A 56,055-nucleotide genomic window follows, 5' to 3' on the forward strand; every position below is an offset into this window, starting at 1 on the left:
GATCGAATGCGTGGCTCGCATCATCATGATGGCGGCCCGGTCTTCAGCAGAAAGATGGCGATAGCAGTGGTTCATGGCAACACCGTACCTGATGGGTCACGTGTTGCGCTTGGTCATTGAGACCGCCGTCCTTCATCGGCACCTCGGGATCCAGCCCCTTGGTAACGGCATGAGAGATCACCGCCTGGCGCTTTTCCTTGAGCAGCTCAATCAGGCGCTTTTGCTCGTCGATCAGCGCGTCGATGCGGGCGGTTTCGTGGTCGAGGAACTGAGCAATCGCTATCTGCTCAAAGTGGCTAGGTAACGCACAAAAAAGGCGCCCAAAGGTCTCAGGATACAACCTGAGCCGCGAATCGATCACACCAGAAGAGAAAGCTTTATAGTATCGAGTATACTCATCAGACCGAACAAGATAATCGAGGAACTTAGGCTCCGAGCAATCTATGACGACAAAAACGCTATATGCGGGACTAACTATGCCACTTTGCCAAGCAAACCCAAGCCCACGATTCCAAGCCAGCATGATGTTCATAATAAGATCGCTAGCTTTACATGATTTATAACCTTTCAACGAGTCAGCGCGGGTCAAATGCTCATTGTCTTCACGCATATCAGACCTAGGGCGAACGCCCCAATAAGCAGAGACTGACAAAAGCTCCTCGCTGCCATCTTCTGATCGCCCGACACGCTCCCTAAAAACCTGCTTAAACCGATATAGATTCCAATGTACTGGTATCTCGCCCAACCACTCGACGCCGGAGTCCTTGTATTCGGCATATTTCGGAAATGTCGTCATGCCGACATCCCCTCGATCATCTGCTTGATCCGGTCGGTGCAGGCCTTGAGATCGGCGTCGATCTCCTCCAGCGGGCGTGGTGGCTTGAACTCATAGAAGTGGCGGTTGAAGGGGATCTCGAAGCCGACAATACCGATGCGGCCGTCCTGCTCGTCGCGTTTGTCTTCGTCGACCCAGGCATCCGGCACGTGGGGCTGAACTTCGCGCTTGAAGTAGTCGAACACGGATTCACCCAGCGGCACGTTTTCGTTATCGCGCAGGCTGCTATCCGGCTCCGGGTTACCTTTGCTGTCGAGGCAGAGTTCCGCTTCCGGGTCGCGCTCGGAAAGCGCATTGAGAATGGCTTTCTGCACCGGCGCGCCGATTTTCAATCCGGCCGTTTTCAGGGCGGCTTTCAACGCCTTGGTGAAAGCGTCGCGGTTGATATGAACCTGCTCGGGATCAAGCGTCGCGCAGGCGGTCTTGAGCGCTTCGCGCTCCGCCTCGACGAGTTTCTGGATGGGCTTCTCGTCATCCAGCTTCGCCAGCCGTTCGGGACTTGCCTGGAAGTTCAGGCGCAGCGGGCGCTCCACGGTGATGCGTCGGTAGCCGAATGCGTCGATCGGGAAGATCTTGCTCTCTTCATCCTCGAGGTTCTGCCCGTAGAGCCGTACGATCGCTTCGATGTCCCCATCAGCGACGAACTGGCGCTTGCTGCCAAGCGACTTGCGCATCTTGCTGGCGCGACCGGTGGCGTTGATCAGTTGCACCTTGCCGCGACGCTCGGCCGGCTTGGCGTTCGAGAGAATCCACACGTAGGTGGCGATGCCGGTGTTGTAGAACATGTCCGTAGGCAGGCCGACGATGGCCTCGACCATGTCGTGCTGGAGGAGGTAACGGCGAATCTCGGACTCACCGCTTCCCGCGCCGCCGGTGAATAGCGGCGAACCGTTGAGGATGATACCGATGCGCGAGCCGCCCTGCTGCGTGGGCCGCATCTTGCTGACCAGATGCATCAGGAACAGTAGCGAACCGTCGGAGACGCGCGGCAGGCCAGGGCCGAAACGCCCGTTGAAGCCTTTCTGCTTGTGTTCGTCGGTAACCTGTTTCTGTACTTTCTTCCACTCCACGCCGAACGGCGGGTTGGAGAGCATGAAGTCGAAGTGCTCGCCGGCGAGCTGGTCGTTGGCGAGCGTGTTGCCCAGCTTGATCTGTTTGACCTCCTGGCCCTTGACCAGCATATCCGCCTTGCAGATCGCGTAGGACTCGGGGTTGAGCTCCTGACCATGTAGCGACACACTCATGCCGCCGCTGACCTGCTGCATGTACTCGTCGCTTTCGGAGAGAAAGCCGCCCGTGCCTGCTGTCGGGTCATAAACGGTGACGATGCCGCCGCTCTTGAGCCTGGCATCCTGATTGGTCAGCACCAGCGAAGTTGTCAGATGCACGATATCGCGCGGGGTGAAGTGCTCCCCCGCCGTCTCGTTGGAGCTTTCCGCGAACTTGCGGATCAGCTCTTCGAAGACCAGCCCCATGCCGAAGTTGGAGAGATGTTCCGGACTGAGATCCGTCTTGGCGAACGCCTCGACGACCTTATAGAGCAGATCATTGGCGCTTAGCTGCTGAACGAAGTTCTCGAACTCGAAGTGCTCGAAGATCTCACGCGCATCCTGGCTGAACGACTGCACGTAACTCATCAGGTCGTTGGCGGTCTGCGTACTGGAGAGCGTACCCAGCGTCAAAGATGAAGCGTTGTAAAAGGCTGCTTGGCCGCTCGTAGCAGCAATTGCTCGCGTACGCCATCCGGCTTGTCGCGATGCGCGTGCGCCGCATCCACCACCGCCTGCTTGGACGGCGCCAGCACACACTCCAGCCGTCGCAGTAGCGTGAAAGGAAGGATGATGCGGCCATACTGGGACTGCTTGAAATCGCCGCGCAGCAGATCCGCGACGGACCAGATGAAGGCGGCCTGCCGTGAGTGGCTTTCAGTATTCATGATCTTCGGAAGTATCCCTGCGTCTCGATGCACTGTTCGTATAATGCAGGGAATCATACAGGTGACGCGGAAACCATGGCATCCGGCGACCTGGTGAAAACACTGGCACGCTACGCTAAGCCCCTGAACCGACTGTCAGGACAAACCGAGCGCTCGATAACGCAAAGCTGTCGCCAAATGGCATGATGACCATTATTCAATCGACGAGTGACGTGATGCCTCCCTCATCTCCCCCGACCGACCTTCATTCTCTCTCCACCCTCACCCACTGGGTCTTCGACATGGATGGCACGCTGACCGTCGGCGTGCATGACTTCCCCGCCATTCGCCGTCATCTCGAAATTCCTGACGGCGCCGATATTCTCCATCATCTGGAAACGCTGCCCGTGGCCGAGCGCGATGCCAAACACGCCTGGCTGCTCGAACACGAGCGTGAACTCGCCATGCGTTCCACCGCTGCCCCCGGCGCCATCGAACTGGTTCGGGCACTAGGCGAGCGTGGCTGTCGGCTCGGCATTCTGACCCGCAACGCCAAGGAGCTGGCGCACATCACCCTCGATGCGATCGGCCTGGATGACTGCTTCGCTCCCGATGACGTGCTCGGCCGCGACGAGGCACCGCCCAAACCCCATCCCGGCGGACTGGAGCGCTTCATCCAACGCTGGAAGGTGGCGCCATCGGATCTGGTTATGGTCGGCGACAGCCAGTTGGATATGGCCTGCGGCAGAGCCGCCGGCGCGCGAACCGTGCTGGTCAACGCGCCGCAGGCCCGGGAGACGAGAGACGCCGATTGGCATCTCGCGGATTGTCGGGCGCTGGCCAAGCGACTCGTCAACGACAGCTGATCATTCTATCGCTCCCAACACTCCCGACACTCCCATCACTCCCGAAGCGTCGTATCAGCGCGCTCGGTGACCGGGCGCCGCCCTCCACTTCTCTCATCGATAACGGCCAGATAGGCGTCAGATACCGGGAATGCCGATCGGACCTGGCGCATCAGGAATCGGTGAGCATCCGCCAAGCACCAGGGTAGCGCCCAGCATAATCGTCACCAAAAACAACACTTTAGCTGCAGGCATATCGCCGGCCTCCTGAGTTCATGTGCCACGAGTCTAGACGATAGACGGACGCGCTCCATCGCTCCGCTCGATTTTCGTATTTGCAAGAGGCGAAAGGACTTCACGACAAGCCTTAACCGATGCTACAAATAACAACCTTGGGAATAGAGTTAAACCGTGGTTAATTAGACAGGGTCGCTAATCGTTTGCCGTCGAAGCATGGGCTCTGCGATCCCATGAATCAGCGCGCTGACAGAGAGCTGCCCCAGACACTCATGTGGGTGAGCACAATCGCTGGGTGTCTGAGAACCCAAAGCTCGAGAATCAGGAGATGGACCATGAAGCGAGGTTTACAACGTTCGGTACTGCTCGGTGTCGCGAGCGTGATCCTCGGCATCTTGCTCGCTCTCCCCGCCAGCGCTCAGGACACCGGCCAAAACGTGAGCCAGAACAAGTTCAAGGCAGTGACCACCTTTACGGTCATTGCGGACATGGCGCAGAACGTGGCCGGAGACGCCGCAACGGTGGAGCCGATTACCCGGCCGGGCGCCGAGATCCACAACTATGCGCCGACCCCGCGCGACATCCTGCGTGCCCAGGATGCGGACATGATCCTGTGGAACGGGCTCGATCTGGAACGCTGGTTCGAGCGCTTCTTCCACAATCTGAAGGACGTGCCCAGCGTGGTGGTATCGAAAGGCATCGAGCCGATCAGCATCGCCGAGGGTCCGTATGACGGCAAGCCCAACCCGCATGCCTGGATGTCGCCGACGAGCGCGTTGATCTACGTCGACAACATCCGCGACGCGTTCATCGAGCACGACCCCGCCAACGCCGAGACTTACCGCAACAACGCCGAACGCTACAAGCAAGAGATCGAAACCGCCGTTGCGCCCATCCGCGATTCGCTGGCGCAGATCCCCGAGGAGAATCGCTGGCTGGTGACGAGCGAAGGCGCGTTCTCCTATCTGGCGCGGGATTTCGGCCTGCGCGAGCGCTACCTGTGGCCGATCAATGCCGATCAGCAGGGCACGCCACAGCAGGTTCGCCAGGTGATCGATGTCATTCGCGCCAACGACATTCCGGCGATCTTCAGCGAGAGCACCGTCTCCGACAAACCGGCGCAGCAAGTAGCCCGCGAGACCGGCATCCATTACGGCGGCGTGCTCTACGTCGACTCGCTCAGCGAACCCGACGGCCCGGTGCCGACCTATATCGACCTGCTGCGCGTCACTTCGGAGACGATCGTCAAAGGCCTGACTCAAGGGGCTTCATCATGACGACGCCTGCCGATACGTCGGCCAACGCGGCTAAAGGGGCATCGACCGGCGCCGAGACGCCATCGGCCGACGTCGCGCCAGCCGGTGCCGGCATCCGCGTGACCGATGCCGCCGTCATCTATCGCAACGGTCATACCGCGCTGCGCGACACCAGTTTCGAGATCCCCGCGGGTACGATTACCGCGCTGGTGGGCGTGAACGGTTCCGGCAAGTCGACGCTTTTCAAGGCGATCATGGGCTTCGTGCGTCTGGCTCAAGGCGAGATCCAGGTGCTTGGCCTGCCGGCCAAAACCGCGCTCAAGCGCAATCTGATCGCCTACGTGCCACAGTCGGAAGAGGTCGACTGGAACTTCCCGGTGCTGGTCGAGGACGTGGTGATGATGGGGCGCTACGGCCACATGGGGATGCTGCGAATTCCCAGGCAGGCCGACCACGACGCGGTCGAAACCGCGCTGGAGCGCGTCAGCATGAGTGAGTTCCGTCAGCGTCAGATCGGCGAACTCTCCGGCGGCCAGAAGAAGCGCGTGTTCCTGGCCCGTGCGCTGGCCCAGGATAGCCGGGTGATCCTGCTCGACGAGCCGTTCACCGGGGTCGACGTCCAGACCGAAGATCAGATCATACGGCTGCTGCGCGAACTGCGCGCCGAGGGGCGCGTGATGCTGGTCTCGACCCACAATCTCGGCTCGGTGCCGGAATTCTGCGACCGTACGATAATGATCAAGGGCACGGTGCTCGCCCATGGGCCCACCGACGAGATATTCACCCCGCACAACCTGGAGCGCGCCTTCGGCGGGGTGCTGCGCCACTTCGTGCTCGATCAATCCCAGCAGACCGGCGCGCCACCCCATGCCGTGGGCGTGTTCACCGACGACGAGCGCCCGCTGGTGATGCAGAACGGTATTGCCGCGCGGCGCCACCGCGGTACCGGAAAGGGAGGCTCCCGTTGATGGATCTCCTCATGCCGTTCGGCTATCTAGTCGAGCCCTTCGGTTATCTATTCGAGCCCTTCGGCTATGGCTACATGCGCAACGCGATGTGGGTGTCAGCGCTGGTCGGCGGCGTCTGCGCGTTTCTCTCCTGCTACCTGATGCTCAAGGGCTGGTCGCTGATCGGCGATGCGCTGTCGCATTCGATCGTGCCCGGCGTCGCCGGCGCCTACATGCTGGGGCTGCCGTTTTCCCTCGGCGCCTTCTTTGCCGGCGGGCTCGCCTCGGCGGCAATGCTGTTTCTCAACCAGCGCAGCAAGCTGAAAGAGGACGTCATCATCGGTCTGATCTTCAGCTCGTTCTTCGGCCTGGGGCTGTTCATGGTGTCGCTGTCGCCGACTTCGGTGAATATCCAGACCATCGTGCTCGGCAACATTCTGGCGATCACGCCCACCGATACGCTGCAGCTGGTGACGATCGGCGTGGTCTCGCTGGTCATCCTGCTGGTCAAGTGGAAGGATCTGATGGTGACGTTCTTCGACGAGAGTCACGCCCGCTCGATCGGGCTCAACCCCACCGCGCTCAAGATCCTGTTCTTCACCCTGCTGGCCGCCTCGACCGTCGCGGCGTTGCAGACGGTGGGCGCGTTTCTGGTGATCTGCATGGTCATCACGCCGGGAGCCACGGCCTATCTGCTGAGCGACCGCTTCCCGCGGCTGCTGATCATCGCGGTGACGATCGGCACGCTGACCAACTTCTTCGGTGCCTACGTCAGCTATTTTCTCGACGGTGCCACCGGCGGCGTGATCGTGGTGCTGCAGACAGCGATCTTTCTCATCGCGTTCGTGTTCGCGCCCAAGCACGGCATGCTGGCCGCGAGACGCCGGGCCGCGGCGTCCCTGGCTCGTGAGCCGGCGCCTGCGCCACGAGAGCCGATGCCGTCGACGCGATCTTCGGCAACCGACTCCACGGAGCCCCACCGATGAACTGGCTCGATACCCTGTTGATGCCGTTCCAGTTCGGCTTCATGGTCAACGCCATGGTCATCGCCGTGCTGGTCACCGTGCCGATGGCCCTGCTCTCCTGCTTTCTGGTGCTCAAGGGCTGGTCGCTGATGGGGGATGCCATCTCCCACGCCGTCTTTCCGGGCGTGGTGATTGCCTATCTGATCGGTATTCCCTACGCCATCGGCGCCTTCGTCGCCGGCATGTTCTGCGCCGTGGCCACCGGCTTTCTCGAGGAAAACAGCCGGATCAAGCAGGATACGGTGATGGGAATCGTCTATTCCGGTATGTTCGGCATCGGCCTGGTGCTCTACATCAAGATCCAGTCGACGGTCCATCTCGATCACATCCTGTTCGGCGACATTCTGGGCGTGGCCTGGCGCGATATCGGGGAGTCGGCGCTGATTGCCTTGATCACCGTCGGCGTCATCGGTCTCAAGTGGAAGGACTTCCTGCTCCACGCCTTCGATCCGACCCAGGCCCGGGCGGTCGGTTTGCGAACCCGGCTGCTGCACTACGGCCTGCTCTGCCTGATCTCGCTGACCATCGTCGGCGCCTTGAAAGCCGCCGGGATCATTCTGGCCATTGCCCTGCTGATCGCGCCCGGCGCCATCGCCTTCCTGCTGACCCGACGCTTCAGCACCATGCTGCTGCTGTCGGCAGTGATGTCCGCCTTCATCGCCTTTCTCGGCGTCTATCTCTCGTTCTTTCTCGACAGCGCGCCGGCCCCAACCATCGTGCTGCTGTTCTCGATCGTCTTCGGGATCGCGTTCATCGTTTCGACGCGACGTGTGGCAAGCCGAGAAACGAAAGCGGGGTAAGGCATTTCGGCCTTACCCCGTCTCCGATGCGAACGGCGACATCTACCCTCAGACGGAGGGCGACTCGACGGCCACCCGCGGCCGGCTGGCCAGACTCACGCCGATCAGCGTCACCGCCGCCAGCGGCATCGCCACCAGCACGCTGTTCCAGCCCATCGGCTTGCCCAGCGCGATCTCCCACACCAGCGTCACCACGCCGCCGACGATCATCGCCGACAGCGCCCCGGCCGGTGTGGCGCGCGGCCATAGCAGCGCCGCTAGGAACACCGGTGTGATCGCGGCGCCGTACATGCCGTAGGAGTACATCTGCATCGCCAGCACGCTGGGGAAGAACGCGCCCAGTATCCAGGCCAGAATGCCGAGCCCGACGACGGTCAGGCGATTCACGAGCAGCGCCTTGCCCGCCGGAATATCGAGATTCAATAGACCGCCGAGAATATCCTGGGTCAGGCTGGCCGAGGCAGAGAGCAGATAGCTGTTTCCCGTCGTCAGCAGCAGCGCCACGAGCGACGCCAGCAGCAGGCCGCCGACCACCGTGGGCAACCCTTCCCGGGCCAGCGTCATCATCGCCGTGGAGGGCGTGATATCCGGGAACATCACGCGTGTGGCGCAGACCAGCAGCACGATCAGCGAGGTACACGCGATCGAGGCGATGACCAGGCCCATGGCGGCTTTCTTGGCCGTGGCCGGGTCACGCGCGGCGGCAAAGCGCTGGAACAGATTCTGGTCGCCCAGAATCAGCAGGAACAGCGGCAGGAAGTAGCCCAGTGCCTGCCACGGCGACAGCCCGCCCAGCAGCGTGTGGTGCGTGGCCGGCAGCGCGTCCATCATGTCGCCGAGACCTCCGAGACGAGTCAGCACTATCGGCGCCGCGATCAGCATGCTGCCAAAGATGATGATCGCACTCAGATAGTCGGTATAAGCCACCGAGACCAGGCCGCCCATGGTCGCCAGGCCAATCATGATCGCCGCCGCGATCAGCACGCCTTGCCATACCGGCAGCCCGAATGCCAGGTTGAGCGCCTGTCCGGCACCGGTGAACTGATACGAAACGATGCCGACGTAGGCCAGCAGGATGATCAGCGAGGCGATCGAGCGCGCCGTGGATCCGAAACGTTCCTCGATCAATCCGGGGATGGTGGTCGCACGCGAGCGGCGCATCTTCTGCGCCAGCAGGAAGTAGACCACCAGGGCCGCGATCGGCGTTCCGGCGAAGAAGAAGATCGCGGCACCGGGGCCATGCTGGAAGACGAAGCTGGCGCCACCGACGATCGAGCCCGACCCCACGAAGGTGGCCAGCAGCGTCGCGGTCAGTACCAGGGTGGAGAGCGAACGCCCGGCCACGATGAAGTCGGTATCGTCGTGGACCTTGCGTCGCGAGAAGTAGAGCCCGATGACGACCATTAATACGATATACGCGATGACGAAGAATGCCTGCATGATCGCAGCCTCCTGTTCTTGATTGTTATGAGTCGTGATTGTTATACGTCGTGATTGTTATGGGTTGTGATGATTGTCCGTCTGGTTTCGCGGCCGGGACCGCGTTCGCGATCCCTTCAATCATCAATGACTCAGTCGATCCTTGATCGCCCGGCCGCCCTGCATGATCAGCGACAGATGCTTGCCCTGGCCGGTCAGCAGGCTCATGTCCTCCAGCGGATTGCCGTCGACCACGATCAGATCCGCCCACGCCCCCGGCACGATGCAGCCGATCTCGCCTTCCATGCGCAGCAGTCTGGCCGCGGTGGAAGTGGCACTGCGAATCACCTCGTGCGGCGGCAGCACCTGGGAGCGGATCACGAACTCCTCCGACTGGTGCGGATGCATCTCGCCGAGCAGGTCGGTGCCGTAGGCCATCTCCAGCCCCGCCTCGCGCATGGTGACCAGGCTCTCGAGCCCGGCCAGTCGTACGTCGTCGATCTTGGCAACCGATTCGGGCTTGAGCCCGTAATCGGCACCTTCGATCTTGAGGCGTTCGTAGGTCACCAGCGTGGGGCACGCCATGGCACCGCGTTCGGCGGCCAGCCTGGCCGTGTCCGCCTCGATCAGATTGCAGTGTTCGAGGGAACGCACGCCCGCTTCAACGGCACGACGAATCGCTTCGTCAGTGTAAAGATGGGCGCTGACGTAGGTCTGGGCGTTGGCGGCCTCTTCGACAATGGTTTTGAGCTCGTCCACCGAGAAGCTCAAAAATTCGATCGGATCGCTGGGCGACGAGACGCCGCCGTTGGCCATCACCTTGATGAACTGGGCGCCGGCCTTGATCTCCTGACGCACCGCGCGGCGCACCGATTCGACCCCGTCGCAGATCCGCCCCATCGAACCCAGGCGCCGGGTCTGGTACTGGTCGTCGCGCTCGTCATAGAAGCCGCGGTAGTCGTTGTGACCGCCGGTCTGGGAAAGCGCCTTGCCGCAGATCACCAACCGCGGCCCGACGAAGTGGCCTTCCGCCACCGCCTGCTGGATCCCCCGATCGGCACCGCCAACATCGCGAACGGTGGTGAAGCCGCGCATCAGCATGCCTTCCATGATCGGTTTGGCACGCGCCGCGACCAATGAATCCGGCAGCAGCGCGTTAGCGCCGAGATCAGCCATCGTCGCAATGACGTGAACATGGCAATCGATCAGACCCGGCATCAGCGTGCGCCCTTCGAGATCGATCACGCGGGTGTCACCGACCGCTTCGATCGGCGTGTCCGAGACCTGGACGATACGGCCGTTCTCGACGAGAACGTGTACTCCGGCACGCGGCTCGGGGGACGAACCATCGACCAGATTGGCGTTACGGAACAGGACGGCTGGCGACGGGAGTGCGGAGGAAAGTTCGGTCATGAATTGGGCTCTCGGGAGGCATTATTGTGCTTGGGAGGTACTGTCGTGATAGTCATCCAAATACGACTTGAGCCTACCCAGCGCCTCGTGCCCCTGAAAATCTTTAAAAATGCATGCCAGCATGCGGCCAGCGCATCGATCCTGCGTCGGGCGATCAATCTCCCTGCGGCGCCATCTCCAGCAGCCAGCGCTTGAAACAGCGCGTGGCGACGTTCTCCCGACGTTCGTCCGGCGTGATCAGAAAATAACCGCCCCCGTGGCTCGCCCAGTGATCAGTCGCGCGGACCAGCCGCCCCCTGTCGATCTGACTGTCGATGACGTGTTGCCAACCCAGCACGATGCCTTCGCCAAGTACCGCCATTTCGACCAGTGGCGGGTAGTGATTGATGGCGATGGCGTTGTTCAGGCTCACCGTCGGCAAATGGTGATAGCGAAACCAGTCACGCCAGGAAATCCACAGACTCTGGGCATCCTCGAGCACCAGCAGCGTCTCCTCACTCAACTGTTCAGGCGTCAACCCCGAGTCCGGCCCCACCCCATGACGCTCCCGGCAGGCTTCGAGATAACCGGGCGCACAGACCGGAAAGACTTTCTCCGGGATCAGATAAGTGGTCTCGAATCCCGGCAGAGATGCCTGCTTCAAGTAATACAGCCCGATATCGAACTCGAAGGACGACAGTGACGTCACTCCATCGCGCACGATCAGGCGCAGCTTGATATTGGGATATTGACGCCGAAACCGACCCAACCGGGGTGCCATCCAGAACTGCGCCACGCCGGCGGTGCAAGCCACCGTCAGCTCGCTCTCGCCGGTGGATTTCATCACCTCGGCGGTGGCGTTGACGCAGTCGTCCAGGATCGAACGCACCTGCAGCGCATAGGTTTCCCCCGCGCGAGTCAGCGCCAGTTGCCGCTGCTCGCGGATGAAGAGCTTGCGGCCCAGGAACTGCTCCAGGTGAACGATCTGCCGGCTCACCGCGCTCTGGGAGAGGTTCAGTTCGACGGCGGCCCGGGTAAAGCTCATGTGTCGCACGGCCGCTTCGAAGGCGATCAGGGCGTTGAGCGGCGGCAGCGGTGAAATGCGCATGAGAAGCTCCACGGAGACTACGGAGAGGAGCAGGATACGTCATCGCGCCGCCGGGAACGCTAGCCGCGATCGCGAATGAAATCGATGAAGGCCCGCAGCGGCGCGGGCACCAGCCGGCGATCCGAATAGTAGAGGTAAGGCCCGGTGAAACGTTGCCACCAGGGTTCGAGCACCGGTACCAGCGCGCCACTGGCGAGATACGGTTCGACCCACTGCTCGAAGATCATGATCAGACCGACGCCTTGCAAAGCTGCCTCGACGCCAAGATCCACCCCGCCGCCGATGCTGACCGTCAAAGGGCCGGTGGGGTCGATGCGAATCGACTCCTCCCCGCGCTCGAACTCCCACGCCGCCTGGTTGCCGTTGGTGAAGCGGCCACGGATACAGGCGTGCCGCAGTAGGTCGCGGGGATGGGCAGGGGTGCCGCGATGCGCCAGGTAATCGGGCGAAGCGACCAGCGCGAAACGCTGCTCGCGCGGGCCGATGGGCACGGCGATCATGTCCTGCTCGAGCAATTCATCGTAGCGAATGCCGGCATCGAAACCCGCCGCCAGCGTATCCGTTGCCGCGCTGTCGGCGGTGATCTCCACGCGGATCTCCGGGTAGGCCTTGAGGAAGGCGGGAAGCAGGGAAGGCAGGATCAGTCGTGCCGTGCTGACCGGCACGTTGAGACGAAGGGTGCCGACCGGGCGATCCCGGAACCCGTTGATCGCATCCAATGCATTTTCGACTTCCTCGATCGCCGGAGCCAGTCGCGAGACCAGGGCGGCGCCGGCCTCGGTCAGCGTCACCGCCCGCGTGGTGCGATGAAACAATCGAATGCCGAGCGCGGTCTCGGCGCGACGCACCGCATCGCTCAAGCGCGATGGGCTACTGCCGGTCAACCGCGCCGCTTCTCGAAAGCCCTTGGCCTTGGCAACGGCCAGCACGACCTGGAGATCACCGAGATCGGCGCTCATTGTGCAGTTATCCGTACGACTTGTAGTGATTGAGCATAATAGTCGCACAACGCTAACGGGCCTACCATAAGCACACACAAGGGCGTCTGACACATCATCCATGACACAGGAGTGAACGCATGTCCCTCATTGAAAAAGCCGGCACTTACGCGCTCGGCGACCGGCAGGTCAAACGGCTGGGCTACGGCGCGATGCAGCTGGCCGGGCCCGGCGTGTTCGGCCCGCCCAAGGATCCGGTGCGGGCCATTCAAGTGCTCGAGGACGTGATCGCCGCCGGTATCGATCACATCGACACCTCGGATTTCTACGGCCCCCACGTCACCAACCAGCTGATCCGGCAGGCGTTGCATCCTTATCCGAACGAACTCTGCCTCGTCACCAAGGTCAGCGCCCGGCGCGACGAAACCGGTGCCTGGCTACCCGCGCTCTCGCCTGCCGAACTTACTCAGGCGGTGGAAGACAACCTGCGCAACCTGGGCCTGGAGCAGATGGAGGTCGTCAACCTGCGCAGCATGCTGGACGTGCACGGGCCGGCGGAAGGCTCACTGGAGGCGCCGCTGACGACGCTGGCGGAACTCAGGGAACGCGGCCTGATCAAGCACATCGGGCTAAGTAACGTGACGACCACTCAGGTGACGGATGGACGGGAAATCGCCCCCATCGTCTGCGTGCAGAATCAGTACAACCTGGCCAATCGCGCCGACGATGCATTGATCGATCAGTTGGCCGCGGACGGCATTCCCTATGTGCCGTTCTTCCCGCTGGGCGGGTTCACGCCCCTGCAGTCGGAAACGCTGACAGAGGTCGCCAGGACGCTCGACGCCACCCCGATGCAAGTGGCGCTGGCATGGCTACTCAAGCGCTCGCCCAACATTCTGCTGATCCCCGGCACTTCGTCGCCCGAGCATCTGCAGGAAAACATCCAGGCGGCCGCGCTGGAGATTCCCGAGACGCAGATGGCGCTGCTGGATCGTATCGGCGGTCAATAGGGTGATCGACGCGGGCACGCTCGGGAGCGTGCGGCGGTCTCATTTCGTGTCCTAATCCCGTGTCATCAAACGCTCCCAGAATGCCTCGGCGAAAGCCGGCAGCGTTGTCCTGGCACGGGTCACGTGAATTTCGACGGGGATATCCCAGGCCGGCCCGAGCGCCCGGACCAGCTGGTGCTCGCGCCATTCCGACTCCGCCAGGATGAGCGGCAGCCAGGCCATGCCCTTGTTCTCCAGCGCCATCGACATCAATACCGCCGCCAGGTGGCTCGAGAACAGCGGCGCTCGTGGGGCGAACTCGGCATGGCTGCTCAGCCGGTGGGCAACGATGCGCCCCAGTCCGGAAGCGTCGGTATAGGCCAGATAGGGGTCGGCGGGATCGTCCGCCGACAGGAATTCGGGATCGAAGCCCGCCGCTGCGCCCTTGCCCTCGCCGAGTTTTCTGCTCAATTCCGTACCGATCAGCGGTACCAGAGTGTCCTGCGCGATCCTTCGACTCTCGAACCGGCCCGGATCGAGCCGCGTGGGCACCTCCGGGTGACGGTGACTGAGCAGGAAATGCACCCGCCCCTGCGTCAGCCTCTGCTCGCATTCCGCCATGCTCTCGGTATGAAGCTGCAGCGCCTCGATCGGCGCCCCCTTCTCGACCTGACGGATCCAGCGCGGAAAGAACGTGAACGACAGCGAATGCGTCGCCGCGAACTGCAGGGTTCGGGCGGTCTTGCCCGCCACCTCCCGGACTTCTTCACGCAACCGATGCAGGCGGGTGGCGGACTCGAGAGCGCCGCCCTGCATCGCCCGCCCCGCCTCGGTCAGCGACGTCCCCTGTGGCGTACGCACGAACAGGGTGACGCCCATCCACGCCTCCAGCGCCCGTATCCGTCGGCTAAAGGCCGGCTGGGTGATATGGCGCGCCTCCGCGGCACGCACGAAGCTGCCGTGCTCCGCCAGCGCAATGAAGTCTTCGAGCCAGACCAGTTCCATGGATCGATTCCTGTGAGCGGATGCCAATAGCAATGCCGTTTAGGCATGACAACCCTCGTTAATAGCATTGGTTGGCGATCCATGGCCAGCGCTATCGTGGCTTTCACCATTCACTGACGAGTATTCCGCCATGCGTATTGTGGACATCCGTGAACAGACCGCGTCGATCGCCTCCCCCATCGCCAATGCCTATATCGATTTCTCCAAGATGACCTGCTCGGTCGTGGCGGTAATCACCGACGTGATCCGCGACGGCAAGCCGGTGATCGGTTACGGCTTCAACTCCAACGGCCGCTACGGCCAGGGTGCGCTGATGCGCGATCGCTTTCTGGCGCGGGTGCTGGAGGCCGATCCCGAGACACTGATCGATCACGATCGCGACAACCTGGACCCGTTCGCCATCTGGAAGACGTTGATGACCAACGAGAAGCCAGGCGGCCACGGCGAGCGCTCCGTGGCAGTCGGCACGATCGACATGGCGGTCTGGGACGCCGTGGCCAAGATCGAGGGCAAGCCACTCTATCGGCTGCTGGCGGAGCGCTACCGCGATGGCCAGGCCGACGACAAGGTGTGGGTCTACGCCGCCGGCGGTTACTACTACCCCGGCAAGGACCACTCGAAGCTGCAGGAGGAAATGCGGGGCTATCTCGATCGCGGCTACAGCGTGGTCAAGATGAAGATCGGCGCCGCCCCGTTGGACGAGGACCTGCGCCGGATCGACGCGGTGCTGAAGGTGGTGGGAGACGGCAGCCGCCTGGCGGTCGATGCCAACGGTCGATTCGATCAGGCGACGGCCATCGCCTACGCCGAAGCGCTCAAGCCTTACAACCTGTTCTGGTACGAAGAGGCCGGCGACCCGCTCGATTACGCGCTGCAGGCGGAGCTGGCCAACCACTACGACCTGCCCATGGCCACCGGCGAGAATCTGTTCTCGCATCAGGACGCCCGCAACCTGCTGCGCTACGCCGGCATGCGCCCGGATCGCGACTACCTGCAGTTCGACTGCGCGCTCTCCTACGGGCTGGTGGAGTATTTGCGTACGCTCGATGTCATGGCCGAGATGGGCTGGTCCAGCCGCCGCGTGGTACCCCACGGCGGCCATCAGATGTCGCTCAATATCGCCGCCGGCCTGCACCTGGGCGGCAACGAATCCTACCCGGACGTGTTTCAGCCCTTCGGCGGCTTTGCCGACGGCATCCAGGTGGAAGATGGCTACGTCGCCCTGCCCGACGTCCCGGGCGTCGGGTTCGAAGCAAAATCGGCGCTCTACAAGGTCATGCGCGAACTCGGCGGCGAGTGAAGGTTGTGCTCATCGACGCCAAAAGATATGTTATAAAATAACATTAATGACATCGATGAGCGATCATGAACCTCACCGTACCGCCGCTACCGGATGTCGCCGCTGGGCGCGAACCGGAACCGTCCAGGGCGTCGGCTTACCGCGCCCTGCAACATGTCGGCATGCAGGGCATCGCCACCCGCCTGCAATGGGAGGATGGCACTCGGCTGCCCGCCACCGCCGACGTCAGTGTCGATCTCGCCGCCGGCCAGCGCGGCATTCATATGTCCCGGCTCTATCGGCTGCTGGACCGGCTCGACGAGTCGCCGCTAACACCGGCCGGATTGACGATGCTGGGTAACGCCTTGCTCGATAGCCAGCAAGGCATCAGTCAGGCCTTGGCACTAACGCTGCGCTTCGATCTGCCACTGCGCCGCCCGGCGCTGCTCAGTGGCGAGAGCGGTTGGCGTCACTATCCGTGCAGGCTGGAATTGAAAGGCAGCCGAGAAGCGCTTGAGACCATACTGACGCTATCAATCGACTACGCCTCCACCTGCCCCTGCTCGACCGCGCTGGCGCGCCACGCCATGGCCCGGGACTGGCGCCATTGGGTGGAAGAACAGATGCATGCCGACATCGATGCCGGGACCGTCGCCGACTGGATCGAGCACCAGGGCGCTTTCCCCACGCCGCACAGTCAGCGCAGCCGGGCCGCTCTCTCGCTCACGCTAAGTCCCCGGGCGGCATTCGTCGCTGCCGATCGTATCGATACTTTCGAGCGCTTGCTGCAGACACCGGTTCAGACACTGGTAAAACGCATCGACGAGCAGGCCTTTGCAGAGCGCAATGGCGCCAACCTGATGTTCTGCGAGGATGCCGCCAGGCGGCTGGCCGAGGGTTGCGATGCACAGCCCGACGTCACGGGCTATCGCATCGAAATCGTCCATGCCGAAAGCCTGCATGCCCATGATGCGATTGCCGTGGTGGAACGCGACTTGCCTGCATGAAGCCCGTCGTCGATCACCGACGACGGGATACCACCAAGCCAAACCGACGAATGCCTAGCCGAACAGCCCTTTCAACGTGTGCGGCTGGCTGCGCAGGTACTGCTTCGGCGCGTGGACACTAGCACCCAGCTTGGCAGCGGCGTGCCACGGCCAGCGTGGATCAAAGAGCATGCCGCGTGCCAGCGCGACGGCATCCGCTTCACCGCTGAAGACGATGCCTTCGGCCTGCTCCGGCTCGGTGATCAGCCCGACGGCGATGACCGGCATGGCGACTTCCTGCTTCATGCGCCGCGCGAACGGCACCTGGTAACTGGGGCCGACATCCAGCGCCTGGCGCGGATCGAGACCGCCACCGGAGCAGTCGATGAAGCTGCAGCCGCGGGCGTCGAGCGCCTTGGCCAATTCCACGCTCTGCTCCAGGTCCCAGCCGCCCTCGACCCAGTCACTGCCGGAGATACGAATACCCACCGGCTTGTGCTGCGGGAAGACCTCGCGGACGGCGTCGAAGATTTCCAGCACGATCCGCATGCGGTTTTCGAGACTGCCGCCGTATTGGTCATCGCGCTGGTTGGAGAGCGGCGACAGGAATTCATGCAGCAGATAGCCATGGGCCGCGTGGAGCTCGATCAGATCGAAACCCAGGCGATCGGCACGCTTGGCCGAGGCCACGAAGCCGGCCTTGAGCGCTTCGATATCCTCGAGGCTCATGGCTTTCGGCGGACGCTGATCGTCCTGATACGCGACCTCGGACGGCGCCACGGTCTGCCAGCCGCCCTGCTCGAGCGACAGCTGCGCGCCACCTTCCCAAGGCGCCTGACAGGAGGCCTTGCGCCCGGCGTGGCCGAGCTGGATACCGATCGGCATCGGCGAGTGGCCACGCACGGACTCGAGCATGCGCGCCATGGCCTGCTCGTTATCATCCGAATATAGGCCGACGTCGCCTGGGGTGATGCGCCCTTCCGGCGCCACCGCCGAAGCTTCGACCATCAGCAGGCCGGCACCGGAGAGCGCCAGATTGCCGAGATGGATCGTATGCCAGTCAGTCATGTTGCCGTGCTCGTCGGCGGAGTACTGGCACATCGGTGAGATCACGATGCGATTGGCCAGCTCGAGCTCGGCGAGCTTGAGCGGCGTGAACAGCTTGGGGGATGCCATGGAAAAATTCCGGAAACGAATGATGGCGAAAATGTAGCTGGCTAATAATTGTTTGGCAATGGCCGCGCCTCATCGATAGCCGCAGAAGAAGACCTAAATATCCACGGGGGCTGATCACGATATGCCCATATTCATGTCGCGCACCGCAGGGTCGGGGCGTTCTCAGCTTCGAGGTGAGATAGGGTCGATGTGACGTGGGCAATGGCACTGACGACATCGTTGGCCCCGGCACGAATCCTATCGATGGCATGACCGGCTTCGCCCGCCATGCGGACGCCGTTTTCCACGCTGCCCAGACAGACCTGCATGCCACCGCTCACTTCGTGAGTGAGATCGCGCAGGCTGGCGACGGTGGCGGTGATGTCGCGAGTGGCCTGGGAAGTGCATATCGACAGCTGGCGTACTTCGTGAGACACCACCGCGAAGCCGCGGCCATGCTCACCGGCACGGGCCGACTCGATGGCGGCATTGAGCGCCAGCAGGTTGGTCTGCTCGGCGATATCGCGAATGCTTTCGACCACCGCGCTGATGTCGGCGGAGCGTTGCGCCAGGGAATCGATCAGCTGCGAGGCAGCCGCAACCTGATCAGCGATACAACGAATTTCGGTGATGGTCTCGTCGATGATACGCGAACCGTCGCTGGCGGACGTTTCCGTGTTCGACGAAATGCGATAGGCCATTTGCGCGCTTTCATTCTCACGTGTCACGCGGTCGGTGATATCGGTCGCGAACTTGACCACCTTGTAGAGCTGCCCCTCGGAATCGAAGACCGGGTTATAGCTCGCTTCGAGCCACAGCGCTCGACCTCGCCTGTCGAGTCGTTTGAACTGCCCCGACATGAATTCACCTGCGTTCAGATGAACCCAGAAATCACGGTACTTCTGGCTCGCTGCATAATCGCGTTCGCAGAATATCCGATGATGCGTGCCTTTGAGCTCTTCGAGAGCGTAGCCCACCGTATTCAGAAAATTATCGTTAGCGGTCAGGATATGTCCGTCTGGAGAGAACTCGATGACCGCCATGGCCCGATCGATGGCGTTCAGCCGGCTGTGCATGTCCTGCTCGTCGCGTACCCGCGCGGTGATGTCGGTCGCCGTCTTGACCACGCGAATGATCTTTCCACGACGGTCGCGGACCGGATTATAAGAGGCTTCCAGCCAGAGCGTGTGGCCGTCTTCGGCAATGCGCTTGAAACGACCGGTAATGAACTCGCCTTGCTGCAGCCGATCCCAGAAGGCCGCGTATTCTCGACTCGCGGCCAGTGCCGGATCGCAAAGTTGGCGGTGGTGCTGGCCGATCAAGTCGACGCCACGATACCCGGTGATATCGAGAAAGTTGTTATTGGCGGTAAGGATGATGCCCTCCGGGGAGAACTCGATGATGGCCATGGCACGATGGATGGCATCGAGCACGGCTTCATGATGACGCGGCGAGCGAAATAGGGCCATGTGCGGCGTTCCTTTATTATTCAATGAGTTCTTGACGACTCACTTGGAATTCTATGGTGGGCCTGAAACGGCGTTATTAGCGAGTGTGTTTCAGCCAGACTAAAAGCGTTGCCATCAATATCGACAGTATTGTCCGAAATTTTAGTCTTTGGGCAGCTAAGCGCATGAATTAAAAACCGAAGTAATATTAGGGTCATACTGATAGTCCCGCGCGCAAGCCACTTTTATTCAGGATAATGGCATCGACGCAATACCCGTATTATGAATCGAGCACTTAGATGTTCCACTCAAGCTAGTTATATCGATGAATTTAGTGATATCGATGAATCTAGCTATATTGATAAATAGAGATGTCGTACTGAAGAAAACACCGAGCCCTAAAAAACCCCGATACCCTTGTGAGGATAACCGGGGAACCTCCGGTGGAGACCAGACTCTTGGCGGCCAGATTCTGGAGACGTCGAAAGCGTGATCAGACGGCGGCCATATCCCACTCGGGGAACGGGTCCGACAACGTCACCCAGTAGTCCTTGCCGCGCGCCAGTTCCTCATCACTCAGCAGGCACGCCTCGAGCCGCCGGCGAATCTCGGCGGCATCCAGGCCCTGGCCGATGAACACCAGCTCCTGGCGCATGTCGCCGAACGACTCCTGCCACTTTTCCAGGATCGAGGCGCGATACTCGGGATCCTGCGGCCAGCGCGATTCCGGCACCGCGCGCCAGAACAGGCCGGCGAAGCCGTGATGGGCGATACCGCCGGCCTGGCTCCACTGACCGGCGAACTGCGGCCGGCTGGCGAGCCAGAAGAACCCTTTCGAACGTAGCAGCTTGCCGTCGCCCCAGTCGCCGTGCAGCACGTCGTGGAAGCGCTGCGGGTGAAACGGCCGCCGCGCCTCGAAACTGAAACTGGATATCCCGTACTCCTCGGTTTCCGGAACGTGCTCGCCGCGCATTTCCTTGAGCCAGCCCGGCGCCTGTTGCGCCTTGTCGAAGCTGAAGCGGCCGGTATTCAGCACCCTTTCCAGCGGCACCTGCCCGTTCTGAATCGCGATGATCTCGGCGTCGGGGTTGAGGCTTTTCAGTACCGCCTCGAGTTCGCCCAGGGCGCGCGCATCGATCAGGTCGGACTTGGAGATCAGCAGCACGTCGCAGAATTCGATCTGATCGACCAGCAGGTCGGCGACATTGCGCTCGTCCTCTTCACCCAGACTCTCGCCGGCTTCGGCCAGCGACCTGGCTTCGTGGTACTGGGAGAGAAAGTTGGCGCCGTCCACCACCGTGACCAGCGTATCCAGCCGGGCGACCTGGGACAGGCTCCGCCCCTGCTCGTCCTCGAAGGTGAAGGTCTCGGCCACCGGTAGCGGCTCGGAGATGCCGGTGGATTCGATCACCAGATAATCGAAGCGCCCCTCGTCGGCGAGCCGATTCACCTCGATTAACAGATCCTCGCGCAACGTGCAGCAGATGCAGCCGTTGCTCATCTCGACCAGTTTCTCTTCGGCGCGATTGAAGTCGACTTCGCGCTCGACCAGCGCCGCGTCGATGTTGATCTCGCTCATGTCGTTGACGATCACCGCGATGCGCCGGCCGTCGCGGTTGTTGAGCAGGTGATTGAGAACGGTCGTCTTGCCGGCGCCGAGAAAACCGGACAGGACGGTAACGGGTAATGGTTGCACGAATAGTTCCGATGATATTTTTTATTATGTTATATTGTAACAATGGCGGCGACAACCCTGATTGATTGCTCGGAAACGAACATGAGCGACGGTCATTAGCGAAAGTCGAATGCGCTTTTCGCCGGATATTGCGCACACTGTGACAAAACGATGACACCGAACATGGCCCAACGAGACACACAATAGGCGCGGCCGGTGTCGCTTATAACAACCTCCGTTTCAGGAGACGCTGTCATGCTACGACGCCTCGAACGATCCAAGACACGGTCACTACGCCTCCCTCTTTCCTTCCTGGCCACGCTGACGCTCGGCTGCGGCCTCGCCTTCACGGCCCAGGCCGCTGAAGAGTGCCCACAGCGCGGCGATCTGGCGCCGATGTACTGCGACGCCAATGGCGATCTGGTCGCCGACGCACCGACCGACGAATCCCAGTATCTCGATCCCGATCCGCTGGTCTTCGCTTACACCCCGGTCGAGGACCCGGCGATCTACGCCGATATCTGGGAACCGTTCATCGAGCACCTCCGGGATGTCACCGGCAAGGACGTTCGTTTCTATGCGGTGCAATCGAACGCTGCCGAGATCGAGGCGATGCGTAGCGGGCGCATTCAGGTCGCGGGCTTCTCCACCGGGCCGACACCGTTCGCGGTCAATCTCGCCGGAGCGGTGCCGTTCGCGATCATGGGCAGCGACGATGGCGAGTTCGGCTATACCTTGCAGGTCTACACCCGCAAGGACAGCGGCATCGACGAGCTGAGCGATCTCAAGGGCAAGCGTGTAGCACACACCTCGCCGACTTCCAATTCCGGCAACCTGGCGCCTCGCGCGCTGTTCCCCAAGCAGGGCATCACCCCGGACGAGGATTACGAAGTGGTCTATTCGGGTTCTCATGACCAATCGATGCTGGGTGTGGTCGCAGGTGACTACGACGCCGCCCCGGTGGCCTCCGAGGTGGTCGATCGCATGGCCGAGCGCGGGCTCTACGACCCGGATGAGGTCAAGATCATCTTCGAATCCAAGCGCTTCCCTACCACTTCCTATACTTACGCCAATAACCTCAAACCGGAGCTGATCGACAAGATCAAGAAGGCATTCTTCAGCTTCGACATGAAAGGGACGGAGCTGGGCGAAGAGTTCGACGGCGTGACCAAGTTCGTACCGGTCACCTACAAGAAGGATTGGGAAGTCATTCGTGACATCCAAGACGCCAACGGCGTTGTTTACTCCCAGAAAAACGTCGAATAACCCGGCCTGACGGCGCCGTCTCTCACGCAGGACGATGGCGCCGTCAGCCACGAGGAATCCCAATGCTGCGCATTCAGAATCTGGTCAAGCGTTACGGCCATGGCGAGCCGGTGCTGCGCGGGCTCGATCTCGACGTGGCCGGCGAATCGGTCGTTTCGATCATCGGCGCCTCGGGGGCGGGTAAAAGCACGCTGCTGCGCTGCATCAATCGGCTGGTGGAACCCACGGAAGGCAGTATCGAGCTCAACGGTCTCGAACTGACCCACCTCAAACGGGAAGAGCTGCGCAAGGCGCGCCGGCGTATCGGCATGATCTTCCAGGGCTTCAACCTGGTGGACCGGCTGACGGTGATGGAGAACGTCCAGTGCGGACGGCTGGGTTACATCCCCTACTGGCGTGCTGCCCTGCGCAAATATCCGGCCGAGGACATCGAGCGCGCCTATCACCTGATGGAGCGTGTCGGTATCGCCCACTACGCCAACAAGCGCGCCGACGCGCTGTCCGGCGGCGAACGCCAGCGCGTCGGCGTGGTACGGGCACTGATGCAGCAGCCGGAGATCCTACTCGCCGACGAACCCACTGCGTCACTGGACCCGGTCAGTTCCCGTCAGATCATGGAGCTGTTGCAGACCCTCGCCCAGGAGCTCTCGCTGCCGGTATTGATCAACATCCATAACGTGGCCGAGGCGCGGGAATATACCCAGCGCATCGTCGGCATGCGGTTCGGCAAGCTGATCTTCGACGGCAAGCCAGCCGATCTCGATCAGGAGGCGATGGATGCCGTCTACAACGGCACACCGGGCGAGGATCGCCGGCAGGCCGATGCCGGCCAGGCACAGGCGGTCATGTCATGAACGCGACGAGCGAACGCCGCACCTGGCGAAAGCCGCCGTTCATCGCCAATCCGCTGTTGCGCTGGGGGCTGGTCATTGGGGTCGTGGTCTATGCGATCTGGGCGATCTCGATCCTGCCGTTCGATCTCGATCGCATCAGCCAAGGCATGACCCGCGCCGCGCGGATCTTCTCCGGCGCTTTCCCGCCCAACTTCGATCGCTACGAACTGCTGATCGACGGTTTTCTCGAAAGCCTGCAGATCGCCATCCTGGCGACACTGCTGGGACTCGCACTGAGCGTTCCCATCGCCTTCATGGCAGCGCGCAATATCGCCGCCAAGCCTATCTACCTGCTGGGGCGTGCGATCATCATCATCGCCCGCAGCTTCCATCCGGTGATCGTAGCGATCCTGTTCGTCAAGGCGGTCGGATTCGGCCCGGTGGCCGGCATTCTGACCCTGACGCTCTACTCGATCGGCTTCGTCGCCAAGATGCTGGCCGAGCGCATCGAGGAGATCGACTGGGGTCAGGTGGAAGCGCTGCGCGCCAGCGGCACCCGCTACATCAGCGTGCTGCAGTTCGCGGTGTTGCCGCAGATCATGCCGCGTCAGATCGGCCTAGGGATTTATCAGCTCGACAGTAATCTGCGCGCCTCGGCGGTGGTCGGCATCGTCGGTGCCGGCGGGATCGGCTCGACGCTGATGAACGCTTTCGGCCGCTACGACTACGACTTCGCCCTGGCGATCACGCTGGTGATCATCGGCGTCATACTGGTCAGCGAAGCGGTCAGTGGGCGCATCAGGAGGAACATCGGATGACCATCCAGACGACCCCGAACGTAGCCGAACGCACCTGGGCGCGCTATACCCCGCAACAGCGCTGGAAGCGCTTCGCCACGCTGCTGGTGGTCGCCGCCGCGGTGGTCTGGGCAGTAGAGAGCATCGATATCATCTGGCCGTGGGTGTGGGGCGCCCCTGCCCAGGTCGGCGACCTATTCGGACGCATGGTGCCGCCGGACGTCAGCAACCTGCGGGCGATTCTGTGGGCACTGGTCGAGACGCTCAACATCGCCACCATCGCCACGTTCGTGGCCGTCTTCCTGTCGCTGCCGATCGCCTATATCGCGGCCCAGAACACGACGCCCAACCGCTTCACGCTATGGCTAGGGCGCTTCATCCTGGTCTCGAGCCGGTCGGTCAATACGCTGATCTGGGCCCTGCTGTTCGTGGCCATCTTCGGCCCCGGCGTGCTGGCCGGGATCATCGCGATCATGTTCCGGTCGATCGGTTTTCTCGGCAAGCTATTGGGCGAGGCGATCGAGGAGATCGACCGCCGCCCGGTGGAGGCGCTGGAAGCGACCGGCGCCTCGCGGGCCAAGGTAGTGCTCTACGCGATCGTGCCTCAGGTCATGCCGACTTTCTGCGCGGTCGGCATCCTGCGCTGGGACATCAACCTGCGCGAGTCGACCGTACTCGGCCTGGTCGGCGCTGGCGGCATCGGCGTGATCCTGCAGGGCGCCATCGATACGCTAGCCTGGCAGACCGTGGCGACCATTCTGCTGGCGATCATCGCGCTGGTGATTCTGGGCGAAGCGCTGGCCGCCTGGCTGCGCAAGAAGGTCATTTGATTGTGCCTCCGGCAATGGAGGGCTGCCGCCGACTTCAGGTCGGCGGCGGCAGGGCGGATTCGTCGCGCTTGATTCGCTTCAGCCAGCGCTGCTTGGCGTACTTGCGCAGGTTATGCACGTTGTCGGTCTCGTCGATGATGTCCTGGCCCAGGATCGTCTCGATCACGTCTTCCATGGTGATCAGCCCGACCCAGTTGCCATGGTCGTCGTAGACCACGCGCAGGTGGTTGTGATCCTTGAGCATGGCGGTGAAGACATACTCGACGCTGTCGTTCTCATCGGTGATCTCGACCGCGTGCATCAGCGATTTCAGCCTCTCGTCATCCTCGGCGTGATAGGTATCCGCCTTGTGCACGTAGCCCAGGGCATCCTCTCCGCCATCCATCACCGGGAAACGCGTGAACTGCGTCTTGCCATAGCGCAGGTCGAACTCGGCCACGCTCATGTCGGGCGTCACCGTTTCACACACGGTCCGTGGCGTCATCACGCTCTTCACCAGAATCTCGTGAAGATTGAGAATATTGGTGATGGTACGCGTCTCGTCTGGATCCAGCGCCTTCTCTTCTAGCCCGATCCGCGCCAGGGCCTTGATCTCGCCGCGCATGTCGACGTCATTCTCGCTCTTGGCGATGCGATTGGTGATCATCTCCGAAAGCCAGATGAAGGGCAGCAGCACCAATACCATGACGCGCAGAATCCGCGGCAGAAATGGCGCCAAGGCTCGCCAGTAGCTGGCGCCGATGGTCTTGGGAATGATCTCCGAGAAAATCAGGATGCCGAACGTCATCAACGCCGAGGCGATCGCCACGTGGGCATCGCCGAACACGACCGCTACCTGCGCACCGACGCCGGTCGCCCCCACGGTATGAGCGATGGTGTTGAGGGTCAGAATCGCCGCCAGCGGCCGATCGATGTTGGACTTTAGCTTGTTGAGTTTGTCGTGAAGCTTGGGGCGGGTGTCCTTGAGCTGCGCGATATAGCTCGGCGTCAACGAAAGCAGCGCGGCTTCCAGCACCGAACAGACGAAGGAAAAACCGATCGAGAGAACGACGAATGCCGTCAACAGAAACATGGGGGGTCGCTATGTGACTTGTGAGGACTCTTTATCCTGACTTGGCGCACGGCTGTCAATGATACCGATTGACGCACAGCTTCTAACGCCAACGCCGCCAATGTCGCGAGACATTGGCGGCGTTGAGTAGACAAAGTGCCTAAAAAGGCGACAGACGTCAGTGACCGAATTTCTCGTTTTCACCGATATCCGGCTTGTGATCCTTCTTGATATTGGCCTTGGCGAACTCGTAGAGCTGGAACGTCTTGCTGTCCCGCGACTGCCAGTGCTCGCCGAAATGGATGTCGATCTCCATCATGGTGATATCGGGATCTTCCTTGCCTCCGGTGAACCACGCCGCCACGAACGGATTCCAGTATTTTTCGATCAGCTCGGGATCATGATTGAGACGCGCCGTACCCGACATCGATACGTAGACGCCGTCATCCTGGTCCGAGAAGGAGAGACAGACATCCTGATCGGCCTTCGCCTCGAATGCCTTCTCAGCGCTGCGCCGGGTATAGAACCATAGCGTACCGTCGTAGGCATCCTGCACCAGATGCATGGGGCGTGAACGCGGCACGCCATCGTCGAGGGTCACCAACATGCCGACCTTGATCTTTTCGATCAGCTTCCAGATCTTCTGCTTATGCTCGGGACTGGACATTATTGCCTCCTGCTAATGTTGCCCTATCCGGGGTTTCTTCCGTTTCGGGCGATCATCACGCCATCCGGGCGTGAGCGTCTTGCGGCTAACCTATCTGGCGTCGTTGCGATCGACGCATCTCTCTATCGGCCATCACCATGGCGACCGGTAAAGACTCATAGCAGCCTAGTCGCGCCTTCCCGGTCGGGCAAACCCGCGCTATTCGTTGCGGCCGCTGCCGTTATACTGGTGACGAACCGTGGCTCCGAGCCTGCGTCATTCGCCCTCATTCATTCGCCTTCGACCCGGACGCTCATCATGTCCCTGACTCGTCCCTTCTCTCTGGACCACGCCGCCCTGCTGGACGAACTGGCGGCTACCGACAACCTGCTGATCATTCAGGATCTCGACGGCGTCTGCATGGGTCTGGTCGGCGATCCGTTGACTCGACGCCTGGAGCGTCGCTATCTCGACGCCGCGCGCCGGCTCGATGGCCACTTCTACGTGCTGACCAACGGCGAGCATATCGGCTCGCGCGGCGTGAACGACATCGTCGAGGCGCTGTTCGAAACCCGGGACCGCGCCGGTGAACAGGGGCGTTATCTGCCCGGCCTGGCCGCCGGCGGCGTGCAGTGGCAGGACCGCTTCGGCAATGTCAGTCACCCCGGCGTCACCGACGCCGAGCTCGCGTTCCTCAAGGCGTTTCCCGCTCAGGCCGAAGCATTTCTCGAATCTCTGCTGTCCCGGCCCCCCTACTCGCTGCCGCCGGACGTGCGACGCGACCTGATCGCTGCTGCGGTGCTCGACAACCTGGCGTCGCCGACGCTCAACTTGAACGTCTTCCATCACCACTGGCGGGCCGATCCGGCGCATTACCGGACGCTACAGGCCGCCGTCGCCGACTTCATGCGTGAGCGCCTCGACGCTGCCAATGAGGCCGGTCTCGATGATGCCTTTTTCGTCCACTACGCCCCCAATGCGGGCCAGGACGACAACGGCAATGAACGATTGCGTGAGAGCGACGGCGTTGCCAATGGCAACGCCGGCACTACCGATTTCCAATTGATGCTGCGTGGCGCCGTCAAGGAAGTCGGCGTGCTGATCATTCTCAACCGCTACTACCATCGCCACACCGGTGAATATCCGCTGGGCGAGAGCTTCAACGCCCGGGAAGCGCCTCGCGATCACGCCGCGCTGCTGGCGCTGGCTCGCGATCACTTCGATCCGGCGCTGATGCCACGCATCGTCGGCGTCGGCGACACCGTGACATCATTCACACAGGACTCCAAAGCCGGACTGCAGCGACAGCGTGGCGGCAGCGACCGCGGCTTTCTGACCCTGGTCCAGCAGCTGGGGAAGGCTTTCGACAGCGGCAACCGGGTGCTCTACATCGACAGCAGCGGCGGCGAAGTACGCCGTGCCGGTGTCGATGCCGAGCGGCTGGCGCGACACGGCGAGGACCCGAGCGTCGAACCCTGGCCGGCGCTGGAGGGAATCAGCGACCCCGATGACGCCCTCGAGCTGGATGTGATTTTTCCCCGCGGTCACGAACAGTACATCGACTTCTTCTGCGAGCTGGTCGCGCGGCGGTGACTCGAAGATGTCGATTCGGGGGCGTTGATTCGGGGGCGTTGATTCGAAATCGTCAATCGACAACGTAGATCGACAACGTAGATCAGCGCCAGTCCTTCGCGTTTACCAGTATCGTGCCGGAGAGATGATCCAGCGTCGGCACGGGGTTGCTGGAACCGCTGACCGTTTCCAGCACCAGCCCCAGCCGCAAACCGTCTTGGCGCAGTGTGACCAACTCCGGCTCGCTGTCAGTGCCGCTCGATATCGCGGTCATCTCGGGAGGCAGATCGAAACGCGATGTTGTGGTCGTCGAAGAGACCCGTAACGTTTGCCCTTCCAACTGCAGGCGCAGCATCCGCCCCGATGGCAAAGGCACCTCGGCCACAAGGCCTGCGGACACATCGACGCCGCTCAGCATCAGATCGAAGCCCTCCAGCGCGACCCCCGCCGCGCCTGTATAGACGCGGGAGAAGTAGGAGGATCCGCTGCCGGCACCCCCTACCGTCGACGGGTCAAGCCCCCAGGATCGCGCCACTGTTTCAAGGCTCGACGACGTGCCGCTCGATGACGTGTCATTCGATGACGTGTCGTTCGACAATTTGGCGCCGGCCGGTGCCACCCGCGCCAGCGCGTCGACATTCCGAAGATAACCCAGCGCCGCCAGGGCTTCGCCGGTCTGCTGCGGATTTCTCGCGGGCTGCTCGACGATCGTCAGAAAGCGCTCGCTCTGGCTGCGAATCGATGTCCACTCGCCACCCTGCGGGCCGAAGCTCGCCAACAGCATCGCCAGCACGGGAATCGCGGCCATCGGTCGAATATCGCCTCGCCAACGCGGAAAACTCTGCAACGCCGCGATGATCGCCAGCACCAGCGCCAGCGCCGCCAGCAGATAGCGCTCCGGTGTCACGCCGTAGGCTCCGATACGCAGTGTCAGCGCCATGGTCAGCAACAGCAGCGGCACCGGCAACAACCACGGCCAGTAGCGAAGGAAAGCACCCGTTAGCGCCCGCGCGCCGCGCATGAAAGGCCGGCAGATCACCAGCGCAGTCACCAGACAGATACCGAACCCGGAGACAAGCCAGCCGCTTTGACCACTGGGGAGCGCGCCAACCAGCAGACATTTCGCGGCATAGACATGCAGGATCACGGCGTAGACGAGAATCAGCGGCGCGGCGACCCACTCGCCGAGCACGCTGACCGCTCTGGCCGACAGCGTATCGAGACGGCAGTCAGCGGCGAGATCGAATCTCCGAGGTATCAATGCCAACCAGAACAGGGGGGCGAACAGCAGCGCCGTCATCGCAGCCAGGTGCGCGTAGAGCTCGAACGGCACCTCGAGCCCGAATAGCAGGTTCAGACTGACGAGAACCAGCGAGACACCGCCCCCGAGCAGACTCCAGCCGATGGCGGCGAGCAGAAAGGCGAAGGTCAGGCGACCCAGCAACCCTCGAAACGATTCCCCGCTGCCCCCCGCCAGGTAGGGAGCGACCGGAATCAGCGCGACAAGCGCGAACGCCAGCAGCCACGTCGAGGTATGCAACGCGTCCTGAAACCAGACCAGACAGAACCCGCATGCCCCGGCGATCGCCGCCGCGAGCTGGAGAACGCCCGGCCCGATCACCTCGCGCCGGCGCGTCACGGCCTCGAAACCCAGCGTGGCCGAAAGCGCGGCCGTCGCGGCACACGCGAGTCCCACCAGCACGCGCCACGCGGTATCCGCCGGGCCGATCTCTTCGATCAACAGGTTGGCGACGAACGTCGCGGCCAGAAGCCACGCGATCACCACCGGGAAGCGCAACAGCACCTCCCGATAGCTGGCCATCTCTCGCAGGCGTTGCCGCCAGCGCTCTTTGCTGCGCACCGACATACGGTTCGCCGCTTAGCTCGCCAGCACCTCGTCGACCAGCGCCTTGGCTTCCTGCTGAATCTGCTTCAGGTGCGCTTCGCCTTCGAAGCTTTCGGCGTAGATCTTGTAGACGTCTTCAGTGCCGGAGGGGCGCGCGGCGAACCAGCCGGCGTCCGTGACGACCTTGAGCCCGCCAATGGCGGCACCGTTGCCGGGTGCTTCGGTCAGCTTGCGAGTGATCGGATGGCCGGCCAGCGTCTCGGCGGTCACCTGCTCCGGCGAAAGCTTGCCCAGCTTGGCCTTCTGCTCGCGGTTGGCCGGTGCGTCGACACGCTCGTAGACCGGCGCCCCGAAGCGCTCGGTCAATGCCTGGTAGCGTTCGCCCGGATCCTTGCCGGTGACGGCGGTGATCTCGGCGGCCAGCAGGCCCAGGATCAGGCCATCCTTGTCGGTGGACCAGGGCTTGCCATCGAGTGTCAGGAATGAGGCGCCGGCGGACTCTTCACCACCGAAACCCAGGCCGCCATCGATCAGGCCATCGACGAACCACTTGAAGCCTACCGGCACCTCGATCACGTCTCGGCCGATGCCTTCGGCGACGTGATCGATCATCGACGACGACACCAGCGTCTTGCCGATGGCCGCCTTGTCGCTCCAGTTCGGGCGATGGGTGAAGAGATACTCGATGGCGACGGCGAGATAGTGGTTGGGATTCAGCAATCCCGTGGAACGGGCGACGATGCCGTGACGATCGTGATCGGTGTCGCAGGCGAACGAGACGTCGAAGCGATCCTTGTTCTCGATCAGCCCAGCCATGGCGTAGGGCGACGAGCAGTCCATGCGGATCTTGCCGTCCCAGTCGACGCGCATGAAGCGGAAGGTCGGGTCGACCGTGGTGGAGATCACCTCCAGCGGCAGATCGTACTTTTCGGCGATCCGCGGCCAGTAGTGAACGCCGGCGCCGCCCAGCGGATCGACGCCGAACTTGAGCCCGGAGTCGCGAATCGCGGCCATGTCGATGACCTTGTCGAGGCCGCTGACGTAGCTGTCGATGAAATCGAAACGCTGGGTCGTCGGCGCTTTCAGCGCTTCGGCGTAACTGACCCGCCGAACGCCCTCGAGCCCGGCGGCGAGCAGTTCATTGGCGCGTTCCTGGATCCACTTGGTCACGCTGGTATCGGCGGGGCCACCGTTGGTCGGGTTGTACTTGAAGCCGCCGTCCGTGGGGGGATTGTGGGACGGGGTGATCACGATGCCGTCAGCCAGGCCGCCGGTGCGGCCCTGGTTGTAGACCAGAATCGCGTTGGAGATCGCCGGCGTCGGCGTGAAGCCGACGTCACCGCCGGTTTCCTCGCAGCCGGCGTCGATTCGCGTCTCGATACCGTTGGCCGCCAGCACTTCCAGCGCGGAGACGAACGCCGGCTCGGACAGCGCGTGGGTGTCCATGCCGATGAACAGCGGCCCCTCGATGCCCTGAGTGTCGCGGTACTCGCAGATCGCCTGGGTCGTGGCCAGAATGTGCCACTCGTTGAAGCTCGTCTTCAGCGACGAGCCGCGATGGCCGGAGGTACCGAACGCGACCTGCTGGCCGGGATCGCTGACATCGGGGCGTTCGCTGTAATAGCGCGACACCAGCCGTGGGATATTGGCGAGGCTGTGTTCGTCGGGCAAGCGTCCTGCTTGGGGATCGATACTCATCGTCGGTTCCTTTCGATGGTCCTTGGGGACAGATTCCCTATAGCAGACCATCATCCCCGCCCGACAAGCAAGATGAGCTCGTCCATGCTGCCGGTCTATTTGAAGCCCACGGTCATCCCCCACTCATCCAATCTGCTCATCCCCGCCATTCACTCACGCCAGCCATCCGCGCCATTCACTCGCGCCAGCCATCCGCGCCAGCCATCCGGCCCGGTCGGCCGGACTGCAGGCTTTGTCAATCGTTACTGGCAGCTGGTCGCCACGGCATCGCGATCGGCCGCTGCCTCCGGCCGCGTCCTGACGGCCACCAGGATCAGCGCAGAGGCGGCCAGCAACAGCGTGCCGGCCGTCGCGCACACGCCCAGCACGCCGCTGATATCGAACATCACCCCGCCGACGGCGGCCCCCAGCGCGATCGCCAACTGAATCGAGGCCACGATCAAGCCACCGCCGCTCTCGGCTTCGTCCGGCACGATCCGGGTGATCCAGGTCGACCAGGCAACCGGCACGGCGCCGAAGGCGAAGCCCCACAGCGCCACCATGATGGCATCTGTGGTCATCGAGAAGCCGCCCAGCGTGGCCAGCAACCAGCCCATCACGCCCATGATCAGCGGCATCATCAAGAGTGTCAGACGCAGGCTGCGCTCGAGCAGGTAACCCGCGGCCAACGTGCCGACGAAGTTGGCGACACCGAACGCCAACAGGGTCGACGAGAGCTCGTTGATGCCCATGCGGGAAACGCCTTCGAGAAACGGACGGACATAGGTGAAGAACGCGAAATGCCCGCAGAACACCAGCAGAATGGCCACGATGCCGGCCGCCATGCCCGGTCGCTTCATCACGCTGACCAGCGTACCCAGCGGCGTCGGCCGTCCGGGCTCCATTCGCGGTAGGGTGAAATACTGCAGGACCAGCGTCACGACCGACAGTGCCGTCGCCAGCAGGAACACGTTGCGCCAGCCGATCATATCGCCGAGATAGCTGCCCAGCGAGTCCGCCATCGGGGTCAGCAGGCTGGCCGGCAGAAATTCCGCCATCACCAGGCTGAAAACGCCCATCGTCAGTGAAAACACGGCGACCCAAAGCGATGGCGTGGGCGGCTCGGGCGTCGAGAATTGAGTGTCTGGCGTCGTCATTTCGAGATTCCAATCAAGACTTGGGATGACGCCTAGACTAAAGTAGTATCGCAGGATCCTCTATCACTAAAACTCCGGCATGATTGATCAAACGTCCGAAATCATTGCGCCCGTCGATGCTCCGTTGCGCTCCAGCGAATGGATCAATGAGCTGCTGCTGGGCATGCGGCTGTCCGGGCTGAACTATCGGCGCGTCCAGATAGCCCCGCCTTTCGGCATCCGTTTCGATACCGATATCCGCTGTGCGCAATTTCATTTCGTCGCCCAGGGGCCTGTCCTGCTACGGCTCGGCGGTGACGAACAGATTCTGGAGACAGGCGATGCCGTGCTGCTGCCCCGGGGCGGCCAGCACTGTCTGCTCTCGTCGTCCGAGGTAAAGAGCCGCGACATCGAACAGATCGACGCGCTGCCGCTGTGTGATGACTTCAGTTGCGTCAATGAATGCCCCGACACGCTGGACGGCACGCCACCGGTACGCCTGTTCAGCGGCTGCATGCAGTTCGATCTGGGCGGTATGCAGCCGCTGTTGACGCTGATGCCCGCGGTGATGCATGTCGGCACCCTGCTCTCGCGCTACCCGGAGATGCTGCCGATGCTGGAGGCGATGGCGCGCGAAGCGAGTCTCGAGCGGGCTGGCGCCGCCGGCATTCTCTCGCGGCTGGCCGATGTGGTGGCTGCCAGCATCGTGCGTGGCTGGGTCGAGTGCGACTGCGCCGATATCGGCGGCTGGATCGAGGCATTGCGGGACCCGCGCCTGGGCAAGGTCATCGCCGCCGTCCACCGCGAGCCCGGACGCGACTGGACGGTCGCTGCGATGGCGGCAGAAATGGGCAGCTCGCGCTCGGTGTTCGCCGAACGCTTCCGCGGCTCGCTAGGCGTCTCGCCGCTCGGCTACGTCACCCAGTTACGGATGCGCCTGGCCGCGCAGTGGATCGCCGAGCGGCAGCTATCCATCGATCAGATTGCCTGGCGCCTGGGCTACGGGTCTCAAGCCGCGTTCAGTCGCGCGTTCAAGCGCGCCACGGGCAGTACGCCGGGGGCAGTTCGCAGCCACCGATGAATAGGAACTCACTGTGGCGCCACGCCATCGGCGTGATCTACCCGGCGAAGAAGCCGGCGTCCATCATGTCAGGCGCGAACCGTCACGGACGCTTTCCGCGATCGTTGTGCCGCCTCCGCCGTTCTCACTAGACTGTAGCGACTGCCTGCCACGACGGATCGCCATCATGCCCCTGTTTAACCGTGACCGACTTTTTCGCGGGCGAACGCCCGAAGCTCCGGGCGATATCGTGCACGACGACACCATTCGGCTGCCGACGGAGCCCGGCGAGACACGGCCCCTTAAGACACAGGCCTTTAAGACACATGCCTTTAAGACACAGACCCTCGAAACAGAGGCCGTCGCCCCTCAGGACGTGAGTGCGCATCAGGGCGTCTACAGCGACGAGCGCTTCTGGCGCAAGCTGACTCGCTTCGGCAAACGCGCCGGCCGCGAGGTGGCCCTGAAAGCGCTGCAGCTCTATTTCGTGCTCAGGCGCCCCGACGTGCCGTTCTGGGCCAAATCGACCATCATCGGTGCGCTGGGTTATTTCATCTCGCCGCTGGACGCGATTCCCGATTTCATCGTCGGTGTCGGCTACACCGACGATGCCAGCGTCCTGGCCGCAGCGCTGGTGGCGGTGTCGATCTACATCGATGAAGACATCAAGCTTCAGGCGGAGTCCGCCCTGGCGCACTGGTGGCCAAACGAACGCGAGACATGAAATCGTACCGGTCGCCTCTTGCCGGTTCAGCGACTTTTTTTGTACACAAAAACGCTCTAGAGTAGATCGCCAAAGAGAGACAACAACAAAAGACTTTGGAGTATTCAATGACTCATGACACCGCCGCGGCGCGTCGAAATTCGGACAGCCAAGGCCGCCACCATGCTGAAGACAGCGAAAGTCGGTTACGCGACGTCGACTATTTCCCGCCGCTGAGAAAAGCCATTCCACTTGGTATACAACATGTGCTGGCGATGTTCGTCAGCAATGCTGCCGTGCCACTCATCATCGCCGGCGCCGCGGGCCTGTCCGGTGCGGATACCGTGTTCCTGGTGCAGATGGCGATGTTCGTGGCGGGCATTGCCACGCTGGTCCAGACGCTGGGTATCGGCCCGCTGGGAGCGCGCCTGCCGATCGTGATGGGGACCAGTTTCGGCTTCGTGCCGGTGATGATCCCGATCGCCGCGGCCCAGGGCCTGCCGGAGGTCTTCGGTGGGGCGCTGATCGGCGGTCTGGCCATGGCGGTGGTAGGGATTTTCTACAAACGCCTGAGCATCTTCTTCCCGCCGGTGGTATCCGGCACCTTCGTGCTGCTGATCGGCATTTTGCTGCTGCCGGTCGGTTTTGCCTACGTCGGCGGCGGCGTCGGTGCCGAGGATTTCGGGGCACCGCATCATCTGTTGCTGGCCGCGCTGGTTTTCATCGTCACGGTGGCGTTTCACCAGTTCTGCCGCGGGTTTCTCTCCGAAGCCGCGGTGCTGATCGGCATTCTGGTCGGCTGCGTGGTCGCGGCACCTTTCGGTCTGCTCGATTTTTCAAAGGTCGGTGAGGCGAGCTGGTTCCAACTGCCGATGCCGTTCGAAATCGGCATCAGCTTCGACCCGGCGGCGATTGTAGCGATCACGCTGATGTCGGTGGTTACCTGCGCCGAATCGATCGGCGATATCTCCGGAACGGCGATCGGCGGTGCCGAGCGCGAGGCCACCAAACGCGAACTGTCCGGTGGCGTGATGGCGGACGGTCTTTCCAGCAGCTTCGCGGCACTCTTCGGCGCCTTCCCTCAGATCAGTTTCAGTCAGAACGTGGGTCTGGTCGCACTCACCGGTGTCGCCAGCCGCTTCGTCGTCGCCATCGGCGGCGGGTTTCTCGTCGTGGCGGGTCTGGTTCCCAAACTGGGCGCGCTGGTATCGGCGATTCCGGCTGCCGTTCTGGGCGGAGCGGTAATCATCATGTTCGGCATGATCGCCAGCGCCGGGGTGAAAATGCTCTCCCACGCTGCCTTCAACAAGCGCAACATGCTGATCGTCGGCATTTCCCTGGCGCTGGCAATCGGTCTGCCGGCTCAAAGCGGGCTGTACGAAGGCGCGCCCCAGCAGATCGGAGTACTGCTGGAGTCGGGGCTGATCCCGGGGGCACTGGCGTCGATCGTGCTCAATCTCGTGTTGCCCAAAGAGAGCCGTGACTCCAGCAACGATCGATGACCGCGTGTCTCGACAATGATTGGCAAGATTTCACCGGTGTTGAAGACAACCCATCGCCGATCGGTCTACCCTGAATTGGATAGACGTGAATGAAATTGGGCCAACTCGGCAGCAAGGAGCATGCCATGGGCATTTATTGCCTGACATTCGACAGGCCGCTGGGAAGAATGGACAGCCACCGACTGGAATCGATGCTCAAACGCTTCGAGTCCATGCCGCTGTTTCGCACGACCTGGCTGATCGAGTCGACCGACCCGATCGAGTTCCTGCGCTCTCGGCTGAACCGGGCCTTCGGCAAAAAGACCCGTTTCTTCATCACACGCTTGAGCGAACCCTGGTGTACCGACGGTATCGGACCGGCCGGCAAGTGGCTGAGCGACTCCCAGCGCCAGTGGTAAATCGATCGGCGGCGCAGACGAAAGCTCAGGCCTCGGCTGCGTCCCGCACGCCCTGAGTGTCCTTGGCCAGTTTGCAGCGTACCAGTGCCGCCATCAGCTTGGGGTAATCCTCCCGGGAGACCTTATTGGCGAGCTTGGTGGCATCGGCCTTAAGTCCCAGCTTCTCGGCGGCGGAAAGCGCGGCCTTGTCGGCGTAGGGATAGCACTCGTCCCAGACCAGCTGAATCTCGCGCAGAAAGATATCGGCCCCGGTGCCACCGATTCCCTTGAACGCCTTGAGTCGCTTGCGAAGCGCCTTCGGGCTCCCTTCCGCTTCCTCTCGCAGCTTGCGCAGATCGCCGCCGTACGTCTCCAGCAGTGCGGCGTTCATGTCCGCCAGCTGGGTAGCCGTCTTTTCGTCGACGCGCGCATAGCCGGATTCGTTGAGCACTCGCGCCCGGGTTGCCCAGTCGCTGGCCCTCAGTTTCTGCGGCGTCGTCCAGCCGGCCTTGGCCATCGCCTTGGCACCGCGCATCGCCAGGTCGGCACTGATCGGCGCACTGGTCAGCAGCGAGTAGCAGAGCAGGCGAAACAGCGGTGACGGCGTGTTCCTGCGCAGATCGACGCCCAGCTCACTGGCGAAGGTTCGCCCATGACGCTGCATCAGCGTCTCGATGATCCGTTTTTGACTGGCCATGCTAGCTCCTGGAAGCGAAGACGGAGTTTCAACGGCGATAGAACTCCAAAGATAATAGAGCTTTAAAGATGATAGAGCTTCAACATGGCACCATCACGCCGGCTGTCAAATCCGCAGGGAGTGTCGTCAGCGAGTCGCGGAGGAGCTGCCAGCGACCGGCCTTGAGATAGCCCGCTTGCCACCGCATATTGCCCATTCTTCAGCGTTTCACACCGGAGTCCCATGTCTTTCGATACCACTGCCCACAACCGTCGGATGACCTACTTCGACGACCACGACTCGGTATGGCTGTTCGGCTACGGATCGTTGATCTGGAAGGCGGATTTCGACTATCTGGAGCGTCGACCGGCCTCGATTCGCGGCTGGACGCGGCGCTTCTGGCAAGGCTCTCACGACCATCGCGGCACGCCGGAAGCCCCGGGGCGGGTGGTAACGCTGGTGCCGGACGCCGAGGCCATCTGCCACGGCATGGCCTACCGCATTCCCCCCAGCGTGTTCGAGCCGCTGGATATCCGCGAGAAGAACGGCTACTTGCGCGTCGTGACAGAGATGAGCTTCGAGGATGGCTCCGCAGACGATGTCGAGCAGGCCGAGGGTGTGGTGTATCTGGCCGGGGAGGATAACGCCGCCTATCTCGGCCCCGCCGATGAAGCAGCCATGGCCCGGCAGATCGCTGAATCGCATGGCCCGAGCGGCCCCAACCGGGACTATCTGCTCAACCTCGCCGCGGCGCTGCGCGAGCTGGGGTTCGAGGACGCCCATGTGTTTGCCCTGGAGCGCGCCCTGCTCGCGGAGTGAAAGATGTCTCCGATCACCCGCACGGCGGGTGACCCGGCCATTCGTCAGTGCCCGTTGCCGGATCTGAGTTTCTTGATCAGTTGCACCACGCCGAGCACGATCGCGCCGGCGATCAGACCGCAACCGAAGTTCAACAGCATCGGCGTCAACGGTTGAATGATCGCGCCGACGCCCGGGATATCACCGGGCAGCTCGGCAAGATCCTCGATGGCATGGTGAATGAAGGGGACGCCATGCGTCAGGATGCTTCCGCCGACCAGGAACATCGCGATGGTGCCGACGATCGACAGCAGCTTCATCAGATAGGGGGCGGCCCACAGAATCCCGCGACCGATTGATTTCGCCAGCGACGAGGCTCGCTCGGTGAGATAGACACCGAGATCGTCGAGTTTGACGATACCGGCTACCAGGCCGTAGACGACCGCAGTAATGGCAATCGCAATGATCGCCAGGACCACGACCTGCTGGGTGAAACTGGCACTCGCCACCGAACCGAGCGTGATGGCGATGATCTCCGCCGAGAGAATGAAATCGGTGCGTACGGCGCCTTTGATCTTGTCCTTCTCGAACGCCAGCCGCTCCTCTTTCGATTTCAACTGCGCGGCAGCTCGGACGTCTTCCTTGCTCGCCTCGGCACCACCATGCAGAAACTTGTGAGCCAGCTTTTCCGCGCCTTCGTAACAGAGAAACGCACCGCCCACCATCAGCAGCGGCGTGATCAACCAGGGCGCAATCACACTGATCAACAGCGCCGCCGGCACCAGAATCAGCTTGTTGCGCAGCGACCCTTTCGCCACCGCCCAGACGATCGGCAGTTCACGGTTGGCGCGAACGCCGGTGACCTGCTGGGCATTGAGCGCCAGATCGTCGCCCAGAACACCTGCCGTTTTCTTGGCGGCCACCTTGGTCATGAGGGAGACGTCGTCGAGCAACGTGGCGATATCGTCGAGTAGTGTCAGTAGACTGCCTGCGGCCACGAAGAATCCTCTATCGGTCGGTCAAGAAACGGGCGAGAGCGCCAAGCGTAGCGGAAATTCTCAAGGAGACGTGACGATTTTCGCCAACGCCTGCTGCAAGGGTTCTGCCGACTCCGGCCGCACGCAACGCGCAACCTCTTCGCCGTCACGAAGGAAGATCAGCGTCGGCCAGAGTTTGACGCCAAATGCCCGCCCGAGCGGTCGGCCCTTGCCGTCCTCGATCCTGAAATACGGCAGATCATCGAGCCCCTCGAACGCTTCGGCGATCAGTGGCTGGGCAGCCTGACACCAAGGGCACCAGGGCGCGCCGAATTCAACGACTGCCGGGCCGGTAATGTCGCGCAGCGACTCCCGGTCGGGTTCGTCGGTGGTGTAATCGATAGTCATGTTCTCTCCTCGAACGTGATTGCCTCGCGCCCTAGACACTGTAGCTGTAAAAACACGAAACCCTCGCCGACAGCGAGGGTTTCGTCATGGTGTCAATGGCAAGCGCGGCGAGACGACGGTTCGGGCAAGCCGGATCGGGAGGCGAGCGTCAATCGACGTCCAGACGTTTCAACCCGCGAGCGAATGCCTGCCAGCGTTCGACATAATGCGCGGCCGACGCTTTCAATCCCTCGACCGCCTTGTCATCGAGCGTGCGCACGGCTTTGGCCGGCGCGCCGACGATCAACGAATTATCCGGGAAAGATTTCCCCTCGGTCACCAGGGCGTTGGCACCCACCAGGCAGTTATTGCCGATCTCGGCGCCGTTGAGCACGGTCGCGCCCATGCCGATCAATGTATTGTCGCCCAGGGTACAGCCGTGAAGGATCGCGTGGTGGCCAATGGTGCAGCCACGACCGACACGCAGCACGAAACCGGGATCGGTATGCAGCATGCAGCCTTCCTGAATATTGCTGCCCTCGCCGACCACGATCCGATCGTTGTCGCCGCGAATCACCACGTTGAACCACACGCCCACGTCCGCTTCCAGTTCGACCTGACCGATGACATGGGCGCTCGGCGCGATCCAGTAGCGGTTGTCGTCCGGTAGCGTCGGCACCGCATCGAAATAGGCATAGACAGGCATGGGCAAGGCTCCGCCGGGGAAAGTGAATCCATCCTCGCCTGCGCTGGCGTTCACTGCCAGCCGACTTTAGCGCTAGAGACCGGCCCCGGAACATGAGAAAGCCCCCGCTATCGGTCCGACACGGGGGCTCTCGATCAGTCGGCGACTTCACGCGACATTCAGACCGGCTCGTCGTCCTGCTTGTCCTCGCTGGTCACCGAGGAGGTAACGCTGGTGCCACTGTAGGAATTCTGATGTTGGCTGGCTTCGCTCTCCGCAGCCATGGAAAACGGCAATACGGCGGAGACAACGATGGCGGCCAACATCGAAAACAGTTTGTTGAACGCTTTCATGGCCACTCCTCTTTCATGATCACTCCTTGAGAAAACAAGACGCCCTGCGACGTCTTGTCGCGATATCTAGTTAGCATGCTAAACGGATTGCCATTCGTCAAGCTCGGAATGGTCGAATGCCGCCGACCTTCTCATTCAGCTAGCCTTCCATCGCAGTCAGCCAGAGATCATCGCTCCACCCACGCCTCGATTCCCACCGTCTTAGGCACGGAACGAAGCACTTCCGTTAACCGGCGGGCGTCTTCCGAGTGGCAGCCGCTGTCGTGCTTCAAGATCGCCTGCTCGCCATCCCGATTCGTCCAGGTGACCGTGTAGTGGGAAAGATCCGTCGCACGCGGGCCGCAGTCCGGCGTATCGATTGTTGTTCCCATGGCTGGCTGCCACGAAGAAAGCTGGCGTTTGACAAGCGCAAAGCGCCCGGGATCGCTGACCCGTACCCGCTCGCCCTCGAGAGCCGTGAACTGCTCCCCATGGAAGCGGGTCGTGCCGTCCTCACTGAGGCCGACGCTGTAGACCGGGCACATGCCATGACAAGGCCCGACCTGATAACGGATCTCGGTCACCGGCGAAGCGTTTGCTGTCGGCTCGCTGCCTGAGAGTGTTCGCTGCTGGGTGCATCCGGCGATCAGTAGCGCGACCCATGCCATCGCCAGACAGCAGGCGGTTTGTCGTGTCATGTCATTTCCCTCGGCGTTTCAATGGTGGCAGCCGGCTCGCTCGAAGCCGATCGAAGAAAGCGGCCCTCCCCTTGGACGTCTCGAACGATTTGAACGTCTCGGACGACTTGGAGACGTTTCGAACGGCGCCTGGGCCCGCTTGAATGGCGGCTTTCTCTGCGACATCCTATCCTCTAACGGTAGCGAGCGCCGCGTACATCCATCGATGTTGTAAAAATCCGTCATTTCCTGACAGAACGATGATTTTGTTGAACAAAGAGACGTTTCCGACGTACACCGCCGTACCTGGCCTCTGTCATAATCATGGCACTAACGCCGCGACCTCATTAAACTGTCGCCCTAGTCGCGTTCGCGCCTGTCCGTATCCATCAGACAGAGAACCTTCATGAAATTGCGCCACGGCATGACATTCTGTTCCAGCCTGCAGACCCAGTCTGGAGCCGAATCCAGCGACACCCAAAACGTCGACGTCGTCCTCATCGGCGGCGGCACCATGAGTGCCACCTTGGGAACTCTGCTTCAGTCATTGCAGCCCGACTGGACCATCCACCTCTACGAGCGTCTGGACAAGGCCGCCGAAGAGAGCTCCAACGTCTGGAACAATGCCGGCACGGGGCATTCGGCGTTTGCCGAGATGAACTACACCTCGCCTCAACCCGATGGCAGCGTGGATATTCAGCGCGCCATCACCATTACCGAGCAGTTCGAGGTTTCACGTCAGTTCTGGGCAAGCCAGGTCCGTGAAGGCGTGCTGGCCAATCCGCGCTCCTTCATCAATACCGTTCCGCACCTGAGCTTCGTCTGGAGCAGCGAGCGCGTATCGTTTCTGAAGACGCGCTTCGAGGCGATGCGCCAGAATCCGCTCTATGCCGGGATGGACTATTCCGACGACCCGCAGAAAATTTCGGAGTGGATCCCGCTGGTCATGACCGGCCGCGATACGGATGAACCCGTGGCCGCGACCCGCATGCCGATCGGCACCGAGGTCAACTTCGGCGAGATTACCCGCCAGATGATGAACTCGCTGGCCCGCCGCGACAATTTCCACCTTTCCGTCAACACCCAGGTCCGCGATCTCGAGCGCAACCGGGACGGCAGCTGGAAAGTCACCGTGGCCAATACCAGCGACGGTGAAAACGAGCGCAGCGTCAACGCGCGGTTCGTGTTCATCGGCGCCGGGGGCGCGGCACTGCCGCTACTGCAGAAATCCGGTATTCCCGAAGCACGGCAATATGGCGGTTTCCCGGTTGGGGGGCAGTTCCTCTTCACGACCAACCCGGAAGTGGTCGCCAAGCACGACGCCAAGGTCTATGGCCTCGCGCCGGCCGGCTCGCCGCCGATGTCGGTGCCGCATATCGACAAGCGCATCCTCGATGGCACCCCGGCAATCATGTTCGGGCCGTTTGCCACTTTCTCGAGCAAGTTTCTCAAGAACGGCTCCTGGACCGATCTGATGCGCTCGGTGACGCCCAACAATCTGTGGCCGATGACCAAGGTCGGCATCAACAACATGGATCTGGTGCGTTATCTGATCAGCCAGCTGCGCATGTCCGAGAGCGGCCAGTTCAAGGAGCTTCAGAACTATTACCCGGAAGCTCAGCGTGACGACTGGAAACTGTGGACTGCCGGCCAGCGGGTGCAGACGATCAAGGATGTCGAAGGCAAGGGCGGCACTCTGCAGTTCGGTACCGAACTGGTGACCGGCGCGGAAGGCTCCATTGCCGCTCTGCTGGGTGCCTCGCCGGGTGCCTCCACCGCCCCCTCGATCATGCTCACGCTGCTGGAAAAGGTTTTTCCCGAGCAGATCGCAAGCCCCGAATGGCAAGCCAAGTTGAAGGCGATGATTCCTTCCTTCGGCAAGGCGCTATCCGACAATCCGCAGCTGCTTTACGACGCTCGTGCGATGTCGCGTGAACTGCTCGAGCTCACCGAACCGGATCTCACCACGACGCCTGCAGCGCCTAGCTCGGAACCGGAAACCAGCGGCAGCTGAGCGGGATCGATGGCTACCGCACAACGATGACGCCCGCCTTGGCAGAAGCCAGGGCGGGCGTTCATGTTTGCTCTCGATGAATCAGGATTACGCCGAATAGAAGGACAACTCGATGTTCGATGCCATGTCGATGTTCAATGCCATTGTGGTGGAACAGGAAAACGGTCGAAGCAACGCCAGCCTCAAGCCGGTGAACGAAGCCTCGTTGCCGGCGGGAGACGTCCATATCCGCAACGAGTGGAGCACGCTCAACTACAAGGATGCGCTGGCAATTACCGGCAAGGGACCGATCGTGCGCCACTTCCCCATGGTGCCGGGCATCGATCTTGCCGGTGTCGTCGAGCACAGCGAGCATCCCGAATGGCGTGTCGGCGACCGGGTTCTGCTCAACGGCTGGGGTATCGGCGAGAGGCATTGGGGCGGGCTGGCGCAGCAGGCACGCGTCAACGGCGACTGGCTGACGCGAATGCCGGAAACGCTCGACTGCCGCCAGGCCATGGCCATCGGCACCGCCGGTTACACGGCGATGCTCAGTCTGCTGACACTTGAACGGCACGGCCTGACACCGGCGAGCGGCGAGGTGCTGGTAACTGGCGCCAACGGCGGCGTCGGCAGTTTCGCCATCACCCTGCTGGCACAGCGTGGCTACCGCGTGATCGCGGCCACCGGGCGGCCGCAGGAAGCCGCCTTCCTCGAACGCCTGGGTGCCGCCGAGATCATCGACCGCCAGAGTCTGTCGGAGCCGGGCAAGCCGCTGGCGAAAGCCCGCTGGGCCGCCGCCATCGATTCCGTGGGTAGCCACACCCTGGCCAACGTCTGCGCGCAGATTCAGCCGGACGGCCTGGTCGCCGCCTGCGGACTGGCGCAGGGCATGGACTTTCCCGCCAGCGTCGCGCCTTTCATTCTGCGTGGCGTGAGCCTGCTGGGCATCAACAGCGTCACCCGCCCCCGGGAAGAGCGGGAGCGGGTTTGGGCCAGACTGGCGCGGGATATCGACGCCGCCGTATTGGACGAGATTTCACGAGACATCGGCCTGAGCGACGCCATCGAGGCCGCCGATCAGCTTCTCGCCGGCCAGGTTCGGGGCCGACTCGTGGTCGACGTGAATCGTTGATTCTGCCGCCCCGTCCCGGAACGCTGATGAAGCCAGGCCGGGCGCCTACTCAGTGCCCGGCATCGCCGCCATCGATCACGTTCAGCTTCGACAGCATCTCGTAGGCTGCCTTCACGCGCGCATCGTTGGGATAGTTTTTGTTGGCCAGCATCACCAGTCCGGTCTGCTGGCCGGGTACGAGAACGACGTAGCCGCCGAAGCCGTTGGTGGAGCCGGTCTTGTTGATCCAGACGTCGTCCCGCGGCGCCTGAGCTTGCGATGACCGAGATGACTCGATCGCCTCGGCCTTATTGGGCTTCAGAATCATGTCGTAGCCGTTGCCCGCCAGCAGCGTATCCAGCGAGACCGGCAGCGGATACTGCTCCCAGATCAGATCCTGGGTCATGTCGCCGACCTGGAAATAACCGTGGCGCGTGGTGTCGATCGCCTGCTTCAGGTCGTCATCGATCTCGAGCAGACCGAGATTGGCCTGGACGAATCTGGCCAGATCGCCGGCGGTGGTCTTGATGCCGTAGGCCTCGTCATCGAGCACGCCGGGCGCCACGCGAATCGGCTGGCCATCCTTGCTTTCGCCCATGGCGTAATCGGCCATCTGGCTATCGGGAACGTCGTACCAGGTGTGCTGCAATCCCAGCGGATCCAGCACGTGCGCCTGCATCGCCGGCACGAACTCGCTGTCCAGGCTTGCCGCCGTCTCCACGCCGAGCAGACCGATACCCAGGTTGGAGTAGGTGCGCACCTCGCCGATCGCCTCGGTGGGCCGCCACTGACGGAACCAGCTCATCAGCGAGTCACGGTCCGTCACCTCGTCGGGCACGAAAAGCGGCAGCCCGCCGGTGGTATGCGTGCCCAGATTGCGCCCGGTGATCTCGTCGAACGCGCTGCCCTCGAGCGTCGGCAGATAACGACTGACCGGCGCCTCGAGATCGAGCTTGCCCTCGACGGCGGCCAGCGCTGCCAGCGTGGCGGTGAACGTCTTGCTGAGCGAGCCGATCTCGAACAGCGTCGCGTCATTGACCGATGCCCCGCCATCACGGTCGGCGATGCCGTAATTCAGAATCTGCGTGCCCTGCGGACGCACCACCGCCACCGCCATGCCGGGAATGCTCTGCTGGCGCATCAGCGACTCGATGATCGGACCGACGGCACCGCGAACATCGCCGTCATCGCCCTCCGCCAACACCAGACTCGATGAGCCCAGCAACAGCAACGACACTCCCAACGTGATTCCTTTCATGACGATTTCGATCCTCGGCAGTGCGCGCCGACGGGCATCGTCGGGCGCGGAAAACGATGCCGGCAATCATGCGCAAAAACCGGGCAAACCGAAACCGTCGTCGATCGGCTACAGCAGCTTGTCCAGCGTGATCGGCAGATCACGAACGCGCTTGCCGCTGGCGTTGTAGACGGCATTGGCCACTGCCGCGCCGACGCCGGTAATGCCGATCTCGCCAATGCCGTGGGCGCCCATGGGCGTGTGCGGGTCGGTAATATCAGTCCACATCACCTCGATCTCCGGCACGTCCATCTGTACCGGGACGTGATAGTCGGCGAGGCTCGGGTTCATCACCCGGCCACTGCGCGGATCGAACAGCGTCTCTTCCATCAACGCCAGACCGAGACCCATGATCATGCCGCCGCGGAACTGGCTCGTCGCCGTCTTGGTGTTGAGAATCCGGCCGCAGTCGAACGACCCCAGCAGACGGCGTATGCGTACCTCGCCGGTCACCGAATTCACACCCGCCTCGCAGAAGATGGTGCCAAAGGAGTGCATCGACCAGTTGGCGAGCTCTTCCGACCCGGCGGCGTCCGCCTGCACAGAGAGTTCGCTCTGCCCGGCACGCGTCAGGATCTGTGCGTAGGTCTCGAAACGCGAGCCATCGCCGATGGCGCCCAGGCCTTCGTTCCGGCATTCGATCTCGTCCGGCGAGAGACCGGACAGCGGCGAATCCTGCCCCACCAGCGCCAGCAATTCCGCGACCAGCGCCCGCTGCGCGGCAATCACCGCACCGCCGATCGCCGCCGTCTGCTGTGAGCCGCCCGCCAGCACGCTTCCGGCCAGATGCGAATCGCCATAGTGGAAAGCGATCTTCTCCACCGGCAACCCCAGCCGCGCGGCGGCGACCTGGGTCTGCACCGTCGCCGTGCCCATGCCCATCTCGTGCGCGGCGATGCCAACGGTCGCGCCGTCAGGCGTGAGCGTGATGCGTGCCGCCGCGCCGGGCATGCGGATATAGGGGTAGGTGGCCGTCGCACAGCCCATCCCGATCTGCCATTCACCTTCGCGTCGACGACCAGGCGTGGCGCTGCGCTCGGACCAGCCAAAGCGCTCGGCGCCGCTGCGAGCCGCTTCCAGCAGGTGACGCGAGGAGAACGCCAGCCCGCTGGTGGGATCACGCTCCGGCTCGTTGCGGCGTCTGAGCTCCAGCGGATCCATGCCGAGCTGATCGGCCAGCTCGTCGAGCGCCGATTCCAGCGCGAAGGTGCCCACCGATTCGCCCGGCGCGCGCATGAAGGTATTGGCGAGCATCTGCATGTCCGCAACGTCGATCGACAGTCGGATATGGTCGGCCGCATACAGGCACTTGGTCGCCTGGAAGAATGGCTCCGGCAAGTTGTTGTGCTGCGTCATCGCAGCGATGCCGGAATGAATGAGCGCCTGCAGCCTGCCCTGCTCGTCCGCGCCGAGGGCCACCCGCTGTTCGGTGCAGGCTCGCCCGCCGACCACGCGATAGACGCCCTCGCGCGACAGCGCCAGCCGTACCGGGCGATCCGCGAGCTTCGCTGCCGCCGCGGCCAGAATCTGGTGCTGCCACAGCGCCTTGCCGCCGAAGCCACCACCCACGAACGGTGAAGTGATGTGAATCTGCGAGGTCTCGATGCCGAACACCTCGGCCAGCGACGCCACGGCCAGATCGACGCACTGGGAGGCATCGTGAATCCGCAGTGCTTCACCCTCGCGCCCACTCTCATCCCCATCTCCATTTCCAGCCGTCCAGGCCAGTGTCAGCGCATGGGGCTCGATGGCGTTGTGGTTGTGGCGCGGCGTGGTGTAAGTGGCATCGATTTGGTGTACTGCCGCCTCGAACGCGGTGTCGGCATCGCCGACCGTGATCTCCGCCGGCCCGCCCAGCACGTTGTCCGGCCGACGCGCGTGGGTCTTCGCCAGCTCGAAATCGGTCATCGCCGGCTCCGCCGCGTAATCCACCCGGATGCTTTCGGCGGCGGCATCGGCCTGTTCCTGGGTCTCGGCCAGCACCAGCGCCACCGGCTGGCCGTTCCAGTGGACGCGATCGGTCTGCATGATCGGATGATCGTCGCCGGCGGCACCGTTGGGTGAGCGCAGGAACACCGGCGGCGTATTGAGCTGCGGCGCGTTTTCGTGGGTCATCACCAATACCACGCCGTCCATCGCCTCGGCTTCCCGCCGATCGATATTCAGGATCCGGCCGTTGGCGATGGCGCTGTAGACCAGCGCGGCGTAGACCATGCCCTCGAAGGTGAACTCGCCGGCAAAGCGCGCGCTACCGGTGACCTTCTCCGCCCCATCGACACGCGACAATGGCGCGCCAATTCCGATTCGTTCTTTCTCGCTCAGCGGATCCGGCCGGCCCTCCGGGCGCCAGTAATCGCCGGCCAGGGCGACGCCCGCGGGTTGGTTATCGTCCGATCGTTCGTTATCACCCGACCGTCCTTTATCGAGAGCACTCATGCCTCACCTCCATTACGCGCATCGGCGATACGCCGCGACAGCTCCGCGATCAGCGTTCGTCGCGCCAGTTCGACCTTGAAGGCGTTGCCCGGCAGCGGCCGGGCATCGGTCAGCTCGGCGTCGACGGCGGCGGCAATCGTCGCCTCTGTCGCCGGTTGGCCACGCAGCGCCGCTTCTACCCGCGACGCACGCCACGGCTTCGTCCCCACGCCGCCCAGTGCCAGGCGTACGTCCTGAATCGTTTCGCCGTCGAGTTCGACCATGGACGCCACCGACACCAGCGCAAAGGCGTAGCTGGCGCGGTCGCGCACCTTGCGATAATTCGAACGGGCCGCCATCGGCAGCGGCGGCAACTCGACCGCCACGATCAGCTCCTCGGGCTGCAGTTCGGTTTCGAGATCCGGCCGCTCGCCCGGCTCGCGATGGATCTCGGTGATCGCCAGTTGCCGTTCCCCCTCGGGGCCACGCAGATGAATGCGAGCGTCGAGCGCCGCGAGCGCCACCGCCATGTCGGAGGGATGCGTGGCAATGCAGGATGGTGACGTACCGAGGATGGCGTGATAGCGATGGAAACCCTCGAGCGCATCGCAGCCCGCGCCCGGCTCGCGCTTGTTGCAGCGGGTCGCCACATCGTAGAAGTAGGCGCAGCGCGTGCGCTGCAGCAGGTTGCCGCCGACAGTCGCCATGTTGCGAATCTGCGCGCTGGCGCCGCTCAGAATCGCGCGGGCCAGCACCGGATAGCGGCTGCGCACGCGAGTATCGCCGGCCAACGCCGAATTGGTGACGGCAGCGCCGATGATGAGGCCGCCGTCACCGGTCTCGTCGATATCGCGGGAGAGTCGCGTCACGTCGATCAGGGTCTGCGGACGCTCGACGGTCTCGCGCATCAGATCGATCAGATTGGTGCCGCCGCCCAGATATTTCGCTTGCCGGGAGCGCACGGCCTGCTCGATCGCCTGTTCACTGTCAGCGACTTGGTGATAATCGAAGGCGTTCATCGCGTTATCTCCTCACCCAGCTCCTCACCCAGCTCTTTGGCGAGCCCGGCGGCAATCGCGTCGGCGATGCCGTTGTAGGCGCCGCAGCGGCAGAGATTGCCGCTCATCCGCTCGCGCAGCTCGTCGCGATTCCATTCGATCCCGTTCGCCGCCAGGTCGGCCGTGACGGCGCTGGGATGGTCACGCTCGAGTTCGCCGATCATGCCCACCGCCGAGCAGAGCTGGCCCGGCGTGCAGTAACCGCACTGGAAGCCGTCGTGTTCGATGAACGCCGCCTGCACCGGATGCAGCGTACCGTTCTCGGCCAACCCTTCGACCGTGGTGATCGTACGGCCCTGATACTGAACCGCCAGTGCCAGACAAGAGTTGATGCGTTCACCGTCGACCAGCACGGTGCAGGCGCCACAGGCGCCCTGGTTGCAGCCCTTCTTGGTGCCGCTGAGCTGGAATTGCTCGCGGAGCAAATCGAGCAGTGACGTTCGGAAATCCACCTCGGCCTCCCGAACCTGGCCATTGATCGTCCATTGCATATCGAGCCTCGGGTCACGGTTGCGTTTATCGTTATGAACCAACTTCGAGCTTAGAACTCTTCGATGAGCGAGAAAGGGCGACACTCACCCGACTGTTCGCGGCGTCCGCGGGGGTGCGCATATTCACTCCCTCCTCGGCATATCCATCGATTTCGTCGTCCAGGCGCCTGACCAGATCCGTCATCACCCGTTTGCCGATGCGTTCGGTCATGGTGACGGCCAGCGAGACGGACTCGAGCCGAATCCCGGCGCTTTCCGCCCATGGGCCGAGATGCCTGACCCCGCAGGCCGCACGCTCGGCATCGCCCGTGTGAAACACCACCACGCGCCCGGTTCGCGAGCGCTCGAGCAAGGGCGACAGCAGCAAAAGCGGTGCCAACAGATGAAAGCGAAACGGAAGGCTGCGACGCACGAGCGTTGATTCCGGCGCGGGTTCACTCGAGCGTGGATCGGCATCCAGGATCAGCAGATCGAGTCGCCCATGGATCGCCGCGATATGATCCGCCACGCGCTGTAGCGCGCCGGCGTCGTCCAGAAGCAGCATTTCCGGCGGGATGTAGTCCGTTGTCTTCAGTGGGGTTTCTGACATGGCCTCCACCACGTCGGTCGCCGCCGTGTTTTCGGGGGTCTCGAATGGGACTACGCCCAGCTCGGCCCGGCCGTCAGAGCCGATGAGCAGCGTGATGCGCGGATAGCAGGTCATCCAGAATCTCCGATCCGTCGTCCGATTGATTTCCAATCCCTGTCGAAAACCCTAATATGTCCGCTGATCCTACATAATCCCCGACGTTATCCTACGTTTACCAATGACAGGTTAAAGCGACGCTGCATGTCTTCCTCCTCTTCAAACGCGCCCTCACTGGGCGAATTCCTGCGCACCCGACGCGCCGCCGTCACGCCGGAATTGGCGGGACTTCCGCCGGGTCGTCGGCGGCGCACGCCCGGCCTTCGCCGCGAAGAGGTCGCCACTCGCGCCAGCATGGGCACGGCCTGGTACACCGCACTGGAACAGGGGCGCAACGTTCAACCTTCCGATCAGGCGCTGGCCTGTCTCGCGCGCGCCCTGCTGATGACCGAAACCGAGCGCGAACACCTTTATGCGCTGGCGGGGCGGCCGGCACCGCCGCGCGCCATCGACAATGGCTCGACGATCAACCCGATTCTTCAGCGTCTGCTGGACCGAATGGAGCCGGACCCGGCGTACGTCATGGACGCCTACTGGGAAGTGATCGCCTGGAACCGGGCCGCGGCGCAGCTCTTCGATATCGAGCGCACCGGTGATAAGCATCCGCGCAACAAGCTCTGGTGGGTCTTTACCCAGAAGCGCATCGAAACGCATGAGGCCGACTGGCTGAGATCCGCCCGCACGCTGGTGTCGATCTTTCGTAGCCAGGCCACGCGTTACGCCGGCGATCCGCGCATGCGCCAGTTGATCGACGACCTGCTCGAGGCGAGCGACGTCTTTCGCGAACTCTGGGCCGAACAGGACGTGCTCGACCTTGGCAGTGGTCGCAAGTCGATGCAGCTGCCGGATGGCAGCAACCGGGAGTTCGATTATCTGCCGCTCAGGATTCCCGACCTGCCCGGCGCCTGCCTGATGATCTATCTGGGGGTGGAGTGAGCGCTCGATCGAGGCGCGAGGCTTTCACGATACCGATGCACGCTCTCGGCGAGTCAGAAAGTGAGTTGCTGGCTCGCCGATTCGACTCCGAACGTCTGTTGAAGCGATCAAAGTACGGTTCTCAGTATCAGAAAGGCGATCGCTGCCATCAACGCCGCGGCCGGCAGCGTGATGATCCAGGCCAGGGCAATGGGCCGCATCAGTGCCCAGTTGGTCTGACGGTTGACCATGCCGATGCCGAGCACGGCGCCAATCAGAATGTGGGTGCTGGAAACCGGCAGGCCCAGCATCGAGGCGAGCATCACCACGGCGGCGGCGGCGAGCTCCGCGGAAAAACCGGACGCCGGGTGCATCTTGGTCAGATTCTCGCCGACGGTCTTGATCACTTCCTTGCCGATGAACCAGAGCCCGACGATCAACGCCACACCGAAGGTCAGCATCGCCAGCGGGGGGATTGAGGCTTCGTCGGCGATCGCTCCGGTTCGCAGCACATCGAGAATCGCCACGAACGGACCAATGGCGTTGGCGATATCGTTGGAGCCATGGCTGAAAGCGAAGCCGGAAGCGGTGAATACCTGCATCCAGCTGAACATCAGAAAGGTCGAGCGATCCAGCGACTCGCCCTTGAGAGTCTTGGCGAAGATGAAGGTGGCCATCCACACCACGGCGCCGATCATTCCCATGATCAGGTAGTTATCGAGCGTGCTCAGGCCAAGCTGCATGTTCTTCAGACCCTTGAACAGCAGCATTGCCGAGATGATCATGGCGCCCAGCGCGGCCACCATGGGCACCCAGCTCTCCAGCGCGCGATGGGAGTGGATCTGGCGCCGCTTCTCGTCGATCTGGTGCAGGTCGCGGTAGTACTCGGACTCCAGATCCTCCGTCCCGTAATCGCCCTCGTTCACCGTCTGCATGTCTCGCGCCATCGCGTGGGTGTAAGCGATCTGTTGAATTTCCGAAAGCCGTTCGAAGCGCGCTTTATGCTCACGTTTATGCTGCCGTTTCTCTTCGCGAACCGCGGTGAGTTCGCTCTTGGCCATTTCGTTGTAAGAGAGGATGTGCTTCTTGATCTGGGAGTAGAGCAGATAGGCGACCACGCCACCCAGTAGTGGCGACAGCACCCAGGAAATCGCGATCTGACCGATCTGCCCCCATTGGACCAGGTCCAGCGCGGAGTCGCTGCCGTTGATCAGGACGCCAAGCGTGATCGAGCTGCCGACGATCGCGCCGACAATGGAGTGGGTGGTCGAAACCGGATACCCCTTGCGCGACGCGAAGAGCAGCCAGATTGCCGCGGCAATCAGCGCCGACATCATGATGTAGACGAAGTCGAGAGACGCTACCTGGATACCACCGAGATCGACGATCCCGCCACGAATGGTCGAGGTCACCTCGCCGCCAGCGATGACCGCGCCGCTGACCTCGAAGATCGCCGCCACGAACAGCGCCTGCCTGATGGTCAGCGTGCCGGCGCCGACGCTGGTGCCGAATGAATTGGCGACGTCGTTGCCGCCGATATTGAACGCCATGAATACGCCAAACAACGTGGCCAGCACGAACAAAAGCGTATTGTCGCCGCGAATGTAGCCCAGCCCCCAGACGAGGAAATAACCCGTCGTGGCGACAAGCAGAACGCCGAAAAAGAGACTTGTCCGCAATCCTCCTCCGGAATCACCGAGTATCGTCGGATTACCGCTGGCTGCCGGATTGGCCATGCTCGCTTCCTCCCCTTCTCTGCTGAAGATGGATCAGGCCGTGATTGGTGGCTGATTCCTCGGCAGATTGGCGCATGAGCGTGACAGAACGGTGACGCAGGATCGTGATGGCGAAAGGCCATTAAGCCATTCAGACGAATGACTGGCTGACTACGAGCAGACGGGCCGCGTTGGCGAGGAGGGGCCGTCCCCCGCCAGCGGTTTAGCTCGGCTTCAGTGCACCACGTTGCGAATGAAGCGCAGCCGGCCCGCCCCGTCGTTGCGATAACGATAGGGCTGGTCGCTGGGGTAGACATGGAAGTCGCCGGCTTCGATCGTCAGCTCGCGTTCGCCGAGGGTCAGGGTCAGCGTTCCCTCGATTACCACCAGCATCTCATGCCAGCCGTTGTCATCGGCCGCCGACTCGTAGACTTCACCCGGCTCGAGCGACCACGACCATAGCTCGACCTCCTGCCGCGCCGGTTTGCTCGCCAGCAGTCGAGCGCGACTGTCGGGATGATTTCCCACCCAGGCAACTTCGTCGATACGCGCCGAGTCTTCGCTATCGAGCGGCTGCACCAACGCATAGAACAGCACCCCCAACGCTTCGGCCAGACGATCCAGCGTGCTCAGGCTGACGTTGACGTCGCCCTTCTCGATATTGACCAGCATGCGCCGACTCACACCGGCCTGATCCGCCAGTGCCTGCTGACTCAGCCCTGCGGCCTGGCGCCGACGTCTCACATTGGCAGCCACGTGGACCAGTACATCGGGACGCTCGTTAGCCTTGTGCAATATATTGCCCATCCGTACAATCGCGGCTCTCGTCGAATGCCATCGGCCGCCGGCATGGCACCTTGGCAATGTCTGGCGAGCCATCATGCCGCACACTTTCGGAGGTGTCATGTCAGTCGCCATGCGCGAATTGCTTGCCAGGATCTGGCCGGTGGCCATGCTGGTGGTGGCAATGTGTTCGATCCAGAGCGGCGCCTCCATCGCCAAGTCGCTGTTTCCGGTCATCGGCGCCACCGGTACGACCTCGATTCGTCTGATCTTCGCCGCGCTGATACTGCTGATCGTCATGCGCCCCTGGCGCCAGCCGCTTAGCCGCCGGGCGTGGAAATCGACGCTGATCTACGGCGTCGCCCTCGGGATCATGAACCTGCTGTTTTATCAGGCGCTGCAGACCGTGCCGCTGGGGATTGCGGTGGCGCTGGAATTCACCGGCCCGCTCGCGGTGGCGATGCTGTCGTCGCGACGCTGGCTGGATCTGGTGTGGGTGGCTCTCGCCGTGATCGGCCTGGCCTGCCTGCTGCTGCTGGGCGATGATCGCAGCGGCCCGGTCGATCCTTACGGCGCCGCCTGTGCGCTCGGCGCCGGGGTATGCTGGGCGCTTTATATCCTGTTCGGACAGAAGGCCGGTGCCATCAACGGCGCCCAGAGCGCCACGCTTGGCGTCACCATCGCCGCCGTCGTCATCGCTCCGGTGGGCCTGCTCGACGTGGGCACGGCGATGTTCGCGCCAGAGGTGCTGCCCTACGCGCTGGCGGTGGCGGTGCTCTCTACCGCGCTGCCCTACACGCTCGAGATGATCGCGATGCCGCGGCTGCCGACGCAGACCTTCGGCACGCTGATGAGCCTGGAACCGGCGATCGGTGCGCTCTCGGGGCTGCTGTTCCTGGGCCAGCTATTGAGCACCCTGCAATGGCTGGCCATCGGACTGGTGATCGCCGCCTCGATCGGCACCACGCTGACGATCCGGCGCCGGGATACGTTCGAGACACCGGTCCCGGACTGAACATCCCGCTAGAGGCGCCTTTGATGCCTGCCAGTGCCGAGCATTCCAGACCGCACGAACGTTACAGACTGCACGAACGTTCCAGACATGAACCTCGCCCTCTGGCATGCTGAGCGGATCGGGCGTTGCAGGCATCGACCCTGGGCGCCGGTCGGGAGGCAGCATGACATCGACGAACTGGATCGATCTGCAGCAGGACGGTGACACGGGCATCGAGACGATCCGCGCCCACTTCGAAGGCCACGCCTACGATCCCCACTGGCACGACAGCTACCTGGTCGGCTTCACCGAACAGGGCGTGCAGCAGTTCCATTGTCGTCGTACCCGCCATGACAGCACGCCGGGACGACTGTTTTTCGTCGAGCCCGGCGAGATTCACGACGGCCATGCCCCGACCGAGGGCGGTTTCACCTACGCCATGCTCTATCTCGACCCCGCCTGGCTTCAACGCGAGCTGCGCCAGTTCGCGGTCACCGGTACGGCTTCCGGCGAGCCGGGCTTCGCCTCGACGCTGGTCGAGGACCCCCGATTGATCACCCATGTCGCCCGCGCCTTCACCACGCTACGCCTGCCAACTTCGAGGCTGGAACGCGATGACGCTCTCGATGCCTTATTGCAGGGACTGGTCCCGCATCTTGGCTGGCGAGAACGCCAGCGGGAAGATCCCCGTCTGCCCGCCGTTGCTCGACGCGCCCGGGAGGTTCTGCACGCGCATTGCGAACAGGACATCGGCTTGCAGTCACTGGCCGAGCAGTGCGGCGTCGATCGCTTCCGCCTGACCCGCGCCTTCAAGTCGGCCTTCGGGCTGGCACCCCATGCCTATCTGGTGCAGTTGCGCCTGAGTCTCGCCCGCCAGCGGCTCGCTGGCGGCGAATCCCCGGCGGCGGTCGCCAGCCAGCTCGGCTTCGCCGACCAGAGCCATCTGGGTCGCTGGTTCCGGCGCGCCTATGGCCTGACCCCGGCGGACTATCGTCAGCGCTGCTCCCGGACCGGCTGAACTGAACTGAACTGAACTGAACTGAACTCAAGACTGAATCCAACCCGGAGTTCCTGGCGAGTTCGACGTGGGCGACTGCTCAAACCTTCCAGACGCGCGGCGATCACGGCGCGATAGTTCCGACTCCACGCCATTTCTGGAGTCGCTCATGTCTGCCTGGCTACCGTTTGCCCTCTTCGCCTTCGTCGCTTCGATCACCCCGGGGCCGACCAATCTGCTGATACTCACTCAGGGCGCACGCCGTGGCTGGAAAAGCACGCTACCGGCGGTCTTTGGCGCGAGTCTGGCAGCGGCCACGATCGTGCTGACGGTGGGCCTGGGGTTGTCGCAGACGCTGCTGGCCTATCCCGTCATTCGCCAGCTGATGGCCGCCATCGGCGTCGGCTGGCTGACCTGGCTGGCATGGCGGCTCTATCGCAGCCAACCCCCGAGCATCGAGACCGACGCAGAGAGATCAGGCGCGCCGGCTTTCGGCCCCCGACAGGCTGCCGGCTT

General features: G+C 62.7%; 53 protein-coding genes (1 of these 53 only partly in view). 24 read left to right on the forward strand and 29 right to left on the reverse strand.

Going from position 1 to position 56,055, the window contains the following annotated elements; translation table 11 throughout:
* Positions 1–43: 43 nt before the first annotated feature.
* From ACUN9V_RS12590 to ACUN9V_RS12600, 3 genes are read right to left on the reverse strand one after another with little or no spacing between them, the layout of a single operon-like run.
* On the reverse strand, positions 44–796 hold the full coding sequence (locus ACUN9V_RS12590) for a hypothetical protein (RefSeq protein WP_445511637.1): 753 nt from the start codon (positions 794–796) through the stop codon (positions 44–46).
* Positions 793–2,517: an HsdM family class I SAM-dependent methyltransferase gene (locus ACUN9V_RS12595; RefSeq protein ID WP_445511638.1), complete on the reverse strand. Its 1,725-nt coding sequence runs from the start codon at positions 2,515–2,517 to the stop codon at positions 793–795. Before ACUN9V_RS12595 ends, ACUN9V_RS12590 begins: the two co-directional genes overlap by 4 nt.
* On the reverse strand, positions 2,514–2,771 hold the full coding sequence (locus ACUN9V_RS12600; protein WP_445511639.1) for a type I restriction-modification system subunit M N-terminal domain-containing protein: 258 nt from the start codon (positions 2,769–2,771) through the stop codon (positions 2,514–2,516). The genes ACUN9V_RS12595 and ACUN9V_RS12600 overlap by 4 nt, the downstream gene beginning before the upstream one ends.
* 215 nt (positions 2,772–2,986) lie before the next feature.
* Between ACUN9V_RS12600 and ACUN9V_RS12605 the strand changes: the two genes are divergently transcribed.
* The 5 genes from ACUN9V_RS12605 to ACUN9V_RS12625 all read left to right on the forward strand — a co-directional run bounded on the left by ACUN9V_RS12605 (position 2,987) and on the right by ACUN9V_RS12625 (position 7,860).
* Positions 2,987–3,616, forward strand: coding sequence for an HAD family hydrolase (locus ACUN9V_RS12605; RefSeq protein ID WP_445511640.1), 630 nt, complete (start codon positions 2,987–2,989; stop codon positions 3,614–3,616).
* Between the two features lie 551 nt (positions 3,617–4,167).
* Positions 4,168–5,109, forward strand: a complete 942-nt coding sequence (locus ACUN9V_RS12610) for a metal ABC transporter substrate-binding protein (RefSeq protein ID WP_445511641.1) — start codon at positions 4,168–4,170, stop codon at positions 5,107–5,109.
* On the forward strand, positions 5,106–6,056 hold the full coding sequence (locus ACUN9V_RS12615; protein ID WP_445511642.1) for a manganese/iron ABC transporter ATP-binding protein: 951 nt from the start codon (positions 5,106–5,108) through the stop codon (positions 6,054–6,056). The genes ACUN9V_RS12610 and ACUN9V_RS12615 overlap by 4 nt, the downstream gene beginning before the upstream one ends.
* Positions 6,056–7,021 (forward strand): metal ABC transporter permease, encoded by a 966-nt coding sequence (locus ACUN9V_RS12620; protein WP_445511643.1) that lies wholly within the window; start codon positions 6,056–6,058, stop codon positions 7,019–7,021. Before ACUN9V_RS12615 ends, ACUN9V_RS12620 begins: the two co-directional genes overlap by 1 nt.
* Positions 7,018–7,860 carry a metal ABC transporter permease gene (locus ACUN9V_RS12625; RefSeq protein ID WP_445511644.1) on the forward strand — a complete coding sequence of 281 codons (843 nt, stop codon included), beginning with the start codon at positions 7,018–7,020 and terminating at the stop codon, positions 7,858–7,860. Before ACUN9V_RS12620 ends, ACUN9V_RS12625 begins: the two co-directional genes overlap by 4 nt.
* 48 nt (positions 7,861–7,908) lie before the next feature.
* On the opposite strand, the gene ACUN9V_RS12630 is transcribed toward ACUN9V_RS12625, so the two are convergent.
* The 4 genes from ACUN9V_RS12630 to ACUN9V_RS12645 form a co-directional block, all read right to left on the reverse strand.
* The gene (locus ACUN9V_RS12630; protein WP_445511645.1) at positions 7,909–9,300 is read right to left on the reverse strand and encodes a sodium:solute symporter family protein; all 1,392 of its coding nucleotides are present in this window, start codon (positions 9,298–9,300) and stop codon (positions 7,909–7,911) included.
* Between the two features lie 123 nt (positions 9,301–9,423).
* A complete protein-coding gene (locus ACUN9V_RS12635; RefSeq protein ID WP_445511646.1) occupies positions 9,424–10,692 on the reverse strand; it encodes an amidohydrolase family protein in 1,269 nt (422 codons plus the stop codon).
* Between the two features lie 154 nt (positions 10,693–10,846).
* Positions 10,847–11,779 (reverse strand): LysR substrate-binding domain-containing protein, encoded by a 933-nt coding sequence (locus tag ACUN9V_RS12640; RefSeq protein ID WP_445511647.1) that lies wholly within the window; start codon positions 11,777–11,779, stop codon positions 10,847–10,849.
* A 59-nt stretch (positions 11,780–11,838) separates the two neighbouring features.
* A complete protein-coding gene (locus ACUN9V_RS12645) occupies positions 11,839–12,738 on the reverse strand; it encodes a LysR family transcriptional regulator (RefSeq protein ID WP_445511648.1) in 900 nt (299 codons plus the stop codon).
* Positions 12,739–12,857: 119 nt separating this feature from the next.
* Here ACUN9V_RS12645 and ACUN9V_RS12650 point away from each other — a divergent pair, with 119 nt between their 5' ends.
* Positions 12,858–13,727, forward strand: a complete 870-nt coding sequence (locus tag ACUN9V_RS12650) for an aldo/keto reductase family oxidoreductase (RefSeq protein ID WP_445511649.1) — start codon at positions 12,858–12,860, stop codon at positions 13,725–13,727.
* 51 nt (positions 13,728–13,778) lie between these two features.
* Here the strand turns inward: ACUN9V_RS12650 and ACUN9V_RS12655 are convergent, their stop codons facing one another.
* On the reverse strand, positions 13,779–14,711 hold the full coding sequence (locus ACUN9V_RS12655) for a LysR family transcriptional regulator (RefSeq protein ID WP_445511650.1): 933 nt from the start codon (positions 14,709–14,711) through the stop codon (positions 13,779–13,781).
* Positions 14,712–14,841: 130 nt separating this feature from the next.
* Here ACUN9V_RS12655 and ACUN9V_RS12660 point away from each other — a divergent pair, with 130 nt between their 5' ends.
* Together ACUN9V_RS12660 and folE2 are read left to right on the forward strand one after the other, a co-directional pair.
* Positions 14,842–16,011, forward strand: a complete 1,170-nt coding sequence (locus tag ACUN9V_RS12660; RefSeq protein WP_075560590.1) for a mandelate racemase/muconate lactonizing enzyme family protein — start codon at positions 14,842–14,844, stop codon at positions 16,009–16,011.
* A 65-nt stretch (positions 16,012–16,076) separates the two neighbouring features.
* Positions 16,077–16,997 carry a GTP cyclohydrolase FolE2 gene (gene folE2 / locus ACUN9V_RS12665; protein WP_445511651.1) on the forward strand — a complete coding sequence of 307 codons (921 nt, stop codon included), beginning with the start codon at positions 16,077–16,079 and terminating at the stop codon, positions 16,995–16,997.
* A 54-nt stretch (positions 16,998–17,051) separates the two neighbouring features.
* Here the strand turns inward: folE2 and ACUN9V_RS12670 are convergent, their stop codons facing one another.
* The 3 genes from ACUN9V_RS12670 to zigA form a co-directional block, all read right to left on the reverse strand.
* Positions 17,052–18,152, reverse strand: a complete 1,101-nt coding sequence (locus ACUN9V_RS12670) for an NADH:flavin oxidoreductase/NADH oxidase (RefSeq protein WP_445511652.1) — start codon at positions 18,150–18,152, stop codon at positions 17,052–17,054.
* 131 nt (positions 18,153–18,283) lie between these two features.
* Complete coding sequence (locus ACUN9V_RS12675) at positions 18,284–19,600, reverse strand: methyl-accepting chemotaxis protein (RefSeq protein WP_445511653.1); 1,317 nt, start codon at positions 19,598–19,600, stop codon at positions 18,284–18,286.
* Between the two features lie 472 nt (positions 19,601–20,072).
* Positions 20,073–21,275 (reverse strand): zinc metallochaperone GTPase ZigA, encoded by a 1,203-nt coding sequence (zigA, locus tag ACUN9V_RS12680; RefSeq protein ID WP_445511654.1) that lies wholly within the window; start codon positions 21,273–21,275, stop codon positions 20,073–20,075.
* 234 nt (positions 21,276–21,509) lie between these two features.
* On the opposite strand from zigA, the gene phnD reads away from it, so the two are divergent.
* The 4 genes from phnD (at position 21,510) to phnE (ACUN9V_RS12700) (ending at position 24,980) form a co-directional block, all read left to right on the forward strand.
* On the forward strand, positions 21,510–22,520 hold the full coding sequence (gene phnD, locus ACUN9V_RS12685; protein ID WP_445511655.1) for a phosphate/phosphite/phosphonate ABC transporter substrate-binding protein: 1,011 nt from the start codon (positions 21,510–21,512) through the stop codon (positions 22,518–22,520).
* A gap of 62 nt (positions 22,521–22,582) precedes the next feature.
* The gene (phnC, locus tag ACUN9V_RS12690) at positions 22,583–23,374 is read left to right on the forward strand and encodes a phosphonate ABC transporter ATP-binding protein (RefSeq protein WP_075560584.1); all 792 of its coding nucleotides are present in this window, start codon (positions 22,583–22,585) and stop codon (positions 23,372–23,374) included.
* Complete coding sequence (gene phnE / locus ACUN9V_RS12695) at positions 23,371–24,171, forward strand: phosphonate ABC transporter, permease protein PhnE (RefSeq protein WP_445511656.1); 801 nt, start codon at positions 23,371–23,373, stop codon at positions 24,169–24,171. Before phnC ends, phnE (ACUN9V_RS12695) begins: the two co-directional genes overlap by 4 nt.
* A complete protein-coding gene (phnE, locus tag ACUN9V_RS12700) occupies positions 24,168–24,980 on the forward strand; it encodes a phosphonate ABC transporter, permease protein PhnE (protein WP_445511657.1) in 813 nt (270 codons plus the stop codon). The genes phnE (ACUN9V_RS12695) and phnE (ACUN9V_RS12700) overlap by 4 nt, the downstream gene beginning before the upstream one ends.
* Before the next feature lie 34 nt (positions 24,981–25,014).
* Here phnE (ACUN9V_RS12700) and ACUN9V_RS12705 read toward each other — a convergent pair whose 3' ends face one another.
* Together ACUN9V_RS12705 and ACUN9V_RS12710 are read right to left on the reverse strand one after the other, a co-directional pair.
* Complete coding sequence (locus ACUN9V_RS12705; RefSeq protein ID WP_445511658.1) at positions 25,015–26,052, reverse strand: CNNM domain-containing protein; 1,038 nt, start codon at positions 26,050–26,052, stop codon at positions 25,015–25,017.
* A gap of 157 nt (positions 26,053–26,209) precedes the next feature.
* Positions 26,210–26,698: a pyridoxamine 5'-phosphate oxidase family protein gene (locus tag ACUN9V_RS12710; RefSeq protein WP_075560580.1), complete on the reverse strand. Its 489-nt coding sequence runs from the start codon at positions 26,696–26,698 to the stop codon at positions 26,210–26,212.
* A 297-nt stretch (positions 26,699–26,995) separates the two neighbouring features.
* Here ACUN9V_RS12710 and stpA point away from each other — a divergent pair, with 297 nt between their 5' ends.
* Positions 26,996–28,270 (forward strand): glucosylglycerol 3-phosphatase, encoded by a 1,275-nt coding sequence (stpA, locus tag ACUN9V_RS12715; protein ID WP_445511659.1) that lies wholly within the window; start codon positions 26,996–26,998, stop codon positions 28,268–28,270.
* Positions 28,271–28,352: 82 nt separating this feature from the next.
* Here stpA and ACUN9V_RS12720 read toward each other — a convergent pair whose 3' ends face one another.
* The 3 genes from ACUN9V_RS12720 to ACUN9V_RS12730 all read right to left on the reverse strand — a co-directional run bounded on the left by ACUN9V_RS12720 (position 28,353) and on the right by ACUN9V_RS12730 (position 32,929).
* Complete coding sequence (locus ACUN9V_RS12720) at positions 28,353–30,116, reverse strand: hypothetical protein (protein WP_445511660.1); 1,764 nt, start codon at positions 30,114–30,116, stop codon at positions 28,353–28,355.
* 12 nt (positions 30,117–30,128) lie between these two features.
* The gene (gene pgm / locus ACUN9V_RS12725) at positions 30,129–31,793 is read right to left on the reverse strand and encodes a phosphoglucomutase (alpha-D-glucose-1,6-bisphosphate-dependent) (RefSeq protein WP_445511661.1); all 1,665 of its coding nucleotides are present in this window, start codon (positions 31,791–31,793) and stop codon (positions 30,129–30,131) included.
* Between the two features lie 242 nt (positions 31,794–32,035).
* A complete protein-coding gene (locus tag ACUN9V_RS12730) occupies positions 32,036–32,929 on the reverse strand; it encodes an MFS transporter (RefSeq protein WP_445511662.1) in 894 nt (297 codons plus the stop codon).
* Positions 32,930–33,008: 79 nt separating this feature from the next.
* On the opposite strand from ACUN9V_RS12730, the gene ACUN9V_RS12735 reads away from it, so the two are divergent.
* From ACUN9V_RS12735 to ACUN9V_RS12750, 4 genes are all read left to right on the forward strand, one after another.
* Positions 33,009–33,989 (forward strand): AraC family transcriptional regulator, encoded by a 981-nt coding sequence (locus tag ACUN9V_RS12735; protein ID WP_445511663.1) that lies wholly within the window; start codon positions 33,009–33,011, stop codon positions 33,987–33,989.
* Positions 33,990–34,155: 166 nt separating this feature from the next.
* Complete coding sequence (locus tag ACUN9V_RS12740; protein WP_083627608.1) at positions 34,156–34,692, forward strand: YkvA family protein; 537 nt, start codon at positions 34,156–34,158, stop codon at positions 34,690–34,692.
* Positions 34,693–34,799: 107 nt separating this feature from the next.
* On the forward strand, positions 34,800–36,173 hold the full coding sequence (locus ACUN9V_RS12745; RefSeq protein WP_445511664.1) for a uracil-xanthine permease family protein: 1,374 nt from the start codon (positions 34,800–34,802) through the stop codon (positions 36,171–36,173).
* 89 nt (positions 36,174–36,262) lie between these two features.
* Entirely contained in the window at positions 36,263–36,571 is a 309-nt protein-coding gene (locus tag ACUN9V_RS12750) for a hypothetical protein (protein ID WP_445511665.1), read from the forward strand.
* A gap of 25 nt (positions 36,572–36,596) precedes the next feature.
* On the opposite strand, the gene ACUN9V_RS12755 is transcribed toward ACUN9V_RS12750, so the two are convergent.
* The gene (locus ACUN9V_RS12755) at positions 36,597–37,247 is read right to left on the reverse strand and encodes a hypothetical protein (RefSeq protein WP_445511666.1); all 651 of its coding nucleotides are present in this window, start codon (positions 37,245–37,247) and stop codon (positions 36,597–36,599) included.
* Positions 37,248–37,469: 222 nt separating this feature from the next.
* Between ACUN9V_RS12755 and ACUN9V_RS12760 the strand changes: the two genes are divergently transcribed.
* Positions 37,470–38,045, forward strand: a complete 576-nt coding sequence (locus ACUN9V_RS12760) for a gamma-glutamylcyclotransferase (protein WP_075560571.1) — start codon at positions 37,470–37,472, stop codon at positions 38,043–38,045.
* A 44-nt stretch (positions 38,046–38,089) separates the two neighbouring features.
* Here ACUN9V_RS12760 and ACUN9V_RS12765 read toward each other — a convergent pair whose 3' ends face one another.
* The 5 genes from ACUN9V_RS12765 to ACUN9V_RS12785 all read right to left on the reverse strand — a co-directional run bounded on the left by ACUN9V_RS12765 (position 38,090) and on the right by ACUN9V_RS12785 (position 41,103).
* A complete protein-coding gene (locus ACUN9V_RS12765; RefSeq protein WP_445511667.1) occupies positions 38,090–39,022 on the reverse strand; it encodes a DUF808 domain-containing protein in 933 nt (310 codons plus the stop codon).
* A 60-nt stretch (positions 39,023–39,082) separates the two neighbouring features.
* Positions 39,083–39,409, reverse strand: a complete 327-nt coding sequence (locus ACUN9V_RS12770) for a thioredoxin family protein (protein WP_075560569.1) — start codon at positions 39,407–39,409, stop codon at positions 39,083–39,085.
* 148 nt (positions 39,410–39,557) lie between these two features.
* The gene (locus ACUN9V_RS12775; RefSeq protein WP_110693072.1) at positions 39,558–40,094 is read right to left on the reverse strand and encodes a gamma carbonic anhydrase family protein; all 537 of its coding nucleotides are present in this window, start codon (positions 40,092–40,094) and stop codon (positions 39,558–39,560) included.
* 158 nt (positions 40,095–40,252) lie between these two features.
* Positions 40,253–40,426 carry a hypothetical protein gene (locus tag ACUN9V_RS12780; protein ID WP_157957535.1) on the reverse strand — a complete coding sequence of 58 codons (174 nt, stop codon included), beginning with the start codon at positions 40,424–40,426 and terminating at the stop codon, positions 40,253–40,255.
* A gap of 167 nt (positions 40,427–40,593) precedes the next feature.
* Entirely contained in the window at positions 40,594–41,103 is a 510-nt protein-coding gene (locus tag ACUN9V_RS12785; RefSeq protein WP_445511668.1) for a DUF6438 domain-containing protein, read from the reverse strand.
* A gap of 385 nt (positions 41,104–41,488) precedes the next feature.
* Between ACUN9V_RS12785 and mqo the strand changes: the two genes are divergently transcribed.
* Positions 41,489–43,096 carry a malate dehydrogenase (quinone) gene (gene mqo / locus ACUN9V_RS12790; protein ID WP_445511669.1) on the forward strand — a complete coding sequence of 536 codons (1,608 nt, stop codon included), beginning with the start codon at positions 41,489–41,491 and terminating at the stop codon, positions 43,094–43,096.
* A gap of 112 nt (positions 43,097–43,208) precedes the next feature.
* The gene (gene acuI / locus ACUN9V_RS12795; protein WP_445511670.1) at positions 43,209–44,210 is read left to right on the forward strand and encodes an acrylyl-CoA reductase (NADPH); all 1,002 of its coding nucleotides are present in this window, start codon (positions 43,209–43,211) and stop codon (positions 44,208–44,210) included.
* Between the two features lie 49 nt (positions 44,211–44,259).
* Here the strand turns inward: acuI and ampC are convergent, their stop codons facing one another.
* The 5 genes from ampC to ACUN9V_RS12820 form a co-directional block, all read right to left on the reverse strand.
* Positions 44,260–45,447 carry a class C beta-lactamase gene (ampC, locus tag ACUN9V_RS12800; RefSeq protein ID WP_445511671.1) on the reverse strand — a complete coding sequence of 396 codons (1,188 nt, stop codon included), beginning with the start codon at positions 45,445–45,447 and terminating at the stop codon, positions 44,260–44,262.
* 108 nt (positions 45,448–45,555) lie between these two features.
* Positions 45,556–47,922, reverse strand: a complete 2,367-nt coding sequence (locus tag ACUN9V_RS12805) for a xanthine dehydrogenase family protein molybdopterin-binding subunit (RefSeq protein WP_445511672.1) — start codon at positions 47,920–47,922, stop codon at positions 45,556–45,558.
* Entirely contained in the window at positions 47,919–48,920 is a 1,002-nt protein-coding gene (locus ACUN9V_RS12810; protein WP_445511673.1) for an FAD binding domain-containing protein, read from the reverse strand. The genes ACUN9V_RS12805 and ACUN9V_RS12810 overlap by 4 nt, the downstream gene beginning before the upstream one ends.
* On the reverse strand, positions 48,917–49,450 hold the full coding sequence (locus ACUN9V_RS12815) for a 2Fe-2S iron-sulfur cluster-binding protein (protein WP_445511674.1): 534 nt from the start codon (positions 49,448–49,450) through the stop codon (positions 48,917–48,919). The genes ACUN9V_RS12810 and ACUN9V_RS12815 overlap by 4 nt, the downstream gene beginning before the upstream one ends.
* 31 nt (positions 49,451–49,481) lie before the next feature.
* Positions 49,482–50,153: a hypothetical protein gene (locus ACUN9V_RS12820; RefSeq protein WP_445511675.1), complete on the reverse strand. Its 672-nt coding sequence runs from the start codon at positions 50,151–50,153 to the stop codon at positions 49,482–49,484.
* 126 nt (positions 50,154–50,279) lie between these two features.
* On the opposite strand from ACUN9V_RS12820, the gene ACUN9V_RS12825 reads away from it, so the two are divergent.
* Positions 50,280–51,071 (forward strand): MmyB family transcriptional regulator, encoded by a 792-nt coding sequence (locus tag ACUN9V_RS12825; protein WP_075560560.1) that lies wholly within the window; start codon positions 50,280–50,282, stop codon positions 51,069–51,071.
* 107 nt (positions 51,072–51,178) lie between these two features.
* Here the strand turns inward: ACUN9V_RS12825 and ACUN9V_RS12830 are convergent, their stop codons facing one another.
* Positions 51,179–52,786 (reverse strand): inorganic phosphate transporter, encoded by a 1,608-nt coding sequence (locus ACUN9V_RS12830; protein ID WP_445511676.1) that lies wholly within the window; start codon positions 52,784–52,786, stop codon positions 51,179–51,181.
* Positions 52,787–52,999: 213 nt separating this feature from the next.
* The gene (locus ACUN9V_RS12835; RefSeq protein WP_445511677.1) at positions 53,000–53,572 is read right to left on the reverse strand and encodes a helix-turn-helix domain-containing protein; all 573 of its coding nucleotides are present in this window, start codon (positions 53,570–53,572) and stop codon (positions 53,000–53,002) included.
* A gap of 97 nt (positions 53,573–53,669) precedes the next feature.
* Between ACUN9V_RS12835 and rhtA the strand changes: the two genes are divergently transcribed.
* The 3 genes from rhtA to ACUN9V_RS12850 form a co-directional block, all read left to right on the forward strand.
* Positions 53,670–54,563: a threonine/homoserine exporter RhtA gene (gene rhtA, locus ACUN9V_RS12840; RefSeq protein ID WP_075560557.1), complete on the forward strand. Its 894-nt coding sequence runs from the start codon at positions 53,670–53,672 to the stop codon at positions 54,561–54,563.
* Positions 54,564–54,726: 163 nt separating this feature from the next.
* Entirely contained in the window at positions 54,727–55,560 is an 834-nt protein-coding gene (locus ACUN9V_RS12845) for an AraC family transcriptional regulator (protein ID WP_075560556.1), read from the forward strand.
* Between the two features lie 148 nt (positions 55,561–55,708).
* Positions 55,709–56,055, forward strand: partial view of a LysE family translocator gene (locus ACUN9V_RS12850; RefSeq protein WP_075560555.1) — the 5' portion only. It continues 259 nt past the right edge of the window; only the first 347 of its 606 coding nucleotides appear in the window; the start codon lies at positions 55,709–55,711; its stop codon lies beyond the right edge, outside the window.

The sequence above is a fragment of the Salinicola sp. V024 genome (assembly GCF_052645315.1).

Excerpts from the sequence above, each read along its gene's own strand:
- ACUN9V_RS12590 (WP_445511637.1), bottom strand. The coding sequence starts at position 796 with ATGACGACATTTCCGAAATATGCCGAATACAAGGACTCCGGCGTCGAG.
- ACUN9V_RS12600 (WP_445511639.1), bottom strand. The coding sequence starts at position 2,771 with ATGAATACTGAAAGCCACTCACGGCAGGCCGCCTTCATCTGGTCCGTC.
- ACUN9V_RS12605 (WP_445511640.1), top strand. The coding sequence starts at position 2,987 with ATGCCTCCCTCATCTCCCCCGACCGACCTTCATTCTCTCTCCACCCTC.
- ACUN9V_RS12610 (WP_445511641.1), top strand. The coding sequence starts at position 4,168 with ATGAAGCGAGGTTTACAACGTTCGGTACTGCTCGGTGTCGCGAGCGTG.
- ACUN9V_RS12615 (WP_445511642.1), top strand. The coding sequence starts at position 5,106 with ATGACGACGCCTGCCGATACGTCGGCCAACGCGGCTAAAGGGGCATCG.
- ACUN9V_RS12620 (WP_445511643.1), top strand. The coding sequence starts at position 6,056 with ATGGATCTCCTCATGCCGTTCGGCTATCTAGTCGAGCCCTTCGGTTAT.
- ACUN9V_RS12625 (WP_445511644.1), top strand. The coding sequence starts at position 7,018 with ATGAACTGGCTCGATACCCTGTTGATGCCGTTCCAGTTCGGCTTCATG.
- ACUN9V_RS12630 (WP_445511645.1), bottom strand. The coding sequence starts at position 9,300 with ATGCAGGCATTCTTCGTCATCGCGTATATCGTATTAATGGTCGTCATC.
- ACUN9V_RS12635 (WP_445511646.1), bottom strand. The coding sequence starts at position 10,692 with ATGACCGAACTTTCCTCCGCACTCCCGTCGCCAGCCGTCCTGTTCCGT.
- ACUN9V_RS12640 (WP_445511647.1), bottom strand. The coding sequence starts at position 11,779 with ATGCGCATTTCACCGCTGCCGCCGCTCAACGCCCTGATCGCCTTCGAA.
- ACUN9V_RS12645 (WP_445511648.1), bottom strand. The coding sequence starts at position 12,738 with ATGAGCGCCGATCTCGGTGATCTCCAGGTCGTGCTGGCCGTTGCCAAG.
- ACUN9V_RS12650 (WP_445511649.1), top strand. The coding sequence starts at position 12,858 with ATGTCCCTCATTGAAAAAGCCGGCACTTACGCGCTCGGCGACCGGCAG.
- ACUN9V_RS12655 (WP_445511650.1), bottom strand. The coding sequence starts at position 14,711 with ATGGAACTGGTCTGGCTCGAAGACTTCATTGCGCTGGCGGAGCACGGC.
- ACUN9V_RS12660 (WP_075560590.1), top strand. The coding sequence starts at position 14,842 with ATGCGTATTGTGGACATCCGTGAACAGACCGCGTCGATCGCCTCCCCC.
- folE2 (WP_445511651.1), top strand. The coding sequence starts at position 16,077 with ATGAACCTCACCGTACCGCCGCTACCGGATGTCGCCGCTGGGCGCGAA.
- ACUN9V_RS12670 (WP_445511652.1), bottom strand. The coding sequence starts at position 18,152 with ATGGCATCCCCCAAGCTGTTCACGCCGCTCAAGCTCGCCGAGCTCGAG.
- ACUN9V_RS12675 (WP_445511653.1), bottom strand. The coding sequence starts at position 19,600 with ATGGCCCTATTTCGCTCGCCGCGTCATCATGAAGCCGTGCTCGATGCC.
- phnD (WP_445511655.1), top strand. The coding sequence starts at position 21,510 with ATGCTACGACGCCTCGAACGATCCAAGACACGGTCACTACGCCTCCCT.
- phnC (WP_075560584.1), top strand. The coding sequence starts at position 22,583 with ATGCTGCGCATTCAGAATCTGGTCAAGCGTTACGGCCATGGCGAGCCG.
- phnE (WP_445511656.1), top strand. The coding sequence starts at position 23,371 with ATGAACGCGACGAGCGAACGCCGCACCTGGCGAAAGCCGCCGTTCATC.
- phnE (WP_445511657.1), top strand. The coding sequence starts at position 24,168 with ATGACCATCCAGACGACCCCGAACGTAGCCGAACGCACCTGGGCGCGC.
- ACUN9V_RS12705 (WP_445511658.1), bottom strand. The coding sequence starts at position 26,052 with ATGTTTCTGTTGACGGCATTCGTCGTTCTCTCGATCGGTTTTTCCTTC.
- ACUN9V_RS12710 (WP_075560580.1), bottom strand. The coding sequence starts at position 26,698 with ATGTCCAGTCCCGAGCATAAGCAGAAGATCTGGAAGCTGATCGAAAAG.
- stpA (WP_445511659.1), top strand. The coding sequence starts at position 26,996 with ATGTCCCTGACTCGTCCCTTCTCTCTGGACCACGCCGCCCTGCTGGAC.
- ACUN9V_RS12720 (WP_445511660.1), bottom strand. The coding sequence starts at position 30,116 with ATGTCGGTGCGCAGCAAAGAGCGCTGGCGGCAACGCCTGCGAGAGATG.
- pgm (WP_445511661.1), bottom strand. The coding sequence starts at position 31,793 with ATGAGTATCGATCCCCAAGCAGGACGCTTGCCCGACGAACACAGCCTC.
- ACUN9V_RS12730 (WP_445511662.1), bottom strand. The coding sequence starts at position 32,929 with ATGACGACGCCAGACACTCAATTCTCGACGCCCGAGCCGCCCACGCCA.
- ACUN9V_RS12735 (WP_445511663.1), top strand. The coding sequence starts at position 33,009 with ATGATTGATCAAACGTCCGAAATCATTGCGCCCGTCGATGCTCCGTTG.
- ACUN9V_RS12740 (WP_083627608.1), top strand. The coding sequence starts at position 34,156 with ATGCCCCTGTTTAACCGTGACCGACTTTTTCGCGGGCGAACGCCCGAA.
- ACUN9V_RS12745 (WP_445511664.1), top strand. The coding sequence starts at position 34,800 with ATGACTCATGACACCGCCGCGGCGCGTCGAAATTCGGACAGCCAAGGC.
- ACUN9V_RS12750 (WP_445511665.1), top strand. The coding sequence starts at position 36,263 with ATGAAATTGGGCCAACTCGGCAGCAAGGAGCATGCCATGGGCATTTAT.
- ACUN9V_RS12755 (WP_445511666.1), bottom strand. The coding sequence starts at position 37,247 with ATGGCCAGTCAAAAACGGATCATCGAGACGCTGATGCAGCGTCATGGG.
- ACUN9V_RS12760 (WP_075560571.1), top strand. The coding sequence starts at position 37,470 with ATGTCTTTCGATACCACTGCCCACAACCGTCGGATGACCTACTTCGAC.
- ACUN9V_RS12770 (WP_075560569.1), bottom strand. The coding sequence starts at position 39,409 with ATGACTATCGATTACACCACCGACGAACCCGACCGGGAGTCGCTGCGC.
- ACUN9V_RS12775 (WP_110693072.1), bottom strand. The coding sequence starts at position 40,094 with ATGCCTGTCTATGCCTATTTCGATGCGGTGCCGACGCTACCGGACGAC.
- ACUN9V_RS12780 (WP_157957535.1), bottom strand. The coding sequence starts at position 40,426 with ATGAAAGCGTTCAACAAACTGTTTTCGATGTTGGCCGCCATCGTTGTC.
- ACUN9V_RS12785 (WP_445511668.1), bottom strand. The coding sequence starts at position 41,103 with ATGACACGACAAACCGCCTGCTGTCTGGCGATGGCATGGGTCGCGCTA.
- mqo (WP_445511669.1), top strand. The coding sequence starts at position 41,489 with ATGAAATTGCGCCACGGCATGACATTCTGTTCCAGCCTGCAGACCCAG.
- acuI (WP_445511670.1), top strand. The coding sequence starts at position 43,209 with ATGTTCGATGCCATGTCGATGTTCAATGCCATTGTGGTGGAACAGGAA.
- ampC (WP_445511671.1), bottom strand. The coding sequence starts at position 45,447 with ATGAAAGGAATCACGTTGGGAGTGTCGTTGCTGTTGCTGGGCTCATCG.
- ACUN9V_RS12805 (WP_445511672.1), bottom strand. The coding sequence starts at position 47,922 with ATGAGTGCTCTCGATAAAGGACGGTCGGGTGATAACGAACGATCGGAC.
- ACUN9V_RS12810 (WP_445511673.1), bottom strand. The coding sequence starts at position 48,920 with ATGAACGCCTTCGATTATCACCAAGTCGCTGACAGTGAACAGGCGATC.
- ACUN9V_RS12815 (WP_445511674.1), bottom strand. The coding sequence starts at position 49,450 with ATGCAATGGACGATCAATGGCCAGGTTCGGGAGGCCGAGGTGGATTTC.
- ACUN9V_RS12820 (WP_445511675.1), bottom strand. The coding sequence starts at position 50,153 with ATGACCTGCTATCCGCGCATCACGCTGCTCATCGGCTCTGACGGCCGG.
- ACUN9V_RS12825 (WP_075560560.1), top strand. The coding sequence starts at position 50,280 with ATGTCTTCCTCCTCTTCAAACGCGCCCTCACTGGGCGAATTCCTGCGC.
- ACUN9V_RS12830 (WP_445511676.1), bottom strand. The coding sequence starts at position 52,786 with ATGGCCAATCCGGCAGCCAGCGGTAATCCGACGATACTCGGTGATTCC.
- ACUN9V_RS12835 (WP_445511677.1), bottom strand. The coding sequence starts at position 53,572 with ATGGGCAATATATTGCACAAGGCTAACGAGCGTCCCGATGTACTGGTC.
- rhtA (WP_075560557.1), top strand. The coding sequence starts at position 53,670 with ATGTCAGTCGCCATGCGCGAATTGCTTGCCAGGATCTGGCCGGTGGCC.
- ACUN9V_RS12845 (WP_075560556.1), top strand. The coding sequence starts at position 54,727 with ATGACATCGACGAACTGGATCGATCTGCAGCAGGACGGTGACACGGGC.